This is a genomic window from Actinosynnema sp. NPDC091369 (assembly GCF_044757065.1).
GTDB lineage: Bacteria > Actinomycetota > Actinomycetes > Mycobacteriales > Pseudonocardiaceae > Actinosynnema.
The window spans coordinates 227,258-282,110 of sequence record NZ_JBIVUG010000003.1; the positions used below are offsets into that span (position 1 = coordinate 227,258).

Sequence of the window (54,853 nt, forward strand, 5' to 3'; positions counted from 1 at the left end):
ACGAGGAACGGCATCGTGGACGCCGTCAACGCGTTCAAGCAGCAGTTCAGCGCCTCGAACGGTGCGTCGGTCGTCGACGTGCCCGCCGACGCGATGGACGCCGACAAGGTCGGGCAGGAGTCGGTGAAGGTCAACCGGCCCGCTCCGACCGAGAAGTGACGTAGGCATGGCGGCACAGATCCGAGAGCTGCGCCAGCGGATCCGCTCGGTCAACTCGACCAAGAAGATCACCAAGGCGTACGAGCTCATCGCCACGTCCCGTCTGGCCAAGGCGCAGACGAGGGTCGCGGCGTCGCGCCCCTACGCGGACGAGATCACCTCGGTGCTCTCCGCGCTGGCGACGGCGTCGGCGAACCTCGACCACCCGCTGCTGACCGAGCGCAAGAACCCCCGCCGCGCCGCCGTCCTCGTCGTCACCAGCGACAAGGGCATGTGCGGCGGGTACAACGCCAACGTGCTGCGCGCCGCGGAGGAGCTGTTCTCCCTGCTGCGGTCCGAGGGCAAGGAGCCCGTGCTCTACGTCATCGGCCGCAAGGGCGTGGGCTACTACAAGTTCCGCCGTCGCGAGATCGCGGGCGAGTGGACCGGCTTCTCGCAGCTGCCGCACTACGTCAACGCGGTCGAGGCCGGTGACGCGCTGGTCAAGGCGTTCGTCGCGGGCAGCGACGACGGCGACAACCCGCCCGGCCCGGACGGCGTCCACGGCGTGGACGAGCTGCACGTGGTCTACACCGAGTTCAAGTCGATGCTGAGCCAGACGCCGGTCGCCAAGCGGATCGCGCCGATGGTCGTCGACTTCGACCCGGAGCCGCAGAAGCTCCAGTCGGTCTACTCGTTCGAGCCGAGTGCGGAGACGCTGCTGGGCGCGCTGCTGCCCAAGTACGTCAAGACCCGGCTCTTCTCGGCACTGCTGGACGCGGCGGCCTCGGAGTCGGCGGCGCGCCGGACCGCGATGAAGGCGGCGACGGACAACGCCACCGAGCTGGTCCGCAACCTCAGCCGCCAGGCGAACGCGGCCCGCCAGGCCCAGATCACCCAGGAGATCAGCGAGATCGTCGGTGGCGCCTCCGCGCTTACCGGGGGCGCAGGAAGTGATGAGTGACATGAGTGCTACTGCCACCACCACCCGCACCGGCCGTGTGGTCCGGGTGATCGGTGCCGTCGTCGACGTGGAGTTCCCGCGCGACGCGGTGCCGGAGCTGTTCAACGCACTGCACGTGGAGATCACCTACGAGGCGGTCGCCAAGACGCTGACCCTGGAGGTCGCCCAGCACCTGGGTGACAACCTGGTCCGCACCATCTCGATGCAGCCGACCGACGGTTTGGTCCGCGGCGCGACGGTGACCGACACCGGCAAGGCGATCAGCGTGCCCGTCGGCGACGTCGTCAAGGGCCACGTCTTCAACGCGCTGGGCGACTGCCTCGACGAGCCCGGCCTCGGCCGCGACGGCGAGCAGTGGGGCATCCACCGCAAGGCGCCGTCGTTCGACCAGCTCGAGGGCAAGACCGAGATCCTGGAAACGGGCATCAAGGTCATCGACCTGCTGACCCCGTACGTCAAGGGCGGCAAGATCGGCCTGTTCGGCGGCGCGGGCGTGGGCAAGACGGTGCTCATCCAGGAGATGATCACCCGTATCGCCCGCGAGTTCTCCGGCACGTCGGTGTTCGCCGGCGTCGGCGAGCGCACCCGTGAGGGCACCGACCTCCTCCTCGAGATGGAGGAGATGGGCGTGCTCAACGACACCGCCCTGGTGTTCGGCCAGATGGACGAGCCGCCCGGCACGCGCATGCGCGTCGCGCTGTCCGCGCTGACGATGGCGGAGTACTTCCGCGACGTTCAGGGCCAGGACGTGCTGCTGTTCATCGACAACATCTTCCGGTTCACCCAGGCGGGCTCGGAGGTGTCGACCCTGCTGGGCCGCATGCCGTCCGCCGTGGGTTACCAGCCGACGCTGGCGGACGAGATGGGTGAGCTCCAGGAGCGCATCACCTCGACGCGCGGCAAGTCGATCACCTCGCTGCAGGCCATCTACGTGCCCGCGGACGACTACACCGACCCCGCGCCGGCCACCACGTTCGCCCACCTGGACGCGACGACGGAGCTCTCCCGTCCGATCTCCCAGAAGGGCATCTACCCGGCGGTGGACCCGCTGTCCTCGTCCTCCCGGATCCTCGAGCCGTCGATCGTCGGCGAGGAGCACTACCGGGTGGCGCAGGAGGTCAAGCGGATCCTGCAGAAGTACAAGGAGCTGCAGGACATCATCGCCATCCTCGGCATGGACGAGCTGTCCGAAGAGGACAAGGTCCTCGTCGGTCGCGCCCGTCGCCTGGAGCGCTTCCTCGGCCAGAACTTCATCGTGGCCGAGAAGTTCACCGGCCAGCCGGGCTCCTTCGTGCCGATCAAGGACACGATCGAGGCGTTCGACCGCGTCTGCAAGGGCGAGTTCGACCACTACCCGGAGCAGGCGTTCTTCTCCTGCGGCGGGTTGGACGACGTCGAGGCCAACGCCAAGAAGCTCGCCGGCAAGTAAGTCGGGCCTGCTCGTCGAAGGGCCGTTCCCCTGGTGGGGGACGGCCCTTCGGGCGTTCAGGGGGACACCCAGCCGAGGGCGCGGGAGATGGCCAGGCCGCACGTGCGCACGGCGGGGACGACGGTGTCGGTGCGGGTGCCCGTGGGCACGACGACGGACACCGCGCCCACCACCTCGCCGTCCTGGTCGCGCACGGGCGCGGCGACCGAGTAGGTGATCATCTCGATCTGCCGGTCGCTGATGGCGTAGCCGTCGCGGCGCACCCGCGCCAGCGTCTCGCGCAGCTCCGGGGCCGACACGATGGTCCTGGGCGTGTACCGCTTCAGCGGCGCGGCCAGCACCGACTCCTGCACCTCGACCGGTGCGGCGGCCAGCAGCACCAGGCCGACGCCCGTGCAGTGCAACGGCATCCGGCTGCCGACGCGGGTCACCACGTTCACCGCGTCCCGCGCCGAGATCCGCTCCACGTACACGACCTCCGCGCCGTCGCGCACGGCCAGCTGCACGTTGTGCCGCGTGACCTCGTAGAGGTCCTCCAGGAACGGCACGGCCCGGTCGCGCAGGTCCAGGCTGCCCGGCGACAGCGCGCCCAGCTCCAGCAGCCTCAGCCCCACGCAGTAGCGGCCGTCCGGGGTGCGGTCCAGGGCGCGCAGCCCGACCAGGGACGCCACCAGGCGGTGCGTGGTGCTCAGCGGCAGCCCGGAGTGGCGGCTCAGCTCGGACAGCGTGACCGCCGGCCGCTCCACGGTGAACACGGACAGCAGCGAGAACGCCCGTTCCAACAGCGACTTCGGTGTCGGCACGGCGCCAGTCTTCCACTCATCGGAAAGCGGACTGCCCGGCCGGCGGTGACCCGGGACACCCTCGCGGCATGGACAAGTGGGTGCTACCGCTGGGCTGGGCGGCGGTGCTGCTCGACGGTGGCGTTCTAGTTGGCGTCGTTCATGGGGCTGCTGCTGGTCTACGGGCTGAACACGTGGCTGCCCCAGATCATGCGGGCGGCCGGGTACCCGTTGGGCGCGGCGCTGGGGCTGCTGCTCACGCTGAACGTCGGCGCGGTCGTCGGGCTGCTGGTGGCGGGCGCGGTGGCGGACCGGGTGGGGGTGCGGCCGTCGACGGTCGGCTGGTTCGCCGCGTCGGCGGTGTTCCTGGGCCTGCTGAGCGTCAAGCTGCCGACCGCCGGGGTGTACGCGGCGGTGTTCGTGGCCGGGTGCTTCATGTTCAGCGCGCAGGTGCTGGTGTACGCGTACGTGGGTCGCGCGTACGACGACGGGAACCGGGCCACCGGCCTGGGGTGGACGGCGGGCGTCGGCCGGATCGGGGCGATCTGCGGGCCGGTGCTGGGCGGCGCGCTGCTCACCGCGGGCCTGGCGCACCCGTGGGGGTTCTACGCGTTCGGCTCGGTGGCGGCATTGGGCGCGGTCGCGGTGGCGGCCGCGGGTTCGGCGTCCGGGCGCGTGGCCGCGGCGCGTGACGGCGACTGAGGGCGGTGGCAGGGTCTGGAGGGGGTCGGGGGAGGCGCGCGACGGGGGGCCCGGGCGGTGGCCCGGCGGCGGGGTCCGGCGGTGCCGGCGGAGGGGTGGGACGGCGGCTCGGGGTGGCTGGTGCGGCGGGGTGTTCCGGTCACCGTTTAGACTGCGGTGGACTCCAGTCGACTCAGGGAGATGCGCGTGGCCGAGATGACCGTCCAGTTGGTCGCCGTGGAACGCCGCCTGTGGTCCGGCACGGCCACCTCGGTGGTCGCGCAGACGCTCGAAGGCGAGATCGGCATCCTGCCCGGCCACGAGCCGGTGCTCGGGCAGCTGGTCGAGGGCGGTGTGGTCCGGATCCGCACCACGGACAACGACCTCGTCACGGCGGCCGTGCACGGCGGGTTCCTCTCCGTGACCGGTGAGGGCGTGAGCATCCTCGCCGAGGACGCGGAGCTCTCCCACGAGATCGACGTCGACCAGGCCCGCGCGGACGCGCAGAACGCCGACGACGTGCAGCGGGCACGGGCCATCGCGCGGCTTCGCGCCGCCGGACACTCGGCCTGACGCGGACGAGCGGACGAACGCCGTGGGGATCGCCGAACTGGTAGGGGTGGTCCTGTTCGGTGCGGTGGTCGTCCTCGCGTACCTCGCGTGGCGCCGCATCCGGCTGCTGCGCGCGGGCGGTGTGCACGTCGCGCTGAGGTCCAGGCTCGACGACTCCGGTCGCGGCTGGCACCTGGGCGTCGGGCACTACCGGGGTGACGAGTTCACCTGGTTCCGCGTGCTGAGCCTGCGCACCAGCCCGGACATGGTCATCTCCCGCGAGGGCTTCGAGATCGACGACCGCCGCGAGCCCACCGCGCCGGAGGCGTACGCCATGCCCACGGGCGCGGTGGTGCTCCGGTGCCGCGGCAGCAAGGGCGAGGTCGAGATCGCGATGGGCCCGGACGCGCTGACCGGCTTCCTGTCCTGGTTGGAGTCGGCGCCCCCGGGCCGTTCCATCCCCTGGGCCTCCTAGTCCGCGACGAAGGTGGACGAGGCCGCCGGCAGCACCGCGGTCGTCGCGCTGATCGCCTCGTTGTCCAGCGGCTGCGCGTCCGGCGCGCCGGCCAGGGCGGCCACCGCCCGGAAGTTCACCTTCCCCAGCACTCCGTCGTCCGGGCGGAACGTGTGGTCGAACGGGAAGCCCACCGTCGTCGCGCTCGCCGGCACGTACTGGGTGTAGCGGCCGACCTCGCTCCAGCCCGACGGCGTGCTCCGGTACAGCGCCACGGTCACGTCCTCGGCGTAGCGCGTGCTCCCGACCCGGACGGTGAGGGTCTTCGTCGTGCCGACCGCTGCTGCGGCCGGGGTGGCGAAGCGGGTGATGGCCACGTCGTGCGTGCGGACCCGCACCACCTGCGACGCGGTGCCCGTGCTGCCGTCGTCGGTGACGACGGTCAGCGTCGCGGTGTGGTCGCCGTCGGTTGCGTAGCGGTGCCGGGGCTCGCGCGCCTCGGAGGTCGTCCCGTCGCCGAAGTCCCACCGCACGGCCCACGGCCCGGCCACGTCCGGGACGACGGAGGTGTCGGCGAAGCCGACCTCGGGGGGGCGAGGACGACCGAGGTGGTCTCGGGCAGGGTCACGGCGTACCAGACCGACCTGGTGGTCTTGCCGCACCGGCTCTCCGGCTCCCCGGTCGGCGCGGACAGGTCGGCGTTCGCGGTGTGGGGCAGGGAGGTGACCTGCTCGGCCCCGGCGAACGCGTCGTTGGCGGGTGCCGGGGTGCTCGGCCACCCGGTCGCCGAGAGGACCAGCGACCCGCCCGTTCCCCACGGGTGCGCGCTGACCACGAAGTGGTAAGTCGTCCCGGCGATGACAGGACCTCGACGCGGGAGTGCACTCCGTCGTCCGCGTTGTCGTCGCACGCGACCGGGGTGAGCGCGCCGCGGTGGCCGGTGTGCACCGACAGGACCGTGTCGTAGTCGCTGCCCTCGGTGGTGGCGACCAGCACGGCGTCCGCCGGTGCGGTGTGGGTGGACCACACCGACCGGTGGGACCCGGAGCAGTCGGTCGGGTCCTCGTACCCGGCCGTCGCCCCGACCACCGACTGGGTCGTGCCGAAGGGCAGCGCGGTGATCGGGGGTCGACCCGTCGAAGTCGTCGTTCGGGGGCGGCGCGGCGTGCGCCACCCCCGGGACGAGCAGGCCGAGCAGTGCGGTCACCACGACAGCCGCGGATCTTCGTGTTCTGCGCCCCCGGGCGCTCGGTCAGCCGAGCGATGTCACTCGGACAGGGGTCAGGCCGGGTTCTTGATGCTCTCGTAGATCCGGGCGAAGCCCTCCTTGCCGTGACCGGCGTCGACCTGCCGCCGGATCAGGGTCTGCACCACGTCGACCACCTCGGTGGAGATGCCCTGCGCGGCACTCGCGGCGATCATGTCGCCCAGGTCGGAGAACTCCAGGCTCTGCTGCCCCGGCACGGTGTAGTCGCCGCCGTCGACCACCGCGGCGAAGCCCGCGAACCCGCCCGTCATCGCGGACAGCCACGGCGCGGCCCGCTCGGCGAACCCGGCCGCCGGGATACCCGCGCCCGCGACCATCGCCGCGCCGTGCAGGAAACCGGCGAACATCACGTACATGCCCGCGAGCAGGGCGAGGTCGTACAGCGACGCCACGCCCGCGTCCTCGCCGAGGTACGCGCTCTCGCCCCAGAGGTCGAGCAGCGGCCGGTACTGCTCGAACGCCGTCCGGGAGCCGCTGTAGAGGACGGACGAGCCGGGCTGCCCGATCATGGGCGGCACGGCCATGATGCCGCCGTCGAGGTGCACCGCGCCGTGCTCCGCCGCCCACGCGTCGATCTCCCGGGACTGGTCGGGCGAGGTGGTGGTGACGTTGACCAGGGCCCGGCCCGCGAGCAGGTCGGCGACCGGATCCAGCACCTCGTGCACGGACGCGGCGTCGAACAGGCAGGCGACCACGACCTCCGAGGCGAGCACGGCGTCGCGCGCGGTGGTGGTGGCGGTCGCGCCCAGGGCGACCAGGGCGTCGGCCTTGCCGGGTGAGCGGTTCCAGACGGTGGTGGGGTGCCCGGCCCGCACCAGGGCCGTGGCGAGGGCGGCGCCCATCGCGCCGAGACCGAGGACGGTGACCTTCGTGTTCGTCATGCCGTGATCGTCACCCGGAACGGTACTGTCGTACCAGTACGGACTATTTTGTGCAGTACCCACTTTTTGGTGAGCACCCCGGGGAGGGGCGATGGCGGCTCGACGTGGTCCCTACTTCTGCGGCATCGACGCGGCGATGGACGTGGTGTCGGGGAAGTGGAAGTCGCTGATCCTGTGGGAGCTGGCCGAGCACGGCGTGCGGAGGTTCGCCCAGCTGCGCCGCGGCCTGCCGGGCGTCAGCGAGAAGATGCTGGTCCAGCAGTTGCGCGAGCTGGAACAGGACGGCCTCGTGCGCCGCGAGGTGTTCCCCGAGGTGCCGCCCCGGGTCGAGTACTCGCTGACCGAGGAGGGGCACTCGCTCAACCGGGCGCTCGCCCCGCTGGGGGCGTGGGGCACCGCGCGGATCGAGCGCATCGGCGCGGAGAAGGTGGTCTACGCGTCCTGAGGGTGCCGCGACGCCGGTCGCGGCCGGCGGAACAGGGTGCCGAGCAGGCGCAACGCCTCCCGGTCACCGGACGCGGTGGCCTCACCGGCCGCGATCTTGTCCGCCAGGCCCGACCGGCCGTCGGCCAGGTCGGCGAACACGTCCTCGGTGGTCTCGACGACCGCGTCCGGCTGCTGGGCGGGTCCGTGTCCCGCGTCGACCGCGCCGTCGGCCACGCGCACGTGGAACACCTCGTCGCCGACCCGGAACTCGTACACCGCCCGCACGCCCGCCGCGGCGTCGGCGTCGAAGAACGCCTCCATGGCCAGCACCGCCCAGCCCGGGTGGAACGCCTCGCCCTCCCGCCGTCCGCCCATGGCCCACTTGGTGCCCCACCGGGCCAGGGCGAGCACGGCGGGGCCGAGCTCGCGGCCCGCCTCGGTGAGGGCGTAGGCGGGGGTGCGGGCGGGCGGCGGGAGCGTGACCTTGTGCGCGAGACCTTCCTGCTCGAGGTGCTTCATCCGGGCCGCGAGCAGGCCGGTGCCCAGGCCGCGCAGGCTCTTCTGGAGGTCGCCGAACCGCTTGGGCCCGGTGAGCAGTTCGCGGACGAGCAGCAGGGTCCAGCGTTCGCCGACGAGGTCGAGCGTGCGCGCGGTGGCGCAGTACTGGTTGTACGTCCGCTGGTCCACCCGCTCATCCTAGGGTCGGCGCCTCCCGGCTCCCGACCGCGAGCAGCACGTCCGCGACGGCCCGCGGATCGGTCAGCGGCACGTCGTGCGCCGCGTCCAGCGGCACGGTCCGGTAGCCGAGGTCGGCGGCGAACCGGGCGAACGGGAACGCCTCCGGCACGCAGTGCACGCCGGTGCCGGGGACGCGGTCGACCGCGCCGGTGAGGCGGGTCGGATCGGTGAACGTCCGCAGCGGGTGGGTGCGCAGGCGGCGGCCGAGCCAGTCGGCGTCGTCGGGATCGGTGACGCCGTAGGACGCGGGCGGTGGCGGCGGGACGAGCCCGTCGGGGCCCGCGGCGGCGGTGATCCGCTCGGTGAACCAGTCCGGCGCCAGACCGGACAGGCTGGAGCCGTCCGGGCCAGCCCAGCCGTCGACCAGCACGAGGTGGGCGATCCGGTCGGGCCGCCGGTCGGCCGCCTCGCGGACCACCAGGCCCGCGTAGCTGTGCCCGACCAGCACCAGGTCGGGATCGGTGACGGCGTCGACCGCGGCCACCACCTCGGCCACGTGGTCGGCCAGGCCGACGTCGCGGTCGTGCGTGAGGTCGGGTGCGACGACGTGCGCGCCGGTCGCGGTGAGCAGCGGGGTGACCCGCTCCCAGGCCCAACCGCCGTGCCACGCGCCGTGGACGAGGACGTACGTGGTCATGGTCGACCTCCGATGCAGTGAGCTTCCTGTTTCTGAAGTCTACGGTTCAAAAACAGGAAGCGCTACCGCCTCGGGTCAGGCGTTGGCCCCCGGCTGCCAGAGCACGTCGCCGTCCGGGTTCGCCACCCGGGCCAGGATGAACAGCAGGTCGGACAGCCGGTTCAGGTACTTGGCGGTCAGCGCGTTGGTCTGCTCGGCCTCGACCTCGATCAACGCCCACGTCGACCGCTCCGCGCGGCGCGCCGTGGTGCGGGCCTGGTGCAGCAGCGCCGCGCCCGGTGTGCCACCGTTGAGGATGAACGACTCCAGCTTGCCCAACCGGGAGTTGAACGCATCGCACCACGACTCCAGCCGGTCCACGTAGACCTGGGTGATCCGCAGCGGCGGGTACTCGGGGTCCGGCGCGATCGGCGTGCACAGGTCCGCACCGACGTCGAACAGGTCGTTCTGGACCTGCCGCACCACGTCGGCGACGTCGCTCTCCAGCGCCCCGAGCGCCAGGGCCACGCCAAGCGCGGAGTTGGTCTCGTCCACGTCGGCGTACGCCGTGATGCGGGGCGAGGTCTTGGGCACCCGGGAGAAGTCGCCGAGGCCGGTGGTCCCGTCGTCGCCGACGCGGGTGTAGATCTTCGTCAGGTGCACGGCCATGCGAAGCACTGTAGACACCGCGGCGGCCCACCACGGACGGGCACGATTCAGACCGTACGTAGGATTGCGGCACAACGAGCAAGGAGTTCCTTACGTGAGTGAGCACTTCCGGGTTCAGGGCGGTGCGCGGCTGGTCGGCGAGGTGGCCGTCGTGGGCGCGAAGAACAGCGTGCTGAAGCTGATGGCGGCGGCGCTGCTGGCCGAGGGCACCACCACCATCACCAACTGCCCGGAGATCCTGGACGTGCCGCTGATGGCGGACGTCCTGCGCAGCCTGGGCTGCGAGGTGGTGCTCGACAACTCGGTGGTCACGATCACCACGCCGAAGGAGCTGAACCACCGCGCCGACTCCGAGGCGATGGGCAAGCTGCGCGCGTCGGTGTGCGTGCTCGGTCCCCTGGTGGGCCGGTGCAAGCGCGCGGTCGTCGCCCTGCCCGGCGGCGACGCGATCGGCAACCGGCCGCTGGACATGCACCAGAACGGCCTGCGCAAGCTCGGCGCGCACAGCGAGATCGAGCACGGCTGCGTGATCGCCGAGGCCGAGGGCCTGCACGGCGCGCAGATCTGGCTGGACTTCCCCAGCGTGGGCGCGACGGAGAACATCCTGATGGCGGCGGTGCTGGCCAACGGCACCACGGTCATCGACAACGCCGCCCGCGAGCCGGAGATCGTGGACATCTGCGTGATGCTCCAGCAGATGGGCGCGAAGATCGAGGGCGCGGGCACGTCCACGCTCACCGTGCACGGCGTGGAGTCGCTGCGGCCGACCGAGCACCGGGTGATCGGCGACCGGATCGTCGGCGCCACGTGGGCGTTCGCCGCCGCGATGACCCGCGGCGACATCACCGTGCGCGGCGTGGACCCGCACCACCTCGACCTGGTGCTGGAGAAGCTGCGCATGGCGGGCGCGGACGTCACCACGCTCGACGACGGCTTCCGCGTGGTGCAGACCGACCGGCCCCGCTCGGTGGACTTCGTGACGCTGCCCTACCCCGGTTTCGCCACCGACCTCCAGCCGTTCGCGATCGCGCTGTCGGCCGTGTCCGACGGCACGTCGATGATCACCGAGAACCTGTTCGAGGCGCGGTTCCGGTTCATCGAGGAGATGGTGCGGCTGGGCGCGGACGCGCGCACCGACGGCCACCACGCGGTGGTGCGGGGCGTGGAGCGGCTGTCCAGCGCGCCGGTGTGGGCGTCGGACATCCGCGCGGGCGCGGGGCTGGTGCTGGCCGGGCTGTGCGCGGACGGCGCGACCGAGGTCTACGAGATCTTCCACATCGAGCGCGGCTACCCGGGCTTCGTGGAGAACCTGCGCAAGCTGGGCGCGACCGTGGAGCGCGTGAGCGCCTGAGGTCGGCTGCTGCCGCTGCTGAGGCTCGACGGCGGAGCCCTTCCCGACCGGCCGGTCAGGAGGGCTCCGCCCGCAGCAGGAGCTTGGCGTCGGGCACGTCGGCGGGGAACACCATGAGCCGGTGCAGGTCGCCCCGGCGCACCACGGTCACCTTGATGCGCGCCGCGCGCAGGCGCCGGGCGAGCACGTCCGCGGCCTCGGGGGTCGGCACGGCGGAGACCTCGGTGAGCAAGCCGAAGTCGTCGCCGGTGTAGTCGGGCACGGCTCGCCGGTCGACGCCGAAGGCCCAGAACAGCACCAGGCCGAGCAGCCCGAACACGACCACCATGAGCAGGAAGGTGGTGAGCGCGGTCACGCCGTACATCCTCCCGCAGTCACGATTCAGTGAGCAACGGCACGCGCGCCCTGTGTTACCCGTCAGTACGCTACGGGGAACGCGAGGTCGCGAACGTGTCGTCCGCGGGAAGTCGCGGCCGTCGAACACAGGAGGTTGCCGTGCCGTACCCGGCCGACCGAGAGCGCGACCGCCCCTGGGTGATGCGGACGTACGCCGGTCACTCCAGCGCCGCCGCCTCCAACGCGCTGTACCGCCGCAACCTGGCCAAGGGGCAGACGGGCCTGTCCGTGGCGTTCGACCTGCCCACGCAGACCGGGTACGACCCGGACGACGAGCTGGCCAAGGGCGAGGTGGGCAAGGTCGGCGTGCCGATCAGCCACATCGGCGACATGCGGCAGCTCTTCGACCGCATCCCGCTGGGTGACGCGAACACGTCGATGACCATCAACGCGACCGCCATGTGGCTGCTCGCGCTGTACGTGAGCGTGGCCGAGGAGCAGGGCGCGGACCGCGCCACCCTCGCGGGCACCACGCAGAACGACATCATCAAGGAGTACCTGTCCCGCGGCACGTACGTGTTCCCGCCCGGGCCGAGCCTGCGGCTGATCACCGACGTGGTCGCGTGGACCGTGTCGAACGTGCCGAAGTGGAACCCGATCAACATCTGCTCGTACCACCTGCAGGAGGCGGGCGCGACGCCCGTGCAGGAGATCGCGTACTCGCTGTCCACCGCCATCGCGGTGCTCGACTCGGTGTTCGACTCCGGCCAGGTGCCCGAGGAGCGGCGCGGCGAGGTCGTCGCCCGCATGTCCTTCTTCGTCAACGCCGGCGTGCGGTTCGTCGAGGAGATGTGCAAGATGCGGGCGTTCGTCCGGTTGTGGGACGAGATCACCCGCGACCGGTACGGCATCGCCGACCCCAAGCACCGCCGCTTCCGGTACGGGGTGCAGGTGAACTCGCTCGGGCTGACCGAGGCGCAGCCGGAGAACAACGTGCAGCGGATCGTGCTGGAGATGCTGGCCGTGACGCTGTCGCGGGACGCGCGGGCGCGGGCGATCCAGCTGCCGGCGTGGAACGAGGCGCTCGGCCTGCCCCGGCCGTGGGACCAGCAGTGGGCGCTGCGCATGCAGCAGGTGCTGGCCTACGAGACGGACCTGCTGGAGTACGAGGACCTCTTCGCCGGCTCGCACGTCGTGCAGGCCAAGGTGGACGAGATCGTCGAGGGCGCGCGGGCCGAGATCGACCGCGTGCAGGCGATGGGCGGCGCGGTCGCGGCGGTCGAGTCCGGGTACATGAAGTCGGCGCTGGTGTCGTCGCTGGCCGAGCGCCGCAGGCGGGTCGAGTCCGGCGAGGACGTCGTCGTGGGCGTGAACAGGTTCGACACCACCGAGCCGTCCCCGTTGCAGGCCGAGGGCGCGAACGCGATCGAGCAGATCGACCCCGTCGTGGAGCAGCACGCGGTCGAGGCGATCCGGGCGTGGAAGTCCTCGCGCGACGACGCCCTGGTCGGGTCCGCGCTGGACGAGCTGCGGGCGGCGGCCAAGACGGACCGCAACCTGGTCGAGGTGACGATCGCGTGCGCCAAGGCCGGCGTGACGACCGGCGAGTGGTCGCAGGCGCTGCGCGAGACGTTCGGCGAGTACCGCGCGCCGACCGGGGTGTCGGCGGCGTCGGCGTCCGGCGAGGCGGGCGCGGAGATCGCCCGCGTGCGCGAGCGCGTGCGGACGACCGGCGAGGAGCTGGGCGAGCGGCTGCGCATCCTGGTCGGCAAGCCCGGCCTCGACGGTCACTCCAACGGCGCCGAGCAGGTCGCCGTGCGGGCCCGCGACGTCGGCTTCGAGGTCGTCTACCAGGGCATCCGGCTCACGCCCGCGCAGATCGTGGCCGCCGCCGTGCAGGAGGACGTGCACGTGGTGGGCCTGTCGATCCTGTCCGGCTCGCACCTGGAGGTCGTGCCCGCGGTGGTCGACGGCCTGCGCGCGGCCGGTGCTGGTGACGTGCCGGTCGTCGTCGGGGGGATCGTCCCGCCCGACGACGCCGAAGAGCTGCGGGAACGCGGCGTGGCCCGGGTGTTCACGCCCAAGGACTACGAGCTGACGCAGATCATGGACGAGATCGTGACCGTGGTCCGCGAGGCGAACGGCCTCTAGACCACGTCGTCGGTGACCACGATCTCGGCGAAGCCACCGCCGCGCACCGCGCGGTCCGGGATGCCGGTCAGCTCCCCGTCACGGGGATGACGCTGTTGTCCGCCTCGTGCACCAGCAGCCGCGCGCCCAACGGCTCGGCCAGCCGCACGGGGTAGTACTGGAACCGGTACATCGCGTTGCGCGCGCAGTCGCCGACCGTCCCGACCGTCCGCACCCCGATCACCACGGCGGTCTCGGTCTCGGTCACCACGGGCTCCTTGGTGGAGGGCTCGTCACCCTGGCACGGCGTGTCGGGCGCGCCCAGCTCCACCTCCAGCTCGACGCCGTCCGCCGTCCTCGCGTGGTGCGTCCCGACGACCGGCTCGCCCCGCTTCCAGAACGCCTCGGGCGTGAGCGCCGGCCACGCGAACCGGCTGCCGAACGACGACCGGAACAGCCACGCGGGCAACTCCAGCGGACCGCGGTCGGTGGTGAACTTCGCCGTGCCCAGCTCGACGTCCACCAACTCCGCCGGCTCGCCCTCGCGGGCTCCCACCGACATCGCCGTCAGCGCGTCGCGCACGCCGATCAGCGGGAACGTCGCCGGACCGTCGGGCAGCACCACGGGCACCGGGCCGGGCGTCGGCGGCTCGACGCCGGTGAACCGGTAACCGTGGCCCTGGGCCAGCTTCTCCTGCCCCGACCCGACCCACTCCGCGGTGACCAGCTTCGGCTCGAACAGCACGATCGGGCGGGGGTCGGCGGTCACCGGGAAGTCCGCCCCGAGCGAACCGGGCGCGGCCGGGCCGGTGGGGGCGGCGGTGGAGGTGGGGAGGTCCGAGGTGGTCAGCGGGGCCGCGGCTCTGTCGGTGCCCGCGCAGCCGGTGGCGAGGACACCCAGGACACCCAGGACCGCCGCTGACAGACGAAGTCTCATGCCCCCTGGACGGTAGTTCCCGAGCAGGCGGTTGCACCGCCGGTTACGGTCGCAACATGGCCGAATACCAGCACATCCGCGTCGACCGCACGGATGACGTCGTGCGGATCACCATGGACCGCGCCGCCCGGCGCAACTCGCTGTCCGCCGAGCACCTGGCGGAGCTGTTGACCGCGTTCCGCGAGGTGGCGGCGTCGGACGCGGTGGGCGTGGTGCTCGCGGGCGAGGGGCCGGTGTTCTCCGCGGGCCACGACTTCGCCGACGTGTCGGCCCGCGACCTGGACGGCGTGCGCGACCTGCTGACCCTGTGCACGGAGCTCATGCGCACGATCGAGTCCGTGCCGCAGGTGGTGATCGCCCGCGTGCACGGCCTGGCCACCGCCGCGGGCTGCCAGCTGGTGGCCTCCTGCGACCTGGCCGTGGCCGCCGAGGAAGCCGGGTTCGCCCTGCCCGGCGGCAAGGGCGGCTGGTTCTGCCACACCCCGGCCGTGCCGGTGGCCCGGACGATCGGCCGCAAGCGGTTGATGGAGATGGCGCTGACCGGCGACACCGTGGACGCGCGCACCGCCGAGCAGTGGGGCCTGGTGAACCGGGTCGTGCCACTGGCCGAGCTGGACGAGGCCGTGGACGAGCTGCTGCACCGCGCCACCCGCGGCAGCCGGGCCAGCAAGGCGCTGGGCAAGCAGACGATCTACGCCCAGCTCGACCGGCCGGAGTCCGACGCCTACGCCATCGCGCTGGAGGTGATGGCGGCGGCCTCGCAGACCCCGGCGGCCAAGGAGGGCATGTCGTCGTTCCTGGAGAAGCGCCCGCCCGCCTGGACCGACTAGCCGAGCAGCAGCGAGGCCACCGGCAGGGCGAGGAACGCGGCCGGCACGGCGATGTTGTGCCACACGCGGGCCCGCACGTGGGCCACGAGCGCGCCCGCGAAGAACGCCACCAGCCCGATCGCCGCCGCCGTGCCGACCACGGGCACGCCGAGCAGGCCGAGGAGCAGGCCGACCGCACCCGCGCCCTTCAGCACGCCCAGGACGGGCAGCCACGACGGCGGCACGTGCACCGCGGCCGAGTTGGCCGGCACGAAGTCCGCCCTCACCAGGTCGGCGACGGCGATGCCGGCGTTGGCCAGCACGGCGAGCAGGGTCACGACGACGTGCGCGGTGGACATGGCACCTCCGGGGTGGGCGGACGACAACGTCTGCCCACCCGACGCGCTCTCGGCGCGGGAGGTGACCGGCTACCCGACCCGCTTGTGGAACACCGTCGTCGGCCGCGGCACGCCGTCCGGGTCGGCGGCGTAGTCCGGGATGACGCCCGCCTCCACCCACCCGGCCCGCCGGTACAGCCGCTCGGCGTCCGACCCGGTCTGCGTGTCCAGCACGAGCAGCGTCACGCCGCGCTCGGCGGCCCCCTGCTCGGCCACCTCCAGCAGCGCGCGGCCCAGCCCGGCGCCGCGCGCGTCGCGGCGCACGACCAGCTTGGCCACTTCGGCGCGGTGCGTGCCGTTGGGCGTGTCGGTGAACCGCACCTGCACGGTGCCCAGCACCCGACCGCCGTCCCGCGCCACCCACACCGCCAGCACGCCGTTCGCGACCGGCGCGGCCCTGGCCCGCCACCACTTGAGCACCTGCTCGCGGGACAGCGGCTTGACGAAACCCACCGACGCGCCGCCCTCGACCGCGTCGGCCAGCACGTCGGCCAGCTCCTCCGCGCACGCCAGGAGCTCGGCGGAGGTCAACTCCGCGATCCCGGCGGTCACGGTTGCGCGTGCTCGTGCAGCAGGAGCAGCGTGTAGGCGGCGATCGACTGCGCGTCGGTGATGTCGCCGCGCGCGATCATCGCCTCGAACTCGGCGCGCGGGAACCACGCCGAGCGCATGTCCTGCTCCTCGTGCTCCCGCTCGTGGAAGCCCTCCCGCAGGTCGGTGGCCAGGAACACCCGGCCGCGCTGGCTGGACATGCCCGGCGCGACGTCCAGCACGCCGAGTTGCACCAGCCTGCCCGCCCGCAGCCCCGTCTCCTCCCGCAGCTCGCGCTCGGCCAGCACCAGGGGGTCCTCGTCCGCGCGCTCGGGCGCGGTGCCCTGCGGGAACTCCCAGCGCCGCATGCCCAGCGGGTAGCGGAACTGCTCGACCAGCCGCAGCCGCTCGCCGTCCATGGGGATCACCAGCGCGAAGTCCGGCTTGTCCACCACGCCGTAGATCCCGGTGGTGCCGTCCGCCCGCCCGATGGCGTCCTCCCGGACCACCATCCACTGGTTCGCGTACACCTCACGCGATCCGAGGGTTTCCACGTTCACTCTCCCTGTGCCGAATGCCGGGCGAGTTCCGACCGGCGTCGCCCGTACGCGAAGTACACCACCAGACCCGCGGCCGACCAGACGCCGAAGGCCAGCCACGTGGCGGGCGCCAGGCCCGCGACCAGCAGCGCGCACATGCCCAGGCCCAGCAGCGGCACCACCGGGACCCACGGCGTGCGGAAACCGCGCGGCAGGTCCGGCCGCGTGCGCCGCAGCACCAGCACACCCACGTTGACCAGGCCGAACGCCACCAGCGTGCCGATGCTCGTCGCCTCGGCCAACTGCCCCAGCGGCACCAGCGCGGCCAGCACCGCGACCACCGAGCCCACCAGCACCGTGTTCACCGTCGGCACCCGCTTCGCGCCGACCCGCGCGAACACGCGCGGCACCAGGCCGTCGCGCGCCATCGCCACCAGCACCCGCGTCTGTCCGTAGAGGACGGTCAGCACCACGGACGCGATCGCGATCACCGCACCCGCCGACAGCACGGTCGCGGGCCAGCCCGCCCCGGTGACCTGCCGCAGCACGGTGGCCAGCGAGGCGTCCGACCCGGCCAGCGCGTCCACGCCGGCCGCGCCCACGGCGGTGAACGCCACCAGCACGTACACCACCGTGACGACGACCAGCGAGATCACGATCGCCCGGGGCAGGTCGCGCTGCGGGTTGCGCGCCTCCTCACCGGCCGTGGACGCGGCGTCGAAGCCGATGAACGAGAAGAAGACCAGCGACGCGGCGCCCGTGACGCCCGCGATCCCGGCCGGGGCGAACGGCGTCAGGTTCCCGCTGCGGAACCCGAACACCGCCACCACCACGAAGAACACCAGCACCGCCACCTTGAGCAGCGTGGTCGCGGTGGTGACCGCCGCGCTCTCCTTCACCCCGCCCAGCAGCACGGCCGTCGCCAGCAGCACCACCACCGCCGCCGGCAGGTTGACCACGTCACCGGACACCGCGGCGGGCAGCTGGAACCCGAGCGTCGCGTCGAGGAACGCGTTGAGGTACCCGCTCCAGCCGACCGCGACCGCCGCCACCGAGACGCCGTACTCCAGCAGCAGGCACCACCCGCAGACCCACGCGACCAGCTCGCCGAGCGTGGCGTAGGTGTAGGAGTAGGCCGACCCGGACACCGGCACCGCGCCCGCCAGCTCGGCGTAGGACAGCGCGGAGAACAGCGCCGCCAGCGCCGCCACGGCGAACGACACGGCGACCGCCGGACCGGCCACCGGCGCGGCCTGGCCGAGCACGACGAAGATGCCCGTGCCCAGCGTCGCGCCCACGGAGAGGGAGACCAGCGGCAGCAGGCCCAGGCTGCGCCGCAGGGACGTGTGCGCGCTCTCGTCGGTGATCAGGTCGACGGGCTTGGTGCGCAGGAGCTGTCGCAGCGGTGACACGTCGGCCGACGGTACCTGCCGGTGGATCGGTGCTCGCACCCCGTAGCCTGTCGGCCGTGCGCCTCGTCATCGCTCGCTGCCAGGTCGACTACGTCGGACGCCTCACCGCCCATCTGCCGATGGCGCAGAGGCTGCTGCTGATCAAGGCGGACGGCTCGGTGTCGATCCACTCCGACGACCGCGCGTACAAGCCGCTGAACTGGATGAGCCCGCCGTGCTGGCTGATCGAGGACCCGGACATGTGGGTGGTGCAGAACAAGGCGGGCGAGAAGCTGATCATCACCCTGGCCGAGGTGCTGCACGACTCCAAGCACGAGCTCGGCCCGGAACCCGGCCTGGTCAAGGACGGCGTCGAGGCCGACCTGCAGAAGCTGCTGGCCGAGCACGTGACCACGCTCGGCGAGGGCTGGACCCTGGTCCGCCGCGAGTTCCCGACCCCGATCGGCCCGGTCGACCTGATGTGCCGCGACGCGTCCGGCGGCTCCGTGGCGGTCGAGATCAAGCGCCGGGGCGAGATCGACGGCGTCGAACAGCTGACCCGCTACCTCGAACTGCTCAACCGCGACCCCCTGCTCGCCCCGGTGAAGGGCGTGTTCGCCGCCCAGCAGATCAAACCCCAGGCCCGCACCCTCGCCGAGGACCGCGGCATCCGCTGCGTCGTCCTGGACTACGACGCGCTGCGCGGCATCGAATCCGACGAGTTCCGCCTCTTCTGAGCCGCGGGTTCCGCCGCCGACGGTTCGGCTCGATCCAGGTCTCGCCGCCGACCGTGGTGGCCGCGTACTCCCGGTGCGAACCTGTTTCCCTGCGCACAAGGGAGTGAACGTTGCGAGAACGCCAGTCGAGCCGCATCCATGCGAACACTGCGGGTCGGTCACCCGGGATCCGTGTTCCGCAGTGATTCATGCCATCTCGAAGGGGCTCGGGAACTGCGATCGGCCCGATTGCGCAAGTTGCGTCCGCGCTGTCCTCACTGCGGCGTCGGATCCGTCGGACACCACCGGGTCATTCCAGGTGGCGTCCCGCCGGTTTGGCTCGGGCGGACCGGCAGGGCATCGCTGCAGTCCGCATTTCTCGGGTCGGCGGTAAGCCGTTCGGGTGCGTGGCAGGGTGGATTTCGCGATATACGCTGACTTCCCCCCGAAAACGGGACTGGAGGCGTGTGGTGCGAAGAGCCCGAAGACGAAGATCCGGTCCGCCTGTCCTGGTCTCGTTGGCAGTCCTCCTGGCGGGGTGCGCGGCGCAGGGGTCCGCGTTGCCGCCGCCCGTCGTCGCGGCGTTGAGCTCGACCGCCGCACCCTCTCCCGCCGCGCAGCTCGCGGCGCTCCCCGTCGCCGGTCCGGCCGGTGGGGAAGTCCGGCTCGGTGGTGACGGGTTCCCCGCACACGGTCGGGTGGTGTTCACCTTCCACGGGCAGGCCGTCGGCGACACGACGGCGGACGCGGTCGGGCGGTTCGCCGGGGTGCCGGTCCGGGTGCCCGACTCGTTCCGGGATTCCCCGCCCGGCACGCAGTTCACCATCGGGGCCACCTCCGGTCCCGTGTCCGCGGAGACCCCGTTCGTCCTCACCCGTTGACGCCCTCACCTCAGGTTTAGCCTGGGGTAGTTCAAACCGGCGGAGCGCGCCGTCGTGCACTACCGTCGGCTTGATCGGCTGTGCGTTAGTGCGCGATGGTGTTCGGGGTTGTTCGATCAGGGAGGTGGGCGGAGGTGCCCGTACTGGCCCAGGTGGATCTCAGGCTGGATGCCGGTCCGTTGGACTACACCCTGCTGGCGATCTACTTCGCGTTCGTCCTCGGCATCGGCTTCCTGGCCCGCCGGTCCGTCTCGTCCAGCCTCGACTTCCTGCTCTCCGGCCGCTCGCTGCCCGCCTGGGTGACCGGCCTCGCGTTCATCTCCGCCAACCTCGGCGCGATCGAGCTGCTCGGCATGGCGGCCAACGGCGCGCAGTACGGCATGGCGACCGTGCACTACTACTGGATCGGCGCGATCCCGGCCATGGTGTTCCTCGGCCTGGTGATGATGCCGTTCTACTACGGCTCGAAGGTCCGCAGCGTCCCGGAGTTCCTGCGCCGCCGCTTCGGCAAGGGCGCGCACCTGGTCAACGCGATCAGCTTCGCCGTCGCCCAGGTGCTGATCGCGGGCGTGAACCTGTACGCGCTGGCGTTCCTGCTGAACCTGATGCTCGGCTGGCCCATCCCGCTGTCGGTGGTGATCGCGGCGGCGATCGTGCTCACCTACACCGCGCTGGGCGGCCTGTCCGCGGCCATCTACAACGAGGTGCTCCAGTTCTTCGTGATCGTCGCCGCGCTGCTGCCGCTGACGATCGTCGGCCTGCACAAGGTCGGCGGGTGGCAGGGCCTGGTCGACAAGGTCACCGGCGGCCCCGGCGGCGCGGAGCAGTTGTCCGCCTGGCCCGCGACCGAGCTCACCGGCATCCAGAACCCGGTGCTCAGCGTGATCGGCATCGTGTTCGGGCTCGGCTTCGTGCTGTCGTTCGGGTACTGGACGACGAACTTCGCCGAGGTGCAGCGGGCGTTGTCGGCCAAGAGCATGTCGGCCGCGCGGCGCACGCCGATCATCGGTGCGTACCCGAAGATGCTGATCCCGTTCGTGATCATCATCCCGGGCATCATCGCGGCGCTGGTCGTGCCGGAGATGGTGGCGCTCAAGGCCGGTGACGACAGCGGCGGCGTGGTCTACAACAACGCGCTCCCCGCGTTGATCGGCGAGCTGCTGCCCAACGGCATGCTGGGCGTCGCGATCACGGGTCTGCTGGCGTCGTTCATGGCCGGTGTGGCGGCGAACGTGTCGTCGTTCAACACGGTGTTCACGTACGACCTGTGGCAGGACTACGTGCGCAAGGACCGCCCGGACGAGTACTACCTGCGGGTCGGTCGGCTGGCCACGATCGGCGGCACGGTGGTCGCCATCGGCACGGCGTTCCTGGCGGCCGGCTACGGCAACATCATGGACTACATCCAGGCGCTGTTCTCGTTCTTCAACGCGCCGCTGTTCGCCACGTTCATCCTGGCCATGTTCTGGAAGCGGATGTCGGCGGCGGCGGGCTGGGCCGGCCTGGTGGCGGGCACGCTCGGCGCGGTGGCGGTGTTCGTGCTCGCCGAGACCGGGGTGGTGGACCTGCCCGGTCAGGGCGCGAGCTTCGTCGGCGCGGGCGTGGCGTTCGCGGTCGACATCGTGGTGAGCGTGGTGGTCACGGTGTTCACCCGGCCGGTGCCGGAGGAGCGGCTGGTCGGGCTGGTCTACAGCCTGACGCCCAAGGAGGACCGCAGGCACTCCACCACGGGTGACGACGCCGGGTGGTACCGGTCGCCGCTGCTGCTCGGCATCGGCGTGCTGGTGCTGACCGCCGTGCTCAACATCATCTTCGGCTGAGGGAGGTCGTCGTGGCGCGCAAGGCCGGTCTGTTCGACCTGCGACTGGTGATCGCGATGCTGTTCGCGATCTACGGGGTGGTGCTGCTGGTGGTCGGTCTCGGCTTCACCGACGAGGCCGACCTGACCAAGGCGGACGGGCTCAACATCAACCTGTGGACCGGGGTGGGCATGATCGCGCTGTCGGCGGTGTTCGCCGCGTGGGCGACCCTGCGGCCGGTCATCGTGCCCGAGGAGCCCGCCGCCGCCGGTCGGACCGGGGCCGGGGAGTCGTCGGGGTTGGACGGCTGACGGGCCCTCATGGGTGGTTCCGGTCGTTACCGCTGCGGGTAGACCGGGTTGAACGCCTCGACCGTCCAGGTGTCGAGCCAGCGGACGGCGCGTCGGACGCGGCTGCGCATTCGATGATCCTTTCGTCGGGTTCGGCTGCGGACACCTGGTTCAGCGCGTTGATGTTCTGAATCGTTCCCGAAGGCCGGCGTGAGGACGGACACAGGGTTCGTGCCACGAATGGAGCACTGGGTCGCTACCGTGCACCTCGTGCCCCGTCTCGTCGCCGTGTTGAGCTTGATCCTGCTGCTGGCCGGCTGTGCCGGGGCGGATCTGGCCAAGCAGAGGTTCCCGCGCACCACGATCCCGGCCAACGCCGAGAACGTCTCCGACCCGAGCGGGTCGAGCGAGCAGCCGCCGCCCGCCGACGGCGAGCCCGTCGACCCGGCGTTCGCGGCGGACAAGCTGCGGCTGACCGACCCGTGCGAGCTGCTCGACGAGGACGTGCTGAAGCGGTTCGGCACGCCCGGCGACCGGTCGCGCAGCGGGTACAGCCGGTGCTCCAACTTCATGAAGGACAAGAACGGCAAGGACCTGGCCGTCACGGTCGAGATCGGCCAGACCATGACCACCGAGCTGAAGAACGCGGACAAGCAGCTCGCCGGCCTGCGCAGCTACGAGCAGGTGCTGGAGAACAGCGCGTGCTTCGTCTCGGTGATCACGCAGGAGGAGCCCGGCCTGGGCATCACCGTGCAGATCGGTTACGAGGACGGCGACGCGTGCGCGCCCGGCCGGGAGATGGCGGAGTCGGTGGTCCGGCAGATCAAGGACCGCGCGGCGACCCGGACGCCCGCCAAGGGCTCGCTCATCACGCTGGACCCGTGCACCCTGCCGGACAAGGCGGCGGTCGACGCGGCGGCGGGTGCCGATTACCGTCTGTACCCGTACGGGCTGCACAACTGCGCGTGGGTCGGCAAGGACCGCGAGCTGACGCTGGCGTTCCGCGAGACGTTCATCCCCGACGACCGCAAGTTCGAGGCCAAGCAGACCGAGGTCGACCTGGGCGGCGGCGTGGTCGGCTACCAGGTGTCCAGCAGCACGGCGTTCCCGTCGTGCGAGGTCAAGTGGGTGCAGTTGGCCGGCTCGGACAACGAGGGCGAGATCGTCGAGGTCAAGTCGGCCGGCCCCAAGGCGACCGAGTTCGACCGCTGCGCGACGGCCGTGGCGTTCGCCAAGACGGTGGTCGGCAAGATCCCGAAGGGCTGAACGGGGGCTGACATCACCCCCTGTTACCCGTTACTGTCGAGTAACACCCGCGTTCGTGCTTGTGCTTGGAGGGCCCGATGACGCAGACCGCTCCCACCACTCCTGCGCGGGCCGACGACGGGCAGCGGCGGTTCGCGTCGCTCGACCCCCGCACGGGCGAGGTCGTCGCCCACCACGTCATCGCCTCCGAGGAGGACGTGCGGGAAGCCGTGCGCGTGGCGCGGGACGCCTCCGCGTTCTGGGCCGGGTTGGGGTTCGACGGCCGGCGGGCGCGGTTGGACGCCTGGCGCAAGGCGCTGGTGAAGCGGCTGGACGAGCTGCAGGTGCTGATCAGCGCGGAGACCGGCAAGTCCGCCGACGACGCGCGGACCGAGGTGGCGCTGGTCATCGACCACCTGCACTGGGCCGCCCGGCACGCGCCGAAGGTGCTGGGCAAGCGCAAGGTCGCGCCCGGGATGCTGATGTACAACCACGCGGCGACCCTGGAGTACCGGCCGCTGGGCGTGGTGGGCGTGATCGGGCCGTGGAACTACCCGGCGTTCACGCCGATGGGGTCCATCGCCTACGCGTTGGCGGCGGGGAACGCGGTGGTGTTCAAGCCGTCGGAGTTCACGCCGGGCGTGGGTGAGTTCCTGGCCGCGACGTTCGCCGACGTCGTGCCGGAGTTCCCGGTGTTCCAGGTGGTGACGGGGTTCGGCGAGACCGGCGCGGCGCTGTGCACGGCCGGGGTGGACAAGCTCGCGTTCACCGGGTCGACGGCGACGGGCAAGAAGGTGATGGCGGCGTGCGCCGCGTCGTTGACGCCGGTGCTGGTGGAGTGCGGCGGCAAGGACCCGCTGATCGTGGCCGAGGACGCCGACGTGCGGGCCGCGGCCGAGGGCGCGGTGTGGGGCGGGATCTTCAACTCCGGGCAGACGTGCGCCGGGGTCGAGCGGGTCTACGTCGCGGACGCCGTGTACGAGGAGTTCATCGCGCTGGTGGTCGAGAAGGCGAAGAAGTTGCGGCCCGGCGGCGAGGCGGACGCGCACTTCGGGCCGATCACCATGCCCCAGCAGGTGGACGTGATCCAGTCGCACGTGGCCGACGCGCTGGAGCGCGGCGGGCGGGCGGTGGTCGGCGGGCTGGAGTCGATCCGGCCGCCGTACGTCGAGCCCGTGGTGCTGGTGGACGTTCCGGACGAGTCGACGGCGGTGACGGAGGAGACGTTCGGGCCCACGCTGGTCGTGACGCGGGTGGCGGACGCGGACGAGGCGGTGCGGCGGGCGAACTCGTCGGCGTACGGGTTGGGCGCTTCGGTGTTCTCGCGCAACCGGGGCGAGGAGCTGGCGGACGAGCTGCGGTGCGGGATGGTGTCGATCAACGCGGTGCTGGCGTTCGCGTCGGTGCCGGGGTTGCCGTTCGGCGGGGTCGGGGACTCGGGGTTCGGGCGGATCCACGGTGAGGACGGGTTGCGGGAGTTCACGTACGCGCACTCGGTGACGCGGAAGCGGTTCGGGGCGTTGCTGAACCCGATGACGTACGACCGGGGGTCCCGCACGATCCGGCACGTGGTCCGCCTGGTCCGCCTCCTCTACGGCCGCTGACCGGCGTGCCCCACACCCAACCCGCGTGAGTCGAACGCTCAGGTCCCGAGAGTCGAACGCTCACGTCCGGTGAGTTCTACGTTCAGGACGCGAGAGTCCTACGTTGAGGGCGCGAGAGTCCTACGTTCGGGGTGCGAGAATTCAACGCTCGGGGCGTGTGAGTTCAACGCTCGGGGCTCGGGGCTCGGGGCCGGTCCGGCCCGATTTGACATGGTGCCCTTACGGGCACTCCAGGCTGGTCGAACCCATGTCAAATCGGGCCTCGGAGGCTGGTTCCGGGTCCGTGGGGGTGGGGTTGGGTCAGGGGGTGGTGAGGTTCTGTTCGAGGTCGGTGAGGACTTCTTCGGCGGCGAGGACGCCCAGGCCCAGGAACCAGGTCTCGTCGCTGACCGGCTTGGCGTGGTCGGACTTGACGGCGTTCAGGGTTTGCCAGAGGGGGCCGGCCAGGACTTGCTGTTGGGCGGTCTTGGTCTGGTCGCCGTAGGTGCCGATCAGGATCCAGTCGCCGTCGGCTTGGGCGATCTGCTCGGTGCTGACCTCGACGGCCAGGTCGTCGGCCTGGCTGGCTTGGGGTTGGGGGATGCCGGCGTCGATCAGGATCGTGCCGATGAAGCTCTTCTTGGCGTAGAGCCGGATCTTGCCCGGCATGAAGCGGAGCATGGTGACGGTGGGGCGCTTGCCCGTCTTGGACTCGATGGTCTCGCCGACGCGCTTGGCGTGGGACTCGTAGTCGGTGATCAGCTTCTCGGCCTCGGCGGAACGGTCCAGGGCGGCGGCGTTCAGGCGGAAGTTCTCCTTCCACGTGTAGCCCGGGCGCGCGGAGAAGACGGTGGGGGCGATGGCCGAGAGCTTGGGGTACTGCTGTTCGGCGCGCAGTTGTGAGCCGATGATCAGGTCCGGTTGGAGCTTGGCGATGGTCTCCAGGTTGAGGCTGGTGATGCCGCCGACGTTCTCCGGGTTGCCCGCCTTGTCGCCGATGTAGCCGGGCATGGTGGGCGCGCCGTCCGGGTAGGCGACGCCGACCGGCTTGATGCCCAGGGCGACGACGTTGTCCAGCTCGCCGCCGTCGAGGACGACGACGCGTTCCGGGCGCTTCTCGATCACGGTCTCGCCCAGGGCGTGCTTGATCGTGCGGGGGAACTGGCCGGGTTGGGCGTCGGTGCCGAAGCCCGCGCTCTTCTCGCCCGCCTTGCCGAACTCCGAGCCGCCCTGGGCCACGGCGGGCTTGTCGGCCGGCTCGGCGGTCTGGCCGCACGCGGCGAGGGTGAGGGCGGCTGCCAGCAGGGCCGCGATCCTGGTGTTCGACACTCCGGGGTTCCTCCACTACTCCAGGTCACTGACCTGCTGTTCTTAGGGTTGCCTCACCGTAGCTTCCGCTTTCGGGGCCGCTTCCGGTGGAGTAGTAATGGGGTGATCAGCGTCGATCGGGAGGTCCACCCGTGAAGAAGATCATCAACGATCCGGCGACCGTGGTGGTCGACGCGTTGCGGGGCATGGCGCTCGCGCACGCGGACCTGCTGGACGTCCAGTACGACCCCGCAGTGGTGGTGCGGGCAGACGCGCCGGTGCCGCGGAAGGTCGCCGTGATCTCGGGTGGCGGGTCGGGGCACGAGCCGCTGCACGGTGGTTTCGTCGGGCGGGGCATGCTCGACGCGGCCTGTCCCGGGGCCGTGTTCACCTCACCCACACCCGATCAGGTGGCGGCGGCGGTGGCGCGGACCGACGGCGGGGCGGGTGCGTTGCTGATCGTGAAGAACTACACGGGTGACGTGCTGAACTTCGAGACCGCCGGCGAGTTGGCGGCAGCCGATGGCGTCGACGTGCGGACCGTGGTGATCGACGACGACGTCGCGGTGAAGGACTCGCTGTACACGGCGGGGCGGCGCGGTGTGGGCGGCACGGTGTTGCTGGAGAAGATCGTGGGGGCGGCGGCGGAGCGCGGTGTCGACCTCGACGGGTGCGAGGCGTTGGCCCGGCGGGTGGTGTCGCAGGTCAGGTCGATGGGGTTGGCGCTGACGGCCTGCACGGTGCCGCACGCGGGGGAGCCGTCGTTCACGTTGGCGGACGACGAGATGGAGCTGGGGATCGGCATCCACGGCGAGCCGGGGCGGCGGCGGGTGCCGGTCGGGTCGGCCGAGGAGATGGTGCGGGCGCTGCTCGACCCGGTGCTGGAGGACCTGCCGTTCGGCGAGGGCGATCGGGTGCTGCTGTTCACCAACTCGATGGGCGGTACGCCGTTGATCGAGCTCTACTTGGCGCACGGGATCGCGGAACGGCTGCTGGCGGAACGGGGGATCGTCGTGGAACGGCGGTTGGTGGGCCCGTACATCACGAGTCTGGAGATGCAGGGCATGAGCCTGACGGTGTTGAAGCTGGACGACGAGATGGTCGAGCTGTGGGACGCGCCCGTGCACACCCCGGCGCTGCGGTGGGGCGTCTGATGGCGTGCACGGCGGAGTCGGTCGCGGAGGCGGTGCGGGCCGTGGCGGCGGTCGTGGTCGAGCACCGGGAGGAGCTGATCCGGCTCGACCGGGAGATCGGCGACGGCGACCACGGCGAGAACCTGGCGCGCGGCTTCACGGCGCTGGTGTCCAAGTTGGACGAGGTGCCGTCGTCGCCGGGCGGGGTGCTGCGGTTGGTGGCCACGACGTTGATCTCGACGGTGGGTGGTGCGGCCGGGCCGTTGTACGGGACGGCGTTCCTGCGTGCCGCGACGTCGGCGGGTGACGTCGCCTCGGTGGACGGCGCGGCGGTGGCGGCGGCGTTGCGGGCGGCGTTGGAGGGGGTCGTGGCGCGGGGGAAGGCGTCGTTGGGGGACAAGACGATGGTGGACGCGCTCACGCCGGCGGTGGCGGCCGCGGAGTCCGTGGCGGCTGGTGGTGGTGGGGTGGCGGACGTGCTCGGGGCGGCGGCGGACGCGGCCGAGATGGGTGCCGACTCGACCGTGCCCATGGTGGCGCGGAAGGGGCGCGCGTCGTACCTGGGTGAGCGCAGCGCGGGGCACCTCGACCCGGGCGCGCGGTCGACGGCGTTGGTGCTGCGGACGTTGGCGGGGCGGGCGCGGTGATCGGGCTCGTCGTGGTCTCGCACAGCCGGCGGTTGGCCGAGGGGGTCGTCGAGGTGGCCGGGCAGATGGCGCCGTCGGTGGCGATCGTGCCGTCAGGTGGTGACGGGTCGGGCGGATTGGGCACGGACTACGTGGCCGTGGGGGAGGCGATCAAGCAGGCCGATTCGGGGGCGGGAGTGGTCGTCCTGTTCGATCTCGGCAGCGCGAAGATGGTGGCGGACATGGCCGCCGAGGAGGCCGAGGGGTCGGTCGTGGTGGTGGACGCGCCGCTGGTGGAGGGGGCCGTGGCGGCGGCGGTCCGGGCGCAGGGTGGGGCCGGGTTGGCGGAGGTGGCGGCGGCTGCCTCCGGGGTCGTCTCGCCGGTGGCGGTGGGCGGGGACGCGGTGCGGGCCGAGGTGGAGCTGACGAACGTCGTGGGGCTGCACGCCCGGCCGGCGGCGTTGGTGGCGCGGGCGGTGGCTCCGTTGGACGCGTCGGTGGTGGTGCGGTTCGGGGACGAGTCGGCGGATGCGAAGAGCGTGCTGGCGTTGATGGGCCTGGGTGCGCCCGGTGGTGCGCGGGTGCAAGTCGTGGCGTCGGGCGTCGACGCGGCGGAGGCCGTGCGGAGGGTGGAGGAGCTGGCCGCGCGTCGGTTCGACGACTGAGCCGTGCCTGGAACGATTACTTGCTCGATACCGATGGTGAAGCTCACGCGTACGAGGCGTGACGACCGTGGGATAGTCGCGGTCAAGTTACCGTCCGGTAGCCACTCCGTCGAGTGGGAGGTACACAGTGACGCGCCAGTTCACCACGGTCGGAATCGTCGGTCTCGGCACGATGGGCGCCGGTATCGCCGAAGTCCTCGCCCGGACCGGCATCACTGTGGTGGCGGTGGACGTGGACGAGGCGGGCCTGGCCCGCGGACGCGGCCACCTGGACCACTCGACCGACCGTGCGGTGGCGGGCGGCAAGTTGACCGCGGCCGAGCGCGACGCCACGGTGGGCCGCATCTCCTACGCCACGTCGTTGGACGCCCTGGCCGGGGTCGACCTGGTTATCGAGGCGGTGCCGGAGCGGATCGAGCTCAAGGCGGCCGTGTTCGCCGAGCTGGACCGGATCTGCGGGCCGGACACGGTGTTCGCGTCGAACACGTCGTCGTTGTCGATCACCGAGATCGGTGTCCACACCGGACGGCCGGGCAAGGTCGTCGGGCTGCACTTCTTCAACCCGGCGCCGGTGCTGAAGCTGGTCGAGGTGATCCGCACGGTCGTCACCGAGCCGGACGTGGTGACCGACGTGGTCGCGTTCGCCGAAGGGCTGGGCAAGACGCCGGTCGTGATCGGCGACCGGGCCGGGTTCATCGCCAACGCGCTGCTGTTCGGGTACCTCAACCACGCGGTGCGGATGTACGAGTCCCGTTACGCGACGAGGGAAGACCTCGACGCGGCCATGCGGTACGGGTGCGGCTACCCGATGGGGCCGCTGGCGGTGCTGGACCTCATCGGGCTGGACACCGCCTACGAGATCCTGGACACGATGTACCACCAGTCCCGCAACCGGCTGCACGCCCCCGCGCCGCTGCTCAAGCAGATGATCACCGCGGGCCTGCTGGGCCGCAAGAGCGGGCGCGGTTTCTACACCTACGACGGGCCGGACTCGCCGGTCGTCGTGCCGGACGTGCTGACGCCGGTCGCCTCCGCGGAGGACGACGCCGCGCGCGAGGTGCAGCGGGTCGGCGTGATCGGCACCGGGACCATGGCCACGGGCATCGTGGAGGTGTTCGCCAAGCGCGGGTACGACGTGGTGCTGCGGGCGCGGTCGGAGGACAAGGCCGCGGCGGCCGTCGGCAAGGTGCGCAAGTCGCTGGAGAAGGCCGTCTCGCGGGGCAAGCTGTCGGCGGAGGACCGGGACGCCGCGCTGGCCCGCGTCACGCCGGTGGTCGACTTCGCGGACCTCGCCGACTGCGACCTGGTGGTCGAGGCGGTCGCCGAGGAGCTGTCGATCAAGAAGGCGGTGTTCCAGGCGCTGGACGAGGTGTGCAAGCCGGGCGCGGTGCTGGCGACCACGACGTCCTCGCTGCCGGTGATCGAGTGCGCCGCCGCGACCGCGCGGCCCGGTGACGTCGTCGGCCTGCACTTCTTCAACCCGGCGCAGGTGATGAAGCTGGTCGAGGTCGTGGAGACCATCTCGACGTCCGCCGACGTCGTCGCCACCGCGCGCCGGGTGTGCCTGGACCTGGGCAAGGTGCCGGTGCACTGCGGCGACCGCGCCGGGTTCATCGTCAACGCGCTGCTCTTCCCGTACCTCAACGACGCGGTGAAGATGCTGGAGGCGCACTACGCGTCGGCCGACGACATCGACAACGCGATGAAGGTCGGCTGCTCGTTGCCGATGGGGCCGTTCGAGCTGCTGGACGTGGTGGGGCTGGACGTGTCGCTGGCCATCGAGCGGACCCTGTACCTGGAGTTCCGCGAGGCCGGCTTTGCCCCCGCGCCGCTGCTGGAGCACCTGGTGAAGGCCGGGCGGCTGGGTCGCAAGACCGGCAAGGGGTTCCGCGACTACGCGGCCTGAGGGGCGCGTAGTCCGGGCTGATGGCGTGGCGGGTTTCGGCGTTTGGCATCGTGGTCACCATGCGGCGTGTGGTGATCTCGCTCCTGGTGGCGGCGTTCGGTCTGACGAGCGCCTGCGCGTACACGGTCAACGGCACCCCGGTGGCGGAGCAGGTGCTCGACGTCGACCCGCCGTTCACGTCGGCCCAGCCCACCCCGACGGGGTCCGCGGACCCGTCCGGTGAGCCCACCGGTGACGTCGAGGACATCTGCGCGTTGATCGGGTGGAAGGACCTGCCCTACGACGTGCCGGACAAGAGCGCCAAGCCGACGGAGACCGGCTACGACGACGCGTTCGACCAGTCGTGCAAGTGGCAGACCTCCGTCGGCTCGCTCGACGTCGGCGTGACGCTGCGGTTCCGCGAGGGGCGGGCGATCACGCTGGAGCAGAGCAACGGCGAGTTCGACCTCGGCGACCGGAAGGTCACCTACTTCGACCGGACCACGGACACGTCGGTGCAGCCCTCGTGCGTGCTGGTGATGGACTACGCCGGGGGCGGGCTCGGGATCATCGTGATCGACGGGTCCGCCCGTTTCGGCGCCATCTGCGACCAGGGCAAGAAGGTGGCCGAGGTGCTGCTGGAGAAGGAGCCCAAGGGCTGAGCCCGGGTGCTGCCGGTCAGCCGCAGCAGCCGCCGCCGCAGCACCCGCCGCCACCCGCGGGCGCGTCGGCCTTGCCGCTCAGCCCGGCCATGGACAGCAGCTTGACGGTGTCGCCGTGGCCGTTCGGGCACGGCGCGGGCGCGGAAGCCTCGTCCATCGACCGCTTCACGTCGAAGGTCGAGCCGCACGCCTTGCAGCGGAATTCGTAGGTTGGCACGTGCTCATTGTCCCCGGCGCGGTGGGGCCAGCACCAGCAAGGGCACCCCAACAGCGGACACCGCGGCGAGCAGCGTCAACAACGGCAGGCTGTGCACCCAGCCCAGGCCGGCGGCGGCCAGGTGCGTGCCGGTGAAGGTGACGACCCACGTCCGCGAGCTCGGCCGCAGCCACACCGGTGCCACCGCCGACAGCGCGGTGACCAGCATCAACATCGTCGTGCCGAGCAGCACGCCGTGCCGCAGCCCGCGCGGCTGGCCGACCGGGACGTCCGGCTCCACCACGATCGGCCGTGCGGCGTGACCGGACAGGACGTCGGCGGGCGACGGCTCGAACAGCAGCCCGCGCACCACCGGCATCAGCGTCACGGCCACTTCGACGGCCAGGAGAAGGGTTAATACGACCCTTTGCCACTTGCTCACCCAGTGGACCGTAGGCGATCACCCAGGGCGAGCCCGGATACCCTCGTTCCTCGTGCCACGCCGTAACCGCCCGCAACGCCCACCCGAGCCCTCACCCGTCGGTGGGCACGGTTGGGCACGGGCCGAGAGCGCCCCGGACGGCGAGTGGCTGGTGCGCACCGTCTCCGGCAGCGCCACCACCAAGACCTACCGGTGCCCGGGCTGCGACCACGAGATCCGCCCCGGCACACCTCACGTCGTCGCCTGGCCGGCCGCCGACTTCGGCTCCGTCGAAGACCGCCGCCACTGGCACCAGGGCTGCTGGACCTCGCGGACCCGCCGGGGCCCTACCACCCGCCGCTGGTAACGCTCCGTGCTCGTTGGCCGGTGGCGAGTGCCCTCGGGCCGACCGGTGGATCGCACCAGCGCCGACACCGGCACCAGGTCCAGCGGCTCCGGGCGGCTCGGTCAGCCGCGTCGCCCGCCCGTCGCCGGTCGGTCGAATCGTGGACGAAGGGATGAGGTGGCCGGTGGCCGCCCCCGCCATGTGTCCGCGCGCTGACCCGGCCGCCGTGCGGCATGCCGCCGGTTGATGGCCGCGCCCGCCCGACCCGATCGCAGGGCGGCCGAGTCGTGGCTGTCGTCAGCGTTGCCGTGGGTCGTGGGTGCACCCCCTCAGGGGTCGTCGGGCCGGGTGGTTGGTCGGTGGGACGATGACGGGGTGGAGCGCGAGGTGCTGATCAAGGCCAACACCGTGTTGCCGGCACGACGCGAGGCGGTCACGTTGCGCACCGCTGACGGGTTGGCGTTGGTCGGCGAGCTGGCCCTCCCGGTCGACCGGGAGCCCCTGGCCACGGTCGTGCTGCTGCACCCGTTGCCGACGCACGGCGGGATGATGGACTCCCACCTCTACCGCAAGGCGGCCTGGCGGTTGCCCGCGCTGGCCGGTCTGGCCGTGTTGCGGTTCAACACGCGGGGCACGCGCAGCGCGGCCGGGTGCAGCGAGGGCGCGTTCGACCACGCCGTGGGCGAACGGCTGGATGTCGCGGCGGCCCTGGCGTTCGCGGCCGAACGGGGGTTGCCCTCCGTGTGGCTCGTCGGCTGGTCCTTCGGCACCGACCTCGCCCTGATGCACGGGTGCGAGCCGGCGGTCGAGGGTGCCGTGTTGATCTCACCTCCTCTGCGGTGGAGCAAGGCTGAGCACTTGCGGACGTGGGCGCGCTCGGGCAAGCCGGTGGTGTGCCTGGTGGCCGAGTTCGACACCTACCTGCCACCGGCCGAGGCCAGGCGGCGGTTCGGCGCGGACATCCCGACCGCGGACGTCATCGACTTCCCCGGCGCCAAGCACCTCATGGTCGGGCACGCCGAAGAGGTGCTGGACGCGATCGTGTCCGCAGCCGTGCCCGAGGTGCCCACGCCGTTGCCGCGCACCTGGTCCGGCCCCCACGAGCAGCATCAGGCGACCATCGTGGCCTCCTGACGCCGCCAGACCAGCACCGGACCCTCGGCGGTCGTGCTGTCGCCCACGTGCGCGAAGCCCAGCTTCTCCGCGACGCGCTGGGAGGGCCTGTTGCCGGGATCGGTGATGATCGCGACCGGACGGTCCGGCCGGGCCCGGCCCGCCCACTCGATGGCCGCGCGCGCCATCTCCGGGGCGTAGCCGCGACCCCAGTGCCGGGGGCGGAACCGGTAGAACAGGTTGAACGTCGCCTCGCCGTCCAGGTCGTGCTGGCGCAGGCCGCCGAAGCCGATGACCTCCCCGGTCTCCGGCAGCTCCACGGCCCAGTAGCCGATGCCGTCGCGCGCCCAGTGCACCTGCCACTCGGCCAGCATCTTCGCCGCCTGCTCCGCCGACGGTGGCCCCGCCGGGTTGTGGCGGTTCGTCCCCGGATCGGACAGCACCGCGATCGCCGCGCGCACGTCACCCGGGCCGACGCGCCTGAGCAGGAGGCGGTCGGTGCGCATCCGGTCCGGTTCGGGGGTGGAGGTCATGCGACGAAGCTAGCGAGGGGGTCCGACAATTCCGGGTATGGAATCCGCTCCGCTCGTCCTGCTGCACGCCTTCCCGCTCGACTCACGGATGTGGGACGGGGTGCGTGACCTGCTGAAACCGATCACGCCCGACCAGCGGGGCGGCCGACGTTCACCCGATCTGGTGGCTGTTGCGGACGACCTGCTGCGGTTGCTCGACGAGCGCGGGGTCGAGCGGGCGGTGCTCGGCGGGTGCTCCATGGGCGGGTACGTGGCGATGGCCGTGCTGCGGCGTGACCCGTCCCGGGTGGCGGGGCTGGTGCTGGCCGACACGCGCGCCGGCGCGGACACCGACGAGGCGCGGGCGAACCGGCTGGCGATGGCGGGGCGGGTCGAGGCGGAAGGGCTCGGCTGGGTGCCGGACGCGGTCGTGGGCGGGCTGCTCGGACCCGCGGCGGACGAGGCCGTGACCGGGCGGGTGCGGGAGCTGATCCTCGACCAGGACCCGGCGGAGGTGGTGTGGGCGCAGCGGGCGATGGCCGCGCGGCCGGACTCGGCGGACGTGCTGGCCGAGGTGGACGTGCCGGCGTTGGTGCTGGTCGGGGAGCACGACGCCCTCACGCCGCCCGCGTTGGCCCGGGAGCTGGCCGCGACGCTGCGGCACGGCGAGTACGTCGAGCTGCCGGGCGTCGGCCACCTGACGCCGCTGGAAGCACCGGACGCGTTCGCCGCCGCCGTGCTCGACTGGCGACGGCGCGTCGGGGTGTGACGGCGTCCTGAGCGTTGAACTCAGGGGTCCTGAACGTAGGACTCTCGGGTCCTGAACGTAGGACTCTCGGGTCCTGAGGGTTCGACTCTCGGGTCAGCGCTTGGTGGGTTGGGGCTTCGGGCGGGCGATCTTCTGGGTCGGGCCGTCCGGGCCCGGCTTCGGCGTGTCGGCCGGGGGAGCCGGGGGTGAGGCCGGTGCCGGGGTGTCGGCGGAGGTCGGCTTGGCGGCGGTCGCGCCGGAGCCGGAGCCCGTGCCGGAAGTGGGAGCGGGGGCGGCAGGGGTGGGCTGGGACTGGGGAGGGGTCGGGCGTTCCTCCTCCAGGGGGTCCAGCAAGGGGGTGACGTCGTGCAGGGCGGAGCTCACGGCGTGCAGCTGCTGCGACAGGCGGTTGCGGAGTTGGCGCAGGGCCTCGACCTTCTGGGTGGCCTGGGTGACGCGGCGGTTCGCTTCCTCCGTCGCCTCGCGCACCCGGCGGTTCGCCTCGTCGGTCGCCTCCTGCACGCGCGCGGTCGCCTCGCTGATCGAGTCGTGCCGACGGCGGTTGGCCTCCTCCGTCGCCTCGCGCACCAGGCGCTGCGCCTCGGCGTTCGCCGCGGCCTGCTCCTGCGCGACCTGGGCGCGCACCCGCGCGGCTTCCTCGGTCGCCTCCCGCACCCGGCGCTCGGCCTCGGCCTTCGACGACGCCTCCTGCTCGGCCAGCGTCTTCATCGACTCGACCCGCCGGGCCGCCATCGCGATCTCGAAGTCCTCCTCGACCGTGGTGCGGCGCTGCAGCGACTCCTCGTCCAACCGGGTCGCCTCGGCCCGCGCCTCGCCCACGATCCGGTCGGCCTCGGCCCGCGCCGTCTCCAGCACGCCCCGGTGCTCGGCCTCCATGTCGGCGCGCCGCTGGTCGAGCTCGGCGATCAGCTTCTCGTACCGGGTGCGCAGCACCCCCGCGTCGGCCTCGGCCTTGGCGCGGATGTGCCCGCCCTCGGCCTCGGCCCGCGCCTTGATCTCGTTGGCCTCGTCCTGCGCGAGCCGCAGCATCCGCTGCAACCGCTCGCTCAGCCCCTCCAACGTGGTCGGCGGCAGCGAGAGCCGCTCCACCTGGCCGCGCAGCTCCGCGATCTCCGACCGGGCCGCCTCCAGCTGCCGGGCCAGGTCGTTGGTCTGCGACACCGCCGCGTCCCGGTCGGCCGCGAGCAGGCGCAGGTCGGAGTCCAGGCGTTCCAGGTGGTCCTCGACCTGGGCGCGGTCGTACCCGCGCTTGACGATGTCGAAGCCGGATCCCAGGGGGACGAGGTCACGGTCGTCGGCGAGGCCCATGTCGCTCACGCTACCCGCTCCCGATGTGCGGCGGTCACCCGAGCGCCGCACATCGGGAGTGATTTCGCTTTAGACGCCCCGGAAACGGTTGATCGCGTCCAGGTGGGCGGCCCGCAGCTCGTGGTCGCGTACCCCCAGGCCCTCCTCCGGCGCCAGCGTCAGCACGCCGACCTTGCCCTGGTGGGCGTTGCGGTGCACGTCGTGCGCGGCCTGCCCGGTCTGGTCCATGGAGTACACCTTGGACAGTGTCGGGTGGATCTTCCCCTTGGCGACCAACCGGTTGGCCTCCCAGGCTTCCCGGTAGTTCGCGAAGTGCGAGCCGACGATCCGCTTGAGGTGCATCCACAGGTACCGGTTGTCGTACTGGTGCATGTACCCGCTGGTGGACGCGCACGTCACGATCGTGCCGCCCTTGCGCGCCACGTACACCGACGCGCCGAACGTCTCCCGGCCCGGGTGCTCGAACACGATGTCCGGGTCGTCGCCGCCGGTCAGCTCGCGGATCTTCGCGCCGAGCCGCTTCCACTCGCCGACGTCCTGCTCGTGCTCGTCCTTCCAGAACTTGAAGCCCTCGGCGCTGCGGTCGATGATCAGCTCCGCGCCCATGCGCCGGCAGATCTCCGCCTTCTCCGGGGACGACACGACGCACACCGGGGTGGCGCCGCCGTTGAGCGCGAACTGGGTCGCGTAGGAGCCGAGGCCGCCGGACGCGCCCCAGATCAGCACGGTGTCGCCCTGCTTCATGTTCGCGCCGTTGGTCGACACGAGCTGCCGGTAGGCGGTGGAGTTCACCAGACCGGGTGACGCCGCCTCCTCCCACGTCAGGTGGGCGGGCATCGGCATCAGCTGGTTGGCCTTGACCAGGGCGATCTCGGCGAGGCCGCCGTAGTTGGTCTCGAAGCCCCAGATGCGCTGCTCGGGGTCGAGCATGGTGTCGCTGTGCCCGTCCGGGTGCTCCAGCTGCACGTCCAGGCAGTGCGCGACGACCCGGTCGCCGGGCTTCCAGGTGTTCACGCCGGGGCCGGTGCGCAGCACCACGCCCGCCAGGTCGGAGCCCACCACGTGGAACGGCTGGTCGTGCCGGCCGCCGTACTTCTTCAGGAACGCGAACGTGGGCAGCGGCTCGAAGATCGAGGTCCACACCGTGTTGTAGTTGATCGCGCTGGCCATCACGGCGACCAGCGCCTCACCGGGGGCGAGCTCGGGCGTGGCGATCTCGTCGACGTGCAGCGACTTGCGGGGGTCCTTGTCCTTGGTGGCCAGGCCCTCGAACATCTTGACCTCGTCGGCGTGCACCGTCACGCCCCGGTAGCTCTCCGGTACGTCCAGCGATCCGATCGCGTCCAGTTCGTCCGCGAGGATCGCGTCGAGGATCTTCTGCACGGCGTTCCCTCCCAATGGGGGCTTCGGGATGGTCGATGTGGCGGGCTCTAGAGGTCCACGCAGGTTGCCGGAGGTTACCCACGGGTAACCGATTCAGAACGCGGGCTGTGAGCCACTGCACTGGCTTTTCCCCCGATCGGTCGTTCTTGACCGGGCGGCCAACCAAGCGGACCATCGGAGGTGTCCGACGGACGAGGACGGAGGTACTGGTCATGGCAAAGGCGTGGACCAGGTGGCAGGACTGGGCCGAGGTCGTCATCGGCGTGCTGGTCCTGCTCTCGCCCCTGGTGGTGGAGACGACCACCGGGGCCATGTGGACGATGATCGTGCTCGGCGCCCTGATCGCCATCGACGGCCTCGCGTCGCTCGCGATGCCCGGGATGGTCTACGGCGAGTGGTTCCAGATGGTCCTGGGCGCGCTGCTGTTCATCTCGCCGTGGGTGATGGGCTACAGCGACCTCGCGGGCGCGGCGTGGATCTCGTGGATCGGCGGCGTGCTGACGGTGGCGGCGGGTGCGATGGCGCTGCCGCTGGCGAACGCCGCGCACGGCGGCCGGGTCGCGGGCACCGCCTGAGGGCGACCGCCTGAGGGTGACGACCTGGAGGCGACGGCCGGCAGGTGACGACAACCGGGCCCACGGCAGCCGCCGTGGGCCCGATCGACGCGGAGGGGGAGCGGGGCAGTGGTGGAGGACCCGTCGGCACGGGAGCGGATCCTGCGAGCGGCCGAGGAGTTGTTCGCCGAGTCGGGCTTCGACGCGACGCCGACCTCGCGCATCGCCGAACGGGCCGCCGTGCCCAAAGGGCTCGTGCACTACTACTTCCGCCGCAAAACGGACCTGTTGGCGGCACTCGTGCAGCGGCTGCCGGACGGCACCGTCGACGCCCGCCGCGTCGTGGTCGTCGGCGACATCGCCGAGAGCCTGCGCCGGCTCGTCGCCGCGCTGGACGCCCGGCTCGACGCGTCACCGCTGCTCAGCCACCTGCTGTGGCGCGAGGCGGACACCCACAAGGCGGTCCGCGACGCGCTGCACGAGCGGTACCGGTCGGTGGCGCGGCAGATCCGCAACGTCATCCTGGCGGCGGGCGGGGCGGCGGTGGCCGCGAAGGACGTCGACAGCGCGTCCGCGCTGCTCGCGCTCGCGGTCAGCTACCGGCACTCGGTGGCCCGGCACGCGCCGGGCGACGACCGGATGGACCTGGAGCTGTCGTTCGTGGCCGCCGCCCTGGAACGGCCCTAGCGCGGGCTCGCCCTGATCCGACCGGTGACTCCTAGTGGTCGGCCGCGGGCTCGACGAGCTCCACCAGCACGCCGCCCGCGTCCTTCGGGTGCACGAAGTTGACCCGGCTGTCGGACGTGCCGCGCCGCGCCGCCTCGTACAGCAGGCGCAAGCCCTTGGCGCGCAGCGCGTCCGCCGCCGCGTCCACATCGGACACCCGGTAGGCGAGCTGCTGCAACCCCGGACCGGACCGGCCGATGAACTTCGCGATGGTGGACTCCGGCGTCAACGGCGCGAGCAGCTGCACGGCGGTGCCCGTGCCGTCGTCACCGGGCGCGCGCAGCATCGCCTCGCGGACGCCCTGCTCCTCGTTGACCTCCTCGTGCGCGACCTCCAGGCCGAAGTGCTCGCGGTGGAACGCGATCGCGGCGTCGAGGTCCGGCACGGCGATGCCGACGTGGTCGATGGCGGTGACAAAACCGCGGAGTTCTTCCATGGTCATGAAGGCTAGTGGCCGAATCGGTGCAGGTCCCGCTGTGCGACGCCTCACAGGGCTACTCCGTGGTAACCGTGGGTATCGTGGCGTGTTAACAACCGCTTACACCCGCTGTGGAGGCTGCTGTGTCCGGTTCCGTCATCGTCGCCGGGGCCCGTACCCCGATGGGGCGACTGCTCGGATCGTTGAAGGACTTCTCCGGCGCCCAGCTCGGCGGCGTCGCGATCTCCGCGGCCCTGGAGCGGGCCGGTGTCGCGCCCGAGCAGGTCCAGTACGTGATCATGGGCCAGGTGCTCACCGCGGGCGCGGGCCAGATCCCGGCGCGCCAGGCGGCGGTGAACGCGGGCATCCCCATGACCGTGCCCGCCCTGACCATCAACAAGGTGTGCCTGTCGGGCATCGACGCGATCGCGCTGGCCGACCAGCTCATCCGCGCGGGCGAGTTCGACGTCGTGGTGGCGGGCGGCCAGGAGTCGATGACCCAGGCGCCGCACCTGCTCCAGAAGTCCCGCGGCGGGTTCAAGTTCGGCGACGTGACCATGCTCGACCACATGTCCCACGACGGCCTGTTCTGCGCGTTCGACCAGGTCGCGATGGGCATGTCCACGGAGAAGTTCAACTCCCGGCACGGCCTGACCCGCGAGGAGCAGGACGAGTTCTCCGCCCGGTCGCACCAGCGCGCCGCCAAGGCCGCGGGCAACGGCGTCTTCGCCGAGGAGATCGCCCCGGTGTCGATCCCGCAGCGCAAGGGCGACCCGGTCCTGTTCGCCGAGGACGAGGGCGTGCGCGGCGACACCACCGCCGAGACGCTGGCCAAGCTGCGCCCCGCGTTCGCGCCCGACGGCACCATCACCGCGGGCTCGGCGTCGCAGATCTCCGACGGCGCGGCGGCCGTGGTCGTGATGAGCAAGGCCAAGGCCGAGGAGCTGGGCCTGACCTGGCTGGCCGAGATCGGCGCGCACGGCGTCGTCGCGGGCCCGGACGCCAGCCTGCACCAGCAGCCCTCGAACGCGATCAAGGCCGCCTGCGCCAAGGAGGGCATCGACCCGGCCGACCTGGACCTGGTCGAGATCAACGAGGCGTTCGCCGCCGTCGGCATCGTCTCCATGCGCGAGCTCGGCCTGTCCGAGGACGAGGTCAACGTCAACGGCGGCGCGATCGCGCTGGGCCACCCGATCGGCATGTCGGGCGCCCGCATCGCGCTGCACCTCGCGCTGGAGCTCAAGCGCCGCGGTGGCGGCGTGGGCGCGGCCGCGCTGTGCGGCGGCGGTGGTCAGGGCGACGCCCTGATCGTCCGCGTGCCTAAGGTCTAGAGGTGTGACCCGCACCGTTGACGTAGCCGAGCTGGTCGACCGCGCGCGCGAGGGACAGCCGCGCGCGGTCGCCCGGCTGATCTCGCTGGTCGAGGACGCCAGTCCGCAGCTGCGCGAGGTCGCGGGCGCACTGGCCCCGTTCTGCGGGAACGCGCAGGTCATCGGCCTGACCGGCGCGCCGGGCGTGGGCAAGTCCACGTCCACGTCGGCGTTGGTCGCGGCCTACCGCAGGCGGGGCAAGCGGGTCGGCGTGCTGGCCGTGGACCCGTCGTCGCCGTTCTCCGGCGGCGCGCTGCTCGGCGACCGGGTGCGGATGGGCGAGCACGCCACCGACCCCGGCGTGTTCATCCGGTCCATGGCCACCCGCGGCCACCTGGGCGGGCTGTCCTGGGCCACGCCGCAGGCGTTGCGCGTGCTCGACGCGGCGGGCTGCGACGTGGTGCTGGTCGAGACGGTCGGCGTGGGCCAGTCCGAGGTCGAGGTGGTGTCGCTGGCCGACACCACGGTGGTGCTGCTCGCGCCCGGCATGGGCGACGGCATCCAGGCCGCCAAGGCGGGCATCCTGGAGATCGCCGACGTCTTCGTGGTCAACAAGGCCGACCGGGACGGCGCGGACCAGACCGCGCGCGACCTCAAGCACATGATCTCCCTCGGCCGCCGCGAGCGGGAGGGCCCTTCGTGGCGGCCACCCGTGGTGAAGACCGTCGCGTCCCGCGCCGAAGGGCTGGACGACGTCGTGGACGCGGTCGACGGGCACCGCGCGTGGCTCGTGGAACGCGGTGAGCTGGACCGACGCCGCGCGACCAGGGCCGCGGGCGAGATCGAGGCCATCGCGCTGGAGCGGCTGCGCTCCCGGATCGGCGGCCTGCGCGGCGCGTCCGCGCTCGAAACCCTCGCCAAACGGGTCGTGGCGGGTGAGCTCGACCCCTACGCTGCGGCTGATCGACTGGTCGAGGGGGTGGGGGTATGACGACGCCGGTGGTGGTGGACATCGGCACGCGGGACACCCGCCGGGTGATCATCGGCGGCTCGGTGGCCGGTGTGCTCGGCGTGCCGGCGCTCGTGGGCGCGGTCAGCGCGTACGGCGACGGTGAGGGCGTGGGCGGCACGATCGCGCTCGTCATCGGGCTCGCGTTCACCGGCATCGCGCTGGGCGCGGTGCTGAACTGGAAGAAGGTCTCGCGGCCGCGCAAGCTCGTCTTCGAGGCGCCCGGCGTGCGGTGGGACGACCCCGCCGGCGCGCCGTGGGCGGTGGCGTGGCACGAGCTGGGCGCGGTGCGCATCTCGCGGACGCGGGAGCGGGTCGTGCACCCGGCCGACGCGGTGCTGCGCAAGACGATGGTGCGGCTGGACCTGCTGCCCGCCGACCGGAACGGGTTCCGGGCCCGGCACGCCGACATGGCGCACCTGGCCCGCGAGGACGGCGCCTACCGGCTCCCGCTGGGTGACGCGGCGGCGCTGGTCCCGGTGGTCGAGCGGGCGGTGCTGGGCTTCGCGCCGCATTTGTACCGGGGTGTTCAGGACGAGGGCTTCACGGTGGGGTTGTCGTGAGAGAGATCGAGATTCCCTTCGGCAACCGGGCCGAGCGGCGCGCGGGGCTGGCGGTCCAGCTCGGGTTCACCGCGTTCGGCGTGCTGCTGATGTTCCTGGCCTACGGCGACGGGCACCTGGCGGCGATGTTCGTCGGACCGCTGGTCGCCGTGGGCGGCCTGATCGGCGGCGGCGTCTGGCGGCGCAAGGCCCGGCCGCGCCGGCTCGTGGTCGAGCCGCAGGGCCTGCGCTGGGAGGAGAAGAACGGCTCGTGGGCCGTGCCGTGGTACGAGCTGGCCGCGGTGGCGCTGTCCTTCGACGACAAGTCGAAGCCGTCGCTGTGGCTGCACCTGACGCCGAACGACCCGCGGGCGTTCGGCGCCACGTACCGCAGCATCCCGACGACCGCGTTCGGCCACCGGGTCCAGTTGCCCGACGACATCGGCGGCGAGATGCTGGACCTGGCGCTGAAGCGGCACGCGCCGCAGGTCTACCGCGGGTTCGTGCCGCACTTCGACGGTGGGCCGGGCGCGTCGCTGTGACCGGCTAGGCCCGCGCGGCCAGGTGCGCCTCGTGCTGGGACACCGCCTTGCGCCACAACGGGTCGCGGTCGGCTTCGGCCACGACCAGCCCGTAGACGTCGGCCAGGGCGGCGAACCAGTCGGGCCGCCGGTCCAGCACGGTCCTGGTGGTGGTGCCCTCGACCCGGGCCAGGGTCAGCGCCCGCAGCACGTCCCAGCCCCGCCCGTCGACCCGCAGCGCGCTGAACGTGCGCACGAAGCCCGACTCGGGTGACGTGGACAGGTGCACGTGCCGGTCGGCGAAGTGGTCCATGCCGACCGCGTCCGGCGCGAAGTGCATGGCGAAGAAGCTGCCGCGCGGGTCGTGCCGCAGCCGCCACGCGCCCGGCGCGGCCTCCGAGGGCGCGAGTTCGAACGTGAACGGGCCCTGCTGGTGGACGCCGGCGCGCAGCGGCAACGGGGAGTGCAGGCCGTCACCCAGCCCGACGTCCACCAACCAGGCGTCGTCGGAGTCGGGCAGGTCGCGCACGGTGAGGGCGAGGTGGTTGCGGGTGATGGCCGGCTCGACGTCCTCGGACGTCTGCACGCCGCCGGGGTGCCGGGTGACGCGGTAGCCGAGCGCCCGCAGCAGCTCGCCGAACGCCGCGTTGAGGTGGAAGCAGTACCCGCCGCCGCCCGCCAGCACCCTGGCCACCGAGTCGAGCGGGTCGATCGAGGTCGACCGGCCCAGCTGGACCTCGACCGTCTCGTACGGCACCCGTTCGACGAACGCCCGGTGCAGCCTGGTCAGCGCGGCCACCCCGGGCGGTTCGGCGTCGGCCAGGCCCAGGCGGCGCAGGAACGCGGGCACGTCGAGCGGACGCATCGGGAAATCCCCCATCCGGGTGGTAGGTCGAAGCCGGGACTTCCGACTCTAGGCAAGGACGATCACAGAGCCGAACGTTATTCCGGCGACTGGGGGATGACGAAGAGGTGCGATGTACGACTCCGCTGGGCTTCAGGTCCTGTCCCGCGAGGAATGCCTGAAGCTGCTCGGCACGGCCGCCATCGGCCGCCTGGTCTACACCGACAAGGCGCTGCCCGTGGTGCACCCGGTGGTGTTCGCGCTCGACGGCGAGTGCGTCGTGCTGCGCGTGCCCGACGGCAGCGCCACGCTCGTCGCCCGTGACACGATCGTGGCGTTCCAGATCGACGACATCGCGCCCGACCTGTCCCGCGGCTGGTCGGTGATGGCGGTCGGGCACGTCACCGAGGTGCAGGAGCGGGAGCGGCTGGCCGAGCTGCACCGGCTGCCGCTGGCCTCGCGCGGGCACGGCGGCGGCGACCACTTCCTGGTGGTCGACCTGGAGCTGCTGTCCGGTCGTCGCATCCCCTAGGCGGACGCGTTAACCTCGACACCTCCGACTCTTCAGGGTGGTCTCGGGTGGCCGGATCCCCGGACGCGAACGCCGCGACGCGGCTCGACGGCCTGCTGCGCGAGTTGACCGACCGCACCGCCGAGGCCGTCGGCTCGCAGGAGCGGCTGCACCGGCTGCTGAGCGCGGTCGTGACGCTGGCCAGCGACCTGTCGCTGCCCGACGTGCTGCGCCGGACCGTGGAGTCCTCGTGCGGCCTGGTCGGCGCGCGGTACGGCGCGCTGGCCGTGATCGGGCCGAACCGGCAGCTGCTGGAGTTCACCCACGACGACGGCCACCACGACACCGAGGTCGACGAGCCCGGCGCGGGGGCGCCGACGTTCGACCCGACCGGGCCGGGCTTCCTGGGCGTGCCGGTGCACGTGCGCGGCTCGGTGTTCGGCAACCTCTACCTCAGCGACAAGGCCGACGGCTCCGACTTCACCCGCGCCGACCGCGAGGTGGTGACCGCGGTGGCCGCCGCGGCGGGCATCGCGATCGAGAACGCCAGGCTCTACGCCCAGTCGCAGCAGCGCGAGGTGTGGCTGCGCGCGTCCAACGAGGTGACGAACGCGCTGCTCACCGGCACCCCCGACCGGGACGCGCTGCGCCTGGTCGCGGTGCGCGCCCGGCTGGCCGCCGACGGCGTGAACGCGCTGCTCGCGCTGCCCGACGTGCAGGGCGAGCTGGCCGTGCGGGTGGTCGACGGCGAGGTGCGCGGGTTCAGCGCGTCCGGCCAGGGCGGCCCGGCCCGCGAGGTGTTCGACACCGGCAGGGCCAAGGTGCTCGACGGGCTGCCCGGCCAGGCCCGGATCGGCCCGGTGGTGTTCGTGCCGCTCGCCGCGGGACAGCGGGTGCTCGGCGTGCTGATGGTGGCGCGGGCGCGGGAGCAGCGGGCGTTCGACGCCTCGGACGTGGCGCTGGTCGAGTCGTTCGCCCGGCAGGCGGCGCTGATCCTGGAGTTCACCCGGGCCACCGGTGCGGGACGGCGGCTCGCCGTGCTGGAGGACCGCGACCGCATCGCCCGCGACCTGCACGACCTGGTCGTGCAGCGGCTGTTCGGGCTCGGCCTGGGGTTGCAGAGCATGAACGGGCTGGTGGAGCAGCCGATGGTGGCGCAGCGGCTGGCCGACTTCGTCACCGAGGTCGACCAGACGATCCGGGAGATCCGGCGCACCATCTTCTCGTTGCAGGAGCCGCCCGCGGGTGCCGCCGACCTGCGCGCCCAGCTGATGAAGGTGGTGCAGGAGTCGACCCGGCTGCTCGGCTTCGAGCCGTCGCTGGCCATGGACGGTCCGATCGACTCGGTGGTGCCCGACCACGTGCGGCCGGACCTGCTGGCCACGCTGCGCGAGGCGCTGGCCAACGCCGCCCGGCACGCGGCGGCGAAGAAGGTCGAGGTCGAGGTGGTGGTCGACCGGGCCGCGACCACCCTGCGGCTGGTCGTGCGCGACGACGGCGACGGCCTGCCGTCCGGCCGCGGCAGGCACACCGGCGGCCTGGTGAACATGGCGGCGCGCGCCGCGAGGTGGGACGGTTCCTGCGAGGTCGAGTCGGCCGAGGGCAGGGGTGTGACGCTGACGTGGTCCGTCCCGTTGGTGACGGTGTAGGGGAGGGGTCCATGTCCATCTCGGTGCTTCTGGTGGACGACCACGAGATCGTGCGGCGGGGACTGCAGCAGTTGCTGGCGGTCGAGTCGGACATCGAGGTCGTCGGCGAGGCGGAGAGCGCGGCGGCGGCCGTGTCCGCCGCCGCGTTCCACCGGCCCGACGTCGCCGTGATCGACGTGCGGCTGCCCGACGGCGACGGCGTGACCGTGTGCCGGGAGATCCGCTCGACGGTCCAGCCGCCGCCCGCGTGCCTGATGCTGACCTCGTACTCCGACGACGAGGCGCTGTTCGGGGCGATCATGGCGGGGGCGGCCGGGTACATGCTCAAGCAGGTGTCCGGCAACGACCTGGTGTCCGCGATCCGCACGCTGGCCGCGGGCGGCTCCCTGCTGCACTCCGGCGTGACCGCGACCGTGCTGCAACGGCTGCGCGGCGGACCGGTCGAGGACCCGCGCTACGCGTCGTTGAGCCCGCAGGAGCGGCGGATCCTCGACCTGATCGCCGAGGGCCTGACCAACCGGCAGATCGCGAACCGGCTGTTCCTGGCCGAGAAGACGGTCAAGAACTACGTCTCCACGCTGCTGCACAAGCTCGGCTTCGACCGCCGGACCGAGGCCGGGGTGTACGCCGCCCGCCGGCGGCAGGCCGGCGGGCTCTAGCCGCCGGACCGAGCGGGGGCTGAACCGGGGACCGGAGCGGTGGGGCCCGGCCGGCCGGACCCGGCTAGAGCGGCCAGCCGACCAGCGGGGCGGCTGAGGCAGTGGCAGTGGTCGGCGCGGTCGGGTCGGGCAGGGGCATCCCCGGGCAGGTCAGGTCGTGCGGCGGCACCGCGCCGTCCACGATGAACGCCTCCACCACCTCGTCCACGCACGGGTTGCCGAAGGCGTAGATGCCGTGGTCGCCCTCGTCGGTCACGGTCAGCAGCCGTGAACCGGCGAAGTTGCGGTGGGCGCGCTCGGCACCCTCCAGCGGCGTCGCCGGGTCGCGCTCCGACTGCACCATGAGCACCGGCGGCACGCCCTTGCCGGTCGGCTTCTTCATCTCCAGCGGCGGCCGGTCCCAGAAAGCGCACGGCGCGAGCCGCTGGTAGTAGCCGTACAGCGGGTAGCGCGCGCCCAGCCGTTCGGCCTCCGCCGCCAGGGTGGCGCGGTTGTGCCGGAACTCCGTGTCGTTGCACGTGACGGCGTACAGGGTGGCCGAGGACGCGTCCGGGTACCGGGTCGACGCCGCCGCCGAGACCGCCGCCGGAACCGCTGCCGCCACCGCCGCCGAGACCGCCGACGGCTCGGCGAGCCAGGCCAGCGCCGCGGCCGTGCCCGGGAACTGCTGCTTGCTGTACTGGGCCCGGACCAGGGCGAGGTCCAGCACGACGCCGTCGACCACCGTGCCGTCCGACAGCACCACCGGGTTCGCGGCCAGCTCCGCGCGGGTCGTCTCGTAGACCTGGCGGACCTGCTCGGCGGTCGTGCCCAGGTGGTAGACGCTGTCGTACCTGGCCACCCAGGGCAGGAAGTCGGTTCGGAACCGGCGCTCGACGGCGTAGCCGAAGTTGTCGAAGATGTCCTGGAACGTCGAGGTGAAGTCGGCGTTCGAGTCGAGCACGAACCTGTCCACCCGGTCCGGGAAGTACGTGGCGTAGTACGCGCCCATCCAGGTGCCGCCCGAGTAGCCGATCCAGTTCACCTTCTCCCGGCCCAGCAGGTGGCGCAGCAGGTCCAGGTCGTGCACGGTCTGCTCGGTGTTGACCACCTTCCCGAACTCGCCGGAACGGGTCCGGCAGGCGGTCGCTTGCAGCTCGGCGCTGTCGTAGAGCAACTCGGTGTTGGCCCGGCTGCGGTCGCGCGGGTCGGCGAGACCGATCCACTGGTACCCGCCGCACGTGACGTTCGTGCTCGCGCCCGTGCCGCGCGGGTCGATGCCGATGACCTCCATGGAGTCGACGAGCTTGGCCCGGCCGGTGTAGGTCAGCGGCAGCGCGCGCCCCGGCGCGCCCGGACCTCCCGGGTTGGTGAGCACGACCCCCTTGGCCCGGCCGTCACGCGGCTTCAGCCTGCTCACCGCGATGGTGATCTCGCGGCCGTCGTGCGGCGTGCGCCAGTCGAACGGCGCCTGGAACGTGCCGCACTCCAGCCCCTCGTACTCGGCGCACGCCGACCAGGTGATGGTTTGTCCGGTTTCGGCCTGTGCGTGCACCGGCGACAACGAGCCGATCAGGCCCGCGATCACGGCCGCGGCGGTTCTCCCCCTCATGGATCTCCCCCTCCGTCGAGGTCTCCAGTCGACCGCGCACGTACTCTGGGGGACAACCGCAGAAAGGCCCTGTTCGGCTCTACGAAAGACTTAAGCCACTCGGGCTCGGAGGAAAGTAAGGTCGCTGGAGTGGGGATTTTCCGGAGGAAGCGGCCTGCCGCGCTCGCCCGCGAAGTGGTGCGGGACCACACCTACGACGACGCGATCCTGGACATCGCGGCGGAGGAGATGGACGCGGGCCACCTGAGGGCGGCGACCACGGTGCTCGCGGAGTGCCGTGACGAGCCGGAGGTGCGGGCGCTGCGGGTCGAGGTGCTCGGCGAGCACGCCATCGGGCACGCCGACGAGCTGCTGGAGCTGGCCAAGAACAACACCGACCCGGACCTGTGGCTGCTGGCCGGCACGGCGTTCATCCGGGAGGCGTGGGCGATCCGCGGCTCGGGCCGGGCCGACAGCGTCGGCAAGGACCGGTTCAAGGTCTTCTTCGGCACCCTCCGCAAGGCCGTCGGCCCGCTGCACGAGGCCGCGAAGCTCCTGCCGCGCGACGCGGTGCCGTGGGCCCAGTTGCAGACCGCCGGCCTGGGGTTGCAGGTCGACCGCGACCAGAAGGACGAGGTGTGGCGGGAGATCGTGGCGCGGTGCGCGACGCTCTACCCGGCGCACTGGACCCGGTTGCAGATCCTGGCGTCCAAGTGGGGCGGGTCGGCCGAGGAGATGATGGCGTTCGCGCAGGGCAGCGTCGACGCCGCGCCGCCGGGCGACCCGGTGGTGGCCATGCTGCCGCTGGCGCACTTCGAGATCTTCCTGGAGCAGTTCGAGGACGCCGTGCAGGCGCGGTCGGCGTTGAAGATCGCGACGCTGAAGATGCGCTACTTCACCCGCCACCGGGAGGAGATCGCCACGGCGGCCGACAAGTGGGACTCGACCCCGAGCAAGCCCCACCCGCGCTCCCTCCAGGCCCACAACCTGTTCGCGGCGGCGTTCGCCCTGGCCGACGACGCGCCGCGGGCGAAGCGCCACCTGCTCGGCATGCGCGACCACGTGCACGAGGTGCCGTGGGCGTACGTCGCCTACCTGGCCGACGACCTGGAGAAGGAGTACTCGGAGCTGGCGAACAAGTACCTGTGACGCCCGGTGGCCGGGGTCCGCGCCCGGCCACCGCGACCCGGCGTCAGCACCTCTGCTTGTAGAAGTACTTCGAGTTGGCCTCCATGTCGGCCTTGGTCAACGCGACCAGGTCCGTTTCCACGTCCCGCTCCACCGGCTTGCCCTCCAGCGCCGCCACGGCCTGCTCGACGCCCGTCCGGCCGATGGTCGCCGGGTCCTGCGCGATCAGGGCCTGCACCACCCCGGCCCGCAGGTCCTCCACCTGCTTGGGCGACGCGTCGAACCCGACCAGGTTGACCGCGCCGGTCCGGCCCGCGTTGCGCAACCCGGTCGCCGCGCCCTCGCCGGTGTTCAGGTTGGTCGCGAACACGCCGATCAGGTCCGGGTTGGCCGCCAGCGTCGCGGTCACCTTCGAGGCCGCTTGGTCCGGCTCGTTGTCGGTGTACTGCCGGCCCACGTACTTCAGGTTCGGGTACTTCTTGATCTCCTCCTCGAACCCGGCGGCACGCGCGTCCGTGGTCGACGTGCCCGCTTTCGTGTTCAGCACGAGCACCGAACCGGTTTTGTCGCCGACGAGCTCGGCCAGGGTCCGCGCGGCCAGCCGCCCGCCCTGTTCGTTGTCCGACGAGATGGTGGACACGGCCACCGAGGTGTCCTCCAGCTCGGTGTCGACCTCGACGACCTCGATGCCGGCGTCCTTGAGCTGCCGCATCGGCCCGGCCATGGCCTTGTCGTCGGTCGGCGCGATGAGCACCGCGCCCGGCTTGTTCGCCAGCACGCCGGTCACGATCGGGGTCTGCAACGTGGCGTCGAACTTCGCCGGCGCCTGCACGTCGACCGAGTAGCCCGCCGCCGAGGCCGCCTCGCGGAAACCGCACTCCATCGAGATGTAGAACGGCTCCGCGGCCACACCGGGGATCAGCACCATCTTCTTGGCGTCACCCGTGCCGCCGGTGTCGCCGATCTGCCCACCACCACCGCACGCGGTGAGCAACAAAGCTGTCGAGACAAGAGCAACCGTCTGTCGTCTGATTGTCAGCTTCGCCGACGGATACGACATGTTCTCCCTCTCCTTAGCGCCTGTCGCGAGCCTTCCTGCGCGACTGGTCGAACCACACCGCCGCCACCAGGACCAGCGCGACCGCGATCGGCTGCCAGTACACGTTCACGCCGACGATCACGAACCCCTTGCGCAGCACGGCCGGGATGAACACCCCGAGCACCGTGCCCACCACCGACCCCGCGCCGCCGAACAGGCTGGTGCCGCCGAGCACCACGGCGGCGACGGCGTTGAGGTTGTCGGTGTCGTGCCCGGTGATCGACGCGACCCGGAAGTAGGCCAGCGCCATGAACCCGGCCAGCCCCGCCAGCACGCCGGCCAGCAGGTACACCCGCACCAGGTGCCGGGTCACCGGGATGCCGGCCCGCCGGGCCGCCTCCTCGTTGGAGCCGATCGCGTACGTGTGCCGGCCGAACACCGTCGTGCCGAGCACCAGCGCGCCCACCGCCGTCACCACCGCGGCCAGCAGCACGAGGTTCGGCACGCCGAACCAGGTACCGGTGCCCAGACCGTCGCCGAGCACGTCCGGCACGCCCGCCACGTTGGAGCCGTCCGAGATCAGCTGCCCGGCCCCGAGCGCCGCCCCGAACGACCCGAGCGTCACGATCAGCGGCGGGAGGCCCGCGCGGGCGATGAGCACGCCGTTCAGCAGGCCCCACGCCGCGCCGGACGCCAGCGCCACCAGCAGCCCGACGAGCACCACGCCCCACCCGGCGGTGGTCGCGTCGCCGCCGTGCAGGGCGTTCATCGCCATGGCGGACGTGACGCCGGAGAACACCAGCACCGAGCCGACGGACAGGTCGATCCCGGCGGTGACGATCACGTAGGTCATGCCGACCGACAGCACCAGCAGCACCGACGTCTCGACCAGCGTGGTCTGCAACGTGAACACGGTCAGCACCGCGTCCGGCCGCAACGCGCCGAAGACCGCGACCAGCACCAGCAGCACCACTGCGATCCACAGCGTGTTCGCGCCGAACAGCCGCCGCACCGCGCCGCGGGCCGTCACGGGCCCTCCTGGGACAACGCGCCGGTCATCGCGCCGACCAGCTCCTCGACCGTGGTGGCCGCCGCGTCGAACCGGGCCACCCGCCGACCGAGCCGCAGCACCTCGACCCGGTCCGCCACGGCCAGCACCTCGGGCATGTTGTGGCTGATCAGCACCACCGCCATGCCCTGGTCGCGGACCCGCCGGACCACGTCGAGCACGCGTCCGCGCTGCACCACGCCCAGCGCCGCGGTCGGCTCGTCCATGAACACCACGCGGCCGGCCCACACCACCGACCGGGCCACCGCGACGCTCTGCCGCTGGCCGCCGGACAACGCGCCGATCGGCACGTCCACGTCCGGCAGCTCGACCCCGAGGTCGCGGAACGAGGCGACCGCCCGCCGCCGCATCTCCCGCTCGTCCAGCACGCCGAGCCGGCCGAGCAGGCCGCCGCGGCGCAGCTCCCGGCCCAGGAACAGGTTCGCGGCCGGGTCCAGGTCCGGCGCCACGGCCAGGTCCTGGTACACCGTCTCGATGCCGAGCGCCCGCGCGGCGACCGGCGAGTCCAGCACGACCGGCGCGCCGTCGAGCAGGATCGTGCCCGCGTCCGGCCGCTCCACCCCGGACAGGCACTTCACCAGCGTCGACTTGCCCGCGCCGTTGTCACCGACGAGCGCGACGACCTCGCCCGCGTCCGCGGTGAACGAGGCGCCGCGCAGCGCCTCCACGTTCCCGTAGTGCTTCACCAACTCCCGTGCGTCCAGTAACGGCAAGTCCACCTCTCAGCTCCTCGGCACCGATGGCGGCCTGCACCGGATGGCGACCACGTCGCCGGTCACCTCGACCTCGCCCGCCGCGTGCGGCACGACCACCGTGCTGCCCCGGTGCACCGCGACGGGACCGAGCGTGCCGGCCCCCTCCAGCACCACGTAGACGCCGAACGAGGGCTCCAGCGCCGCCGAGCCCGACACGTGCAGCCGGTCGGCGCGGAAGAACGGGTCGGCCTGGGCGTCGAACAGGTCCACCGACCGCCCGGTGAGCGCCCGCGTGCGGCGCACCAGGTCGGCGGGGGACTGGGCGCGGCGCTCCAGGCAGTCCAACGCCTTGTCGTAGCCCAGGCCGAGGTGCCCGGCCTCGGCGTCGGCCAGGAAGCCCTGCCACTCCAGCGTGACCGAGAAGTCCGTCGGCTGCTGGAGCTCCACGATGAACACGCCCTCGCCGATCGCGTGCGGCACGCCGGCCGGCACGAACACCGTGTCACCGGGCGAGACCTTGACCGGGTTCAGCGCGCCGAGCATGGCCGCGGAGTCCTGGGTGGACACCCACTCGGCGGCGACGGCGGCGGGCACGTCCTCGCGGAACCCGATGTAGACCGTCGGGTCCGGGCCGGACGTGCCGATCACGATCCACGCCTCGGTCTTGCCGTGCCGGCAGCCCAGGTGGGCGGAGGCGAACGCGTCGGACGGGTGGCAGTGCACCGGCAGCCGCTGCCCGGCGTCGAGCAGCTTCACCAGCAGCGCCGGGTCCGCGCCGAACTCCGCCGCGTGCTCCGCGCCCAGCCACGACGTCGGGTCGGCCGCCACCGCGTCGCGCAACCACCGCCCGTCCGGCAACCGCGTCAACCCGGCCTCGTCCTTGCCGAACTGCGTGGTGGTCGACGCGACCCAGTCCTCGGGCCCGGTGTCGGCTTCGTCCTGGCTCCGGAACGCCGCGATGGCCGCACCGCCCCGGTAGAACTGCCGGGGCTGGTTGGCCTCCAGCGCGACGGGCTGGGTGTCGGAACTCATGCGCGTACCTCTCCTGATCCACGGGCCACCAACCGGACCGGCAGGACGACGCGGCGCGGTGGGGAGCCGTCGCCGTCCAGTCGGGCGAAGAGCAGGTCCGCCGCTGCCTTGCCGAGCGCGCTCGCGTCGTGCGCGATCACGGTCACCGGCGGGGACAGCAGGTCGGCCAGCTCGAAGTCGTCGAAGCCCACGAGCGCGGGCCGCGAGGTGCTGCCCGCCAACGCGCGCACGGCGTGCACGGTGATCCGGTTGTTGCCCGTCACCACGGCGGTCGCCGGGTCGGCGGCGTTCCGCAACCCCTGCAACGCCTTGCGCACCGACTCCTCGTCGTGCGGGCCCATCACCACCAGCGACTCGTGGTAGCCGATGCCGGCCCGGACGCAGCCTTCGCGGTAGCCGCGCAGGCGCTCGTTGGCGGTGAAGATGTCGGGCGCGTCGCCCAGGAACGCGATCCGCCGGTGCCCGAACGACGCCAGGTGCGCGACCGCCTCGGCGGTGCCGCCGATGTTGTCCACCAGCACGGTGTCGGCGACCACGTCACCGGCCGGCCGGTCCAGGAACACCACCGGCGTGCCCGCGCGCATCTCCGGCACCAGGTACCCGTGCTGCAACCCGGCGGGCACGATCAGCAGGCCGTCCACCCGCCGCGAGCAGAACTCCAGCGACAGCTCGCGCTCCCGCGCCGGGTCCTCGTCGGACGAGCCGGTGATCACCTGCCGGCCGCGCAGCCGCGCGACCTCCTCGACCGCCCGGGTCACGCCCGAGTAGAACGGGTTGCCGACGTCCTCCAAAACCAGCCCGACGGTGCCGGTGGACGAGCCGCGGCGCAGGTTGCGGGCGCTGAGGTTGCGCCGGAAGCCGAGCTGGTCGATCGCCGCGAGCACGCGCTCGGCGGTCGCCGGGTGCACGCCCGCCTCGTCGTTCACCACGCGCGAGACGGTCTTGATGCTGACGCCCGCCAGCCGTGCCACGTCGTTCATCGTGGCACGCCGCACCTTGCGGGCGCCTGCCGCACCGTTCGGGGACAACGTTGTCATAGTGCGCGAATCACACACCCCGTGTTCACGGATGTCAACGGTCGGGCCTGTCCCGAACCGGACATCCCGGTTACCGGGGTTGACGGCGCACCCGTACTCTCCGCGAGTATGTGACTACGGATCGTTCATGGACAGCGTTGTCACCGGGAGGCGACTCGTGCGGACAACCCTTGCTCTCGCAGCGGCGGTGGCGCTCTCGGCGGCACTGGCGGTGGTCCACCCGGCGGCAGGGGAGGCGCAGGTGGAGGACCTGGCCAGGTGGGTGAACCCGTTCGTCGGCACCCAGCCGGGTGGCCCGGACCACGGCACGGGCGGCGGCGCGGGCAACAACTTCCCCGGCGCGGACGTGCCGTTCGGCATGGTGCAGTGGAGCCCGGACACGGTGACCCGCCAGCACGGCGGCTACGCCTACGCCGACGACCGCATCCGGGGCTTCAGCCTCACGCACCTGTCCGGCGCGGGCTGCTCGACCTACCAGGACATCCCGATCACGCCGTTCGTCGGCGAGGTGACCACGTCCCCGGCGACCGACCCCGACCGGTACGTCTCGACGTTCTCGCACGAGCACGAGACCGCGTCCCCCGGCTACTACGGGGTGACGCTCGACAGCGGGACGAAGGTCGAGCTGACCGTCACGCAGCGCACCGGCGTCGGCCGGTTCGCCTACCCCGGCGGGCAGCCGTCCACGCTGCTGGTCAACACCTCGGGCTCGATCTCGGGCACGGACGACGCCGAGATCACCATCGGCGCGGACACCCTCAGCGGCTGGGCCACCAGCGGCCGGTTCTGCGGCGCGGACCACCGCTACCGGGTCTACTTCCACGCCGAGTTCGACCGGCCGTTCGCGTCCGTCGGCACCTGGCGCAACGGCGCGGTCACGCCCGGCCGGTCGACCGAGCGGGGTGGCTCCGGCGTCCGCGAAGGGCTCGGCGACGCGCCGAAGACCGCGCGGGCGCAGGGCGAGCGCGAGGTCGCCACCGACGACACCACGGTGTCGGGTCCGGGCACCGGCGGCTGGGTCACGTTCGACGACCCGGACGTGACGATGCGCGTCGGCCTGTCGTTCGTGTCGGTCGACGGCGCGAAGAAGAACCTGGCGGCCGAGAACTCGGGCAGGTCGTTCGACGCCGTGCACGCCGCCGCGCGCGGTGCGTGGAACGACCGGCTCAACCAGGTGAAGGTCACCGGCGGCACGGATGCCCAGCGCACCACGTTCTACACCGCGCTGTACCACTCCCTGTTGCAGCCCAACGTCTTCTCCGACACCGACGGCCGCTACCCGGGCTTCGACGGTCGCGTGCACACCGCCGAGCACGGCCACGCCGTCTACACGAACTTCTCCGGCTGGGACGTCTACCGCTCGGAGATGCAGCTGCTGTCGCTCCTCGCGCCCGCGGAAGCCTCGGACATGGTCCGCTCGATGGTGGCCTTCGCCGAGCAGGGCGGCGCGTGGGACCGCTGGACGGTGGCCAACGGCTACACCGGCGTGATGGTCGGCGACCCGTACCACGTGATGGTGGCGAGCGCGTACGCCTTCGGGGCCAGGGACTTCGACGCGCGCAAGGCACTGCTGCTGATGCTGCGCGGCGCAACCCAACCGACCCAGGGCTACGAGGAGCGCCCCGGCCTGACCGAGTACCTGGACCTCGGCTACGTGCCGGTCGGGGCGCGCAACGTGTG

The 54,853-nt window shown here is 72.1% G+C and carries 61 protein-coding genes and 1 pseudogene (2 of these 62 cut by a window edge); 36 read left to right on the forward strand and 26 right to left on the reverse strand.

Translation table 11 applies throughout. From position 1 onward, the window contains the following. The 3 genes in view from atpA to atpD are tightly spaced (at most 7 nt apart) and all read left to right on the forward strand, a layout consistent with a single transcriptional unit that may run on beyond the window. A protein-coding gene (gene atpA / locus ACIQMJ_RS13520) for a F0F1 ATP synthase subunit alpha (protein ID WP_499761269.1) crosses the window boundary here: on the forward strand, positions 1–159 show its 3' end. It extends 1,485 nt beyond the left edge of the window; the window shows 159 of its 1,644 coding nt (coding positions 1,486–1,644); its start codon lies beyond the left edge, outside the window; its stop codon occupies positions 157–159. A 7-nt stretch (positions 160–166) separates the two neighbouring features. Beyond that, the gene (locus ACIQMJ_RS13525; RefSeq protein WP_499761270.1) at positions 167–1,102 is read left to right on the forward strand and encodes a F0F1 ATP synthase subunit gamma; all 936 of its coding nucleotides are present in this window, start codon (positions 167–169) and stop codon (positions 1,100–1,102) included. Then, on the forward strand, positions 1,095–2,531 hold the full coding sequence (gene atpD, locus ACIQMJ_RS13530; protein ID WP_499761271.1) for a F0F1 ATP synthase subunit beta: 1,437 nt from the start codon (positions 1,095–1,097) through the stop codon (positions 2,529–2,531). Before ACIQMJ_RS13525 ends, atpD begins: the two co-directional genes overlap by 8 nt. 56 nt (positions 2,532–2,587) lie before the next feature. On the opposite strand, the gene ACIQMJ_RS13535 is transcribed toward atpD, so the two are convergent. Continuing rightward, complete coding sequence (locus tag ACIQMJ_RS13535) at positions 2,588–3,334, reverse strand: IclR family transcriptional regulator (RefSeq protein WP_499761272.1); 747 nt, start codon at positions 3,332–3,334, stop codon at positions 2,588–2,590. 129 nt (positions 3,335–3,463) lie between these two features. Between ACIQMJ_RS13535 and ACIQMJ_RS13540 the strand changes: the two are divergent. From ACIQMJ_RS13540 to ACIQMJ_RS13550, 3 genes and pseudogenes are all read left to right on the forward strand, one after another. Further along, positions 3,464–4,015, forward strand: a pseudogene (locus tag ACIQMJ_RS13540) (MFS transporter); the annotation flags it as partial. Between the two features lie 186 nt (positions 4,016–4,201). Then, positions 4,202–4,567 carry a F0F1 ATP synthase subunit epsilon gene (locus ACIQMJ_RS13545; RefSeq protein WP_499761273.1) on the forward strand — a complete coding sequence of 122 codons (366 nt, stop codon included), beginning with the start codon at positions 4,202–4,204 and terminating at the stop codon, positions 4,565–4,567. Between the two features lie 22 nt (positions 4,568–4,589). Beyond that, positions 4,590–5,021 carry a DUF2550 domain-containing protein gene (locus ACIQMJ_RS13550; RefSeq protein WP_499761274.1) on the forward strand — a complete coding sequence of 144 codons (432 nt, stop codon included), beginning with the start codon at positions 4,590–4,592 and terminating at the stop codon, positions 5,019–5,021. Here the strand turns inward: ACIQMJ_RS13550 and ACIQMJ_RS13555 are convergent. Then, entirely contained in the window at positions 5,018–5,662 is a 645-nt protein-coding gene (locus tag ACIQMJ_RS13555) for a PKD domain-containing protein (protein WP_499761275.1), read from the reverse strand. The two genes, ACIQMJ_RS13550 and ACIQMJ_RS13555, sit on opposite strands and share 4 nt — an antisense overlap. Between ACIQMJ_RS13555 and ACIQMJ_RS13560 the strand changes: the two genes are divergently transcribed. Beyond that, on the forward strand, positions 5,609–5,845 hold the full coding sequence (locus ACIQMJ_RS13560) for a hypothetical protein (protein WP_499761839.1): 237 nt from the start codon (positions 5,609–5,611) through the stop codon (positions 5,843–5,845). The genes ACIQMJ_RS13555 and ACIQMJ_RS13560 overlap by 54 nt on opposite strands. Before the next feature lie 436 nt (positions 5,846–6,281). Here ACIQMJ_RS13560 and ACIQMJ_RS13565 read toward each other — a convergent pair whose 3' ends face one another. After that, positions 6,282–7,148, reverse strand: a complete 867-nt coding sequence (locus tag ACIQMJ_RS13565; protein WP_499761276.1) for an NAD(P)-dependent oxidoreductase — start codon at positions 7,146–7,148, stop codon at positions 6,282–6,284. A gap of 91 nt (positions 7,149–7,239) precedes the next feature. Here ACIQMJ_RS13565 and ACIQMJ_RS13570 point away from each other — a divergent pair, with 91 nt between their 5' ends. Then, complete coding sequence (locus tag ACIQMJ_RS13570) at positions 7,240–7,593, forward strand: winged helix-turn-helix transcriptional regulator (RefSeq protein WP_499761277.1); 354 nt, start codon at positions 7,240–7,242, stop codon at positions 7,591–7,593. Here the strand turns inward: ACIQMJ_RS13570 and ACIQMJ_RS13575 are convergent. From ACIQMJ_RS13575 to ACIQMJ_RS13585, 3 genes are all read right to left on the reverse strand, one after another. Next, on the reverse strand, positions 7,581–8,261 hold the full coding sequence (locus tag ACIQMJ_RS13575) for a winged helix-turn-helix transcriptional regulator (RefSeq protein WP_499761278.1): 681 nt from the start codon (positions 8,259–8,261) through the stop codon (positions 7,581–7,583). The two genes, ACIQMJ_RS13570 and ACIQMJ_RS13575, sit on opposite strands and share 13 nt — an antisense overlap. Positions 8,262–8,265: 4 nt before the next feature. Continuing rightward, positions 8,266–8,949 (reverse strand): alpha/beta fold hydrolase, encoded by a 684-nt coding sequence (locus tag ACIQMJ_RS13580; RefSeq protein ID WP_499761279.1) that lies wholly within the window; start codon positions 8,947–8,949, stop codon positions 8,266–8,268. Positions 8,950–9,024: 75 nt separating this feature from the next. Then, positions 9,025–9,597 carry a cob(I)yrinic acid a,c-diamide adenosyltransferase gene (locus ACIQMJ_RS13585; protein WP_499761280.1) on the reverse strand — a complete coding sequence of 191 codons (573 nt, stop codon included), beginning with the start codon at positions 9,595–9,597 and terminating at the stop codon, positions 9,025–9,027. A 94-nt stretch (positions 9,598–9,691) separates the two neighbouring features. Here ACIQMJ_RS13585 and murA point away from each other — a divergent pair, with 94 nt between their 5' ends. Next, positions 9,692–10,948: a UDP-N-acetylglucosamine 1-carboxyvinyltransferase gene (gene murA / locus ACIQMJ_RS13590; protein WP_499761281.1), complete on the forward strand. Its 1,257-nt coding sequence runs from the start codon at positions 9,692–9,694 to the stop codon at positions 10,946–10,948. A gap of 55 nt (positions 10,949–11,003) precedes the next feature. On the opposite strand, the gene ACIQMJ_RS13595 is transcribed toward murA, so the two are convergent. Next, positions 11,004–11,303 (reverse strand): hypothetical protein, encoded by a 300-nt coding sequence (locus ACIQMJ_RS13595; protein WP_499761282.1) that lies wholly within the window; start codon positions 11,301–11,303, stop codon positions 11,004–11,006. A 140-nt stretch (positions 11,304–11,443) separates the two neighbouring features. On the opposite strand from ACIQMJ_RS13595, the gene ACIQMJ_RS13600 reads away from it, so the two are divergent. After that, a complete protein-coding gene (locus ACIQMJ_RS13600) occupies positions 11,444–13,435 on the forward strand; it encodes a protein meaA (protein ID WP_499761283.1) in 1,992 nt (663 codons plus the stop codon). A 67-nt stretch (positions 13,436–13,502) separates the two neighbouring features. Here the strand turns inward: ACIQMJ_RS13600 and ACIQMJ_RS13605 are convergent, their stop codons facing one another. Then, a complete protein-coding gene (locus ACIQMJ_RS13605; RefSeq protein WP_499761284.1) occupies positions 13,503–14,351 on the reverse strand; it encodes a hypothetical protein in 849 nt (282 codons plus the stop codon). 56 nt (positions 14,352–14,407) lie between these two features. Between ACIQMJ_RS13605 and ACIQMJ_RS13610 the strand changes: the two genes are divergently transcribed. Further along, positions 14,408–15,181 (forward strand): enoyl-CoA hydratase-related protein, encoded by a 774-nt coding sequence (locus ACIQMJ_RS13610; RefSeq protein WP_499761285.1) that lies wholly within the window; start codon positions 14,408–14,410, stop codon positions 15,179–15,181. On the opposite strand, the gene ACIQMJ_RS13615 is transcribed toward ACIQMJ_RS13610, so the two are convergent. From ACIQMJ_RS13615 to ACIQMJ_RS13630, 4 genes are all read right to left on the reverse strand, one after another. After that, a complete protein-coding gene (locus ACIQMJ_RS13615; protein WP_499761286.1) occupies positions 15,178–15,519 on the reverse strand; it encodes a DoxX family protein in 342 nt (113 codons plus the stop codon). The genes ACIQMJ_RS13610 and ACIQMJ_RS13615 overlap by 4 nt on opposite strands. 69 nt (positions 15,520–15,588) lie before the next feature. After that, complete coding sequence (locus ACIQMJ_RS13620; protein WP_499761287.1) at positions 15,589–16,110, reverse strand: GNAT family N-acetyltransferase; 522 nt, start codon at positions 16,108–16,110, stop codon at positions 15,589–15,591. Further along, entirely contained in the window at positions 16,107–16,643 is a 537-nt protein-coding gene (locus ACIQMJ_RS13625; RefSeq protein ID WP_499761288.1) for an NUDIX domain-containing protein, read from the reverse strand. Before ACIQMJ_RS13625 ends, ACIQMJ_RS13620 begins: the two co-directional genes overlap by 4 nt. A gap of 2 nt (positions 16,644–16,645) precedes the next feature. Continuing rightward, positions 16,646–18,040, reverse strand: a complete 1,395-nt coding sequence (locus ACIQMJ_RS13630; protein WP_499761289.1) for an amino acid permease — start codon at positions 18,038–18,040, stop codon at positions 16,646–16,648. A 56-nt stretch (positions 18,041–18,096) separates the two neighbouring features. Here ACIQMJ_RS13630 and nucS point away from each other — a divergent pair, with 56 nt between their 5' ends. From nucS to ACIQMJ_RS13660, 6 genes are all read left to right on the forward strand, one after another. Continuing rightward, the gene (gene nucS / locus ACIQMJ_RS13635; RefSeq protein WP_499761290.1) at positions 18,097–18,756 is read left to right on the forward strand and encodes an endonuclease NucS; all 660 of its coding nucleotides are present in this window, start codon (positions 18,097–18,099) and stop codon (positions 18,754–18,756) included. 497 nt (positions 18,757–19,253) lie between these two features. Beyond that, on the forward strand, positions 19,254–19,616 hold the full coding sequence (locus ACIQMJ_RS13640) for a hypothetical protein (protein WP_499761291.1): 363 nt from the start codon (positions 19,254–19,256) through the stop codon (positions 19,614–19,616). A 134-nt stretch (positions 19,617–19,750) separates the two neighbouring features. Continuing rightward, entirely contained in the window at positions 19,751–21,436 is a 1,686-nt protein-coding gene (locus ACIQMJ_RS13645; RefSeq protein ID WP_499761292.1) for a sodium:solute symporter family protein, read from the forward strand. A gap of 11 nt (positions 21,437–21,447) precedes the next feature. Further along, positions 21,448–21,726, forward strand: coding sequence for a hypothetical protein (locus ACIQMJ_RS13650; RefSeq protein WP_499761293.1), 279 nt, complete (start codon positions 21,448–21,450; stop codon positions 21,724–21,726). Positions 21,727–21,975: 249 nt separating this feature from the next. Next, the gene (locus tag ACIQMJ_RS13655) at positions 21,976–22,971 is read left to right on the forward strand and encodes a DUF3558 domain-containing protein (protein WP_499761294.1); all 996 of its coding nucleotides are present in this window, start codon (positions 21,976–21,978) and stop codon (positions 22,969–22,971) included. 77 nt (positions 22,972–23,048) lie between these two features. Further along, the gene (locus ACIQMJ_RS13660) at positions 23,049–24,554 is read left to right on the forward strand and encodes an aldehyde dehydrogenase family protein (protein ID WP_499761295.1); all 1,506 of its coding nucleotides are present in this window, start codon (positions 23,049–23,051) and stop codon (positions 24,552–24,554) included. 300 nt (positions 24,555–24,854) lie between these two features. On the opposite strand, the gene ACIQMJ_RS13665 is transcribed toward ACIQMJ_RS13660, so the two are convergent. After that, a complete protein-coding gene (locus ACIQMJ_RS13665; RefSeq protein WP_499761296.1) occupies positions 24,855–25,862 on the reverse strand; it encodes an ABC transporter substrate-binding protein in 1,008 nt (335 codons plus the stop codon). 131 nt (positions 25,863–25,993) lie between these two features. On the opposite strand from ACIQMJ_RS13665, the gene dhaK reads away from it, so the two are divergent. The 5 genes from dhaK to ACIQMJ_RS13690 all read left to right on the forward strand — a co-directional run bounded on the left by dhaK (position 25,994) and on the right by ACIQMJ_RS13690 (position 30,812). Further along, positions 25,994–26,995, forward strand: coding sequence for a dihydroxyacetone kinase subunit DhaK (dhaK, locus tag ACIQMJ_RS13670; RefSeq protein WP_499761297.1), 1,002 nt, complete (start codon positions 25,994–25,996; stop codon positions 26,993–26,995). Then, complete coding sequence (gene dhaL / locus ACIQMJ_RS13675; RefSeq protein WP_499761298.1) at positions 26,995–27,621, forward strand: dihydroxyacetone kinase subunit DhaL; 627 nt, start codon at positions 26,995–26,997, stop codon at positions 27,619–27,621. The genes dhaK and dhaL overlap by 1 nt, the downstream gene beginning before the upstream one ends. After that, positions 27,618–28,265: a dihydroxyacetone kinase phosphoryl donor subunit DhaM gene (gene dhaM, locus ACIQMJ_RS13680; RefSeq protein ID WP_499761299.1), complete on the forward strand. Its 648-nt coding sequence runs from the start codon at positions 27,618–27,620 to the stop codon at positions 28,263–28,265. Before dhaL ends, dhaM begins: the two co-directional genes overlap by 4 nt. 127 nt (positions 28,266–28,392) lie before the next feature. Continuing rightward, positions 28,393–30,171, forward strand: coding sequence for a 3-hydroxyacyl-CoA dehydrogenase family protein (locus tag ACIQMJ_RS13685; protein WP_499761300.1), 1,779 nt, complete (start codon positions 28,393–28,395; stop codon positions 30,169–30,171). 59 nt (positions 30,172–30,230) lie between these two features. Then, entirely contained in the window at positions 30,231–30,812 is a 582-nt protein-coding gene (locus ACIQMJ_RS13690) for a DUF3558 family protein (protein WP_499761301.1), read from the forward strand. 16 nt (positions 30,813–30,828) lie between these two features. On the opposite strand, the gene ACIQMJ_RS13695 is transcribed toward ACIQMJ_RS13690, so the two are convergent. Both ACIQMJ_RS13695 and ACIQMJ_RS13700 read right to left on the reverse strand, forming a co-directional pair. Continuing rightward, positions 30,829–31,029, reverse strand: coding sequence for an FmdB family zinc ribbon protein (locus ACIQMJ_RS13695; RefSeq protein ID WP_499761302.1), 201 nt, complete (start codon positions 31,027–31,029; stop codon positions 30,829–30,831). A 4-nt stretch (positions 31,030–31,033) separates the two neighbouring features. Continuing rightward, positions 31,034–31,450 carry a hypothetical protein gene (locus tag ACIQMJ_RS13700; protein ID WP_499761303.1) on the reverse strand — a complete coding sequence of 139 codons (417 nt, stop codon included), beginning with the start codon at positions 31,448–31,450 and terminating at the stop codon, positions 31,034–31,036. A 52-nt stretch (positions 31,451–31,502) separates the two neighbouring features. Between ACIQMJ_RS13700 and ACIQMJ_RS13705 the strand changes: the two genes are divergently transcribed. Both ACIQMJ_RS13705 and ACIQMJ_RS13710 read left to right on the forward strand, forming a co-directional pair. Then, positions 31,503–31,796: an Rv1322 family protein gene (locus tag ACIQMJ_RS13705; protein ID WP_499761304.1), complete on the forward strand. Its 294-nt coding sequence runs from the start codon at positions 31,503–31,505 to the stop codon at positions 31,794–31,796. 354 nt (positions 31,797–32,150) lie between these two features. Then, positions 32,151–32,909, forward strand: coding sequence for an alpha/beta hydrolase (locus ACIQMJ_RS13710; RefSeq protein ID WP_499761305.1), 759 nt, complete (start codon positions 32,151–32,153; stop codon positions 32,907–32,909). On the opposite strand, the gene ACIQMJ_RS13715 is transcribed toward ACIQMJ_RS13710, so the two are convergent. Then, complete coding sequence (locus tag ACIQMJ_RS13715; protein ID WP_499761306.1) at positions 32,885–33,421, reverse strand: GNAT family N-acetyltransferase; 537 nt, start codon at positions 33,419–33,421, stop codon at positions 32,885–32,887. The genes ACIQMJ_RS13710 and ACIQMJ_RS13715 overlap by 25 nt on opposite strands. A 37-nt stretch (positions 33,422–33,458) precedes the next feature. On the opposite strand from ACIQMJ_RS13715, the gene ACIQMJ_RS13720 reads away from it, so the two are divergent. Next, positions 33,459–34,169 (forward strand): alpha/beta fold hydrolase, encoded by a 711-nt coding sequence (locus ACIQMJ_RS13720; protein WP_499761307.1) that lies wholly within the window; start codon positions 33,459–33,461, stop codon positions 34,167–34,169. Between the two features lie 93 nt (positions 34,170–34,262). Here ACIQMJ_RS13720 and ACIQMJ_RS13725 read toward each other — a convergent pair whose 3' ends face one another. After that, the gene (locus ACIQMJ_RS13725; RefSeq protein ID WP_499761824.1) at positions 34,263–35,477 is read right to left on the reverse strand and encodes a chromosome segregation protein; all 1,215 of its coding nucleotides are present in this window, start codon (positions 35,475–35,477) and stop codon (positions 34,263–34,265) included. A gap of 69 nt (positions 35,478–35,546) precedes the next feature. Then, complete coding sequence (gene ccrA, locus ACIQMJ_RS13730; RefSeq protein ID WP_499761308.1) at positions 35,547–36,860, reverse strand: crotonyl-CoA carboxylase/reductase; 1,314 nt, start codon at positions 36,858–36,860, stop codon at positions 35,547–35,549. A 212-nt stretch (positions 36,861–37,072) separates the two neighbouring features. On the opposite strand from ccrA, the gene ACIQMJ_RS13735 reads away from it, so the two are divergent. Next, a complete protein-coding gene (locus ACIQMJ_RS13735) occupies positions 37,073–37,435 on the forward strand; it encodes an SPW repeat protein (RefSeq protein WP_499761309.1) in 363 nt (120 codons plus the stop codon). Between the two features lie 111 nt (positions 37,436–37,546). Beyond that, positions 37,547–38,101, forward strand: coding sequence for a TetR/AcrR family transcriptional regulator (locus ACIQMJ_RS13740; protein ID WP_499761825.1), 555 nt, complete (start codon positions 37,547–37,549; stop codon positions 38,099–38,101). 31 nt (positions 38,102–38,132) lie between these two features. Here ACIQMJ_RS13740 and mce read toward each other — a convergent pair whose 3' ends face one another. Further along, positions 38,133–38,582, reverse strand: a complete 450-nt coding sequence (gene mce, locus ACIQMJ_RS13745; protein ID WP_499761310.1) for a methylmalonyl-CoA epimerase — start codon at positions 38,580–38,582, stop codon at positions 38,133–38,135. A gap of 119 nt (positions 38,583–38,701) precedes the next feature. Here mce and ACIQMJ_RS13750 point away from each other — a divergent pair, with 119 nt between their 5' ends. Genes ACIQMJ_RS13750 through ACIQMJ_RS13765 form a run of 4 tightly spaced genes read left to right on the forward strand, consistent with a single transcriptional unit; the run spans position 38,702 to position 41,961 of the window. Further along, positions 38,702–39,889: an acetyl-CoA C-acetyltransferase gene (locus ACIQMJ_RS13750; RefSeq protein ID WP_499761311.1), complete on the forward strand. Its 1,188-nt coding sequence runs from the start codon at positions 38,702–38,704 to the stop codon at positions 39,887–39,889. Positions 39,890–39,893: 4 nt separating this feature from the next. Further along, positions 39,894–40,859 (forward strand): methylmalonyl Co-A mutase-associated GTPase MeaB, encoded by a 966-nt coding sequence (meaB, locus tag ACIQMJ_RS13755; protein WP_499761312.1) that lies wholly within the window; start codon positions 39,894–39,896, stop codon positions 40,857–40,859. Next, positions 40,856–41,440 carry a hypothetical protein gene (locus ACIQMJ_RS13760; RefSeq protein ID WP_499761313.1) on the forward strand — a complete coding sequence of 195 codons (585 nt, stop codon included), beginning with the start codon at positions 40,856–40,858 and terminating at the stop codon, positions 41,438–41,440. Before meaB ends, ACIQMJ_RS13760 begins: the two co-directional genes overlap by 4 nt. Then, positions 41,437–41,961, forward strand: a complete 525-nt coding sequence (locus ACIQMJ_RS13765) for a hypothetical protein (protein WP_499761314.1) — start codon at positions 41,437–41,439, stop codon at positions 41,959–41,961. Before ACIQMJ_RS13760 ends, ACIQMJ_RS13765 begins: the two co-directional genes overlap by 4 nt. A 4-nt stretch (positions 41,962–41,965) precedes the next feature. On the opposite strand, the gene ACIQMJ_RS13770 is transcribed toward ACIQMJ_RS13765, so the two are convergent. Continuing rightward, positions 41,966–42,805, reverse strand: coding sequence for an arylamine N-acetyltransferase family protein (locus ACIQMJ_RS13770; protein WP_499761315.1), 840 nt, complete (start codon positions 42,803–42,805; stop codon positions 41,966–41,968). A gap of 112 nt (positions 42,806–42,917) precedes the next feature. On the opposite strand from ACIQMJ_RS13770, the gene ACIQMJ_RS13775 reads away from it, so the two are divergent. The 3 genes from ACIQMJ_RS13775 to ACIQMJ_RS13785 are packed head-to-tail and all read left to right on the forward strand — an operon-like array spanning position 42,918 to position 45,603. Beyond that, on the forward strand, positions 42,918–43,316 hold the full coding sequence (locus ACIQMJ_RS13775) for a pyridoxamine 5'-phosphate oxidase family protein (protein WP_499761316.1): 399 nt from the start codon (positions 42,918–42,920) through the stop codon (positions 43,314–43,316). 47 nt (positions 43,317–43,363) lie between these two features. Further along, on the forward strand, positions 43,364–44,944 hold the full coding sequence (locus tag ACIQMJ_RS13780) for a sensor histidine kinase (RefSeq protein WP_499761317.1): 1,581 nt from the start codon (positions 43,364–43,366) through the stop codon (positions 44,942–44,944). A gap of 11 nt (positions 44,945–44,955) precedes the next feature. After that, a complete protein-coding gene (locus ACIQMJ_RS13785; RefSeq protein ID WP_499761318.1) occupies positions 44,956–45,603 on the forward strand; it encodes a response regulator in 648 nt (215 codons plus the stop codon). Positions 45,604–45,667: 64 nt separating this feature from the next. Here the strand turns inward: ACIQMJ_RS13785 and ACIQMJ_RS13790 are convergent, their stop codons facing one another. Next, positions 45,668–47,194 (reverse strand): alpha/beta hydrolase, encoded by a 1,527-nt coding sequence (locus ACIQMJ_RS13790; RefSeq protein WP_499761319.1) that lies wholly within the window; start codon positions 47,192–47,194, stop codon positions 45,668–45,670. A gap of 129 nt (positions 47,195–47,323) precedes the next feature. Between ACIQMJ_RS13790 and ACIQMJ_RS13795 the strand changes: the two genes are divergently transcribed. Continuing rightward, positions 47,324–48,322 carry a hypothetical protein gene (locus ACIQMJ_RS13795; protein WP_499761320.1) on the forward strand — a complete coding sequence of 333 codons (999 nt, stop codon included), beginning with the start codon at positions 47,324–47,326 and terminating at the stop codon, positions 48,320–48,322. A gap of 43 nt (positions 48,323–48,365) precedes the next feature. On the opposite strand, the gene ACIQMJ_RS13800 is transcribed toward ACIQMJ_RS13795, so the two are convergent. From ACIQMJ_RS13800 to ACIQMJ_RS13820, 5 genes are read right to left on the reverse strand one after another with little or no spacing between them, the layout of a single operon-like run. Then, complete coding sequence (locus ACIQMJ_RS13800) at positions 48,366–49,361, reverse strand: ABC transporter substrate-binding protein (RefSeq protein WP_499761321.1); 996 nt, start codon at positions 49,359–49,361, stop codon at positions 48,366–48,368. A 13-nt stretch (positions 49,362–49,374) separates the two neighbouring features. Further along, on the reverse strand, positions 49,375–50,370 hold the full coding sequence (locus tag ACIQMJ_RS13805) for an ABC transporter permease (RefSeq protein WP_499761322.1): 996 nt from the start codon (positions 50,368–50,370) through the stop codon (positions 49,375–49,377). Beyond that, on the reverse strand, positions 50,367–51,128 hold the full coding sequence (locus tag ACIQMJ_RS13810) for an ATP-binding cassette domain-containing protein (protein ID WP_499761323.1): 762 nt from the start codon (positions 51,126–51,128) through the stop codon (positions 50,367–50,369). Before ACIQMJ_RS13810 ends, ACIQMJ_RS13805 begins: the two co-directional genes overlap by 4 nt. A gap of 3 nt (positions 51,129–51,131) precedes the next feature. Next, positions 51,132–52,136, reverse strand: coding sequence for a class I mannose-6-phosphate isomerase (locus tag ACIQMJ_RS13815; protein ID WP_499761324.1), 1,005 nt, complete (start codon positions 52,134–52,136; stop codon positions 51,132–51,134). Continuing rightward, complete coding sequence (locus ACIQMJ_RS13820) at positions 52,133–53,116, reverse strand: LacI family DNA-binding transcriptional regulator (RefSeq protein WP_499761325.1); 984 nt, start codon at positions 53,114–53,116, stop codon at positions 52,133–52,135. The genes ACIQMJ_RS13815 and ACIQMJ_RS13820 overlap by 4 nt, the downstream gene beginning before the upstream one ends. A 214-nt stretch (positions 53,117–53,330) precedes the next feature. Between ACIQMJ_RS13820 and ACIQMJ_RS13825 the strand changes: the two genes are divergently transcribed. Continuing rightward, positions 53,331–54,853, forward strand: the beginning of a protein-coding gene (locus tag ACIQMJ_RS13825; RefSeq protein ID WP_499761326.1) for a GH92 family glycosyl hydrolase. It continues 1,702 nt past the right edge of the window; 1,523 of the gene's 3,225 nt are visible here — the first part of the coding sequence; the start codon lies at positions 53,331–53,333; its stop codon lies beyond the right edge, outside the window.

Bases quoted from the DNA above. Each gene is read 5' to 3' on its own strand.
- ACIQMJ_RS13525 (WP_499761270.1), top strand. From the start codon at position 167: ATGGCGGCACAGATCCGAGAGCTGCGCCAGCGGATCCGCTCGGTCAAC.
- atpD (WP_499761271.1), top strand. From the start codon at position 1,095: ATGAGTGACATGAGTGCTACTGCCACCACCACCCGCACCGGCCGTGTG.
- ACIQMJ_RS13565 (WP_499761276.1), bottom strand. From the start codon at position 7,148: ATGACGAACACGAAGGTCACCGTCCTCGGTCTCGGCGCGATGGGCGCC.
- ACIQMJ_RS13570 (WP_499761277.1), top strand. From the start codon at position 7,240: ATGGCGGCTCGACGTGGTCCCTACTTCTGCGGCATCGACGCGGCGATG.
- ACIQMJ_RS13580 (WP_499761279.1), bottom strand. From the start codon at position 8,949: ATGACCACGTACGTCCTCGTCCACGGCGCGTGGCACGGCGGTTGGGCC.
- ACIQMJ_RS13585 (WP_499761280.1), bottom strand. From the start codon at position 9,597: ATGGCCGTGCACCTGACGAAGATCTACACCCGCGTCGGCGACGACGGG.
- ACIQMJ_RS13605 (WP_499761284.1), bottom strand. From the start codon at position 14,351: ATGAGACTTCGTCTGTCAGCGGCGGTCCTGGGTGTCCTGGGTGTCCTC.
- ACIQMJ_RS13610 (WP_499761285.1), top strand. From the start codon at position 14,408: ATGGCCGAATACCAGCACATCCGCGTCGACCGCACGGATGACGTCGTG.
- ACIQMJ_RS13615 (WP_499761286.1), bottom strand. From the start codon at position 15,519: ATGTCCACCGCGCACGTCGTCGTGACCCTGCTCGCCGTGCTGGCCAAC.
- ACIQMJ_RS13660 (WP_499761295.1), top strand. From the start codon at position 23,049: ATGACGCAGACCGCTCCCACCACTCCTGCGCGGGCCGACGACGGGCAG.
- dhaL (WP_499761298.1), top strand. From the start codon at position 26,995: ATGGCGTGCACGGCGGAGTCGGTCGCGGAGGCGGTGCGGGCCGTGGCG.
- ACIQMJ_RS13690 (WP_499761301.1), top strand. From the start codon at position 30,231: ATGCGGCGTGTGGTGATCTCGCTCCTGGTGGCGGCGTTCGGTCTGACG.
- ACIQMJ_RS13715 (WP_499761306.1), bottom strand. From the start codon at position 33,421: ATGACCTCCACCCCCGAACCGGACCGGATGCGCACCGACCGCCTCCTG.
- ACIQMJ_RS13720 (WP_499761307.1), top strand. From the start codon at position 33,459: ATGGAATCCGCTCCGCTCGTCCTGCTGCACGCCTTCCCGCTCGACTCA.
- ACIQMJ_RS13725 (WP_499761824.1), bottom strand. From the start codon at position 35,477: ATGGGCCTCGCCGACGACCGTGACCTCGTCCCCCTGGGATCCGGCTTC.
- ACIQMJ_RS13735 (WP_499761309.1), top strand. From the start codon at position 37,073: ATGGCAAAGGCGTGGACCAGGTGGCAGGACTGGGCCGAGGTCGTCATC.
- mce (WP_499761310.1), bottom strand. From the start codon at position 38,582: ATGACCATGGAAGAACTCCGCGGTTTTGTCACCGCCATCGACCACGTC.
- ACIQMJ_RS13760 (WP_499761313.1), top strand. From the start codon at position 40,856: ATGACGACGCCGGTGGTGGTGGACATCGGCACGCGGGACACCCGCCGG.
- ACIQMJ_RS13770 (WP_499761315.1), bottom strand. From the start codon at position 42,805: ATGCGTCCGCTCGACGTGCCCGCGTTCCTGCGCCGCCTGGGCCTGGCC.
- ACIQMJ_RS13775 (WP_499761316.1), top strand. From the start codon at position 42,918: ATGTACGACTCCGCTGGGCTTCAGGTCCTGTCCCGCGAGGAATGCCTG.
- ACIQMJ_RS13785 (WP_499761318.1), top strand. From the start codon at position 44,956: ATGTCCATCTCGGTGCTTCTGGTGGACGACCACGAGATCGTGCGGCGG.
- ACIQMJ_RS13790 (WP_499761319.1), bottom strand. From the start codon at position 47,194: ATGAGGGGGAGAACCGCCGCGGCCGTGATCGCGGGCCTGATCGGCTCG.
- ACIQMJ_RS13800 (WP_499761321.1), bottom strand. From the start codon at position 49,361: ATGTCGTATCCGTCGGCGAAGCTGACAATCAGACGACAGACGGTTGCT.
- ACIQMJ_RS13815 (WP_499761324.1), bottom strand. From the start codon at position 52,136: ATGAGTTCCGACACCCAGCCCGTCGCGCTGGAGGCCAACCAGCCCCGG.
- ACIQMJ_RS13820 (WP_499761325.1), bottom strand. From the start codon at position 53,116: ATGAACGACGTGGCACGGCTGGCGGGCGTCAGCATCAAGACCGTCTCG.